Here is a 57671-nt window from a genome sequence, read left to right as displayed (position 1 = left end):
ATTTAGTTTGGTTATCCATTCTTGTGTAGATGGACGATGGATCAGGATTTGATCTCCTACTTTAAATGAGCTCACGTCGGCAATTTTAAACTGAAAAGCGTTTACAGGTACGTAATCATCTACAATAGAAACAGGTGTTTGCTTTACCTGATTTTGTTTTCCTAAAACCCGAATTAATATTTCTCTGTTTGTGCCTTTACCTAAAATGGTAGTACCATTTACTAGAAATCCACTACCTCTTAAAACAACACCAGAAGCATTTATTTTGATAGTTCCATAAACTTGATAAACAGCTTTTTGCAAGAGTACAGCACCTCTGAAACCATTTTTATCTAAAGGTAATTTAGCTACTTCATCTATAGCTGCTTGTATAGTGGCGGTTGCATCGCCCAATATGGTTGGCACAACAACTTTCACAGGAACATTTGGAATAGCGTTTTCCCCTGCTTGGTAGCCACTGTAAGAATAATCAGGGATACGATTACCTAAAGCATCTGGCGTATAAGCCAATTTGCCTTCTTTTTGAAGATAAACAGGAGATTTTGGAGCTTCTTTTTTTTGTGCTTTAACAACTAGTGGAGATAATCCTAAAAACAAATAAACACCTAAACTAAAGAAGTTTAAGCTAAAACTATACACACCATGTTTAAGTACTTTTTTAAGCAAAATTATTGTCATTTAGGTTTGATTTATATCTAAAAAAAATTGTTGTAGCAAATTACTCATTTAGGTCAACAGATATATTTTTTTAGATATAAATTGGATTTTCTAATACAAATTTAATGGTTAAAGCACTTTTATTTTTGTAGTATTTTCTCTATGTCTTATATGATTTTGTCATAGGAAATAAAATATGATGAATCATCAAAAAAAAGTGATTATTATTTATAAAAAAGACATAATCCCTTCAAATTTTTATTCTTATGGAAAAAACATCAAGTCTTTACTATAACAATTTCATACAAAAAAAGGAGATACTGATGGGCAGTTCTCCTCTTTTATAAGCCAAACAAAATACCTAAGGTATGAGGTTTATAGATTCTTAGTGAAACCACTCGACTAAGAAAGCTTTTTACTAACTTTTATTACTAAGCTTAACCATGTTGGATAAATAGTGCATCAATAAACTATAATGAAAATTTTAATATAAAAATTTTTATGTTTCAAAACCTTTTAAGCTCAAGTTAAAGACTTAAAAAAAATGATTCTCTTTAATTAAGGTGTTACATTCTTAATATCAACAACACTATTTAAATAAACCTCTATGTTTGAATAACCCGAAGCAGTAATTTTACTCGCATCAGAAGCATCTTTAGGGTTTAAACCATTTCTTGTTTCATAATCATCGGGCATACCATCTTGATCACTGTCTTTATAGGGTTTACCTTCATATTTTGGATAACCTCCTACTTGACTGATATCGGTAATGATACCTCCTTTGTACGAATCTTTTGGTAATCTGCGATGTTTAAAATCAGCTTCAGGAAGTTTTACATCTTTTATATATTCTATCTCGCCAGTTCTTACTTGTTTCACAATTCTGGCATCAACTGGGTCTCTTTTTGGTAAAGTAGCACCTGCATTATCTAACACATAATTGTATGCTTGTTGTGCCGGAATAATTGTCATTTTAGGCATTGGTAAAGGCTTTTGAACTCGCATGGCAGCAAAGTAGGGCTTTGCTTCATCATAAGTCATAGATTCACCTTTTTTATTCTCTAACTGTATACCGCCATCCCAATTATTTTGGGTTACTTTAGTATTACCTTCCACAATATTGCCTTCCACATGTGCTCTTCCAAAAACAACATAAGGTAGTTTACTACGACCTGATTCTGGCTTTAAAATACGATAACCTATAGGTTGAGTTTTTGGTGTTAAAGGACCTGGTTTAAAATAGTTATTGATGATATTGTATTGTGCTGTATAATCGCCACCATCTATAGAACGGTGTACCCAGTTAAACATCACATTGTTAGCAAAATTAAAAATACCATTCCAACCAATTGATGGATTTCTTGCTGCATTATCTGCCCAAAGGTTTCTAACAAAAGCACAATTTTCTCCTCCTAAAGTACTGCCAAAAGCGTGGTTCCAAGTATCTAAAGCTTCAGAGAAAATAGAATTTTGGATGGTTATGTTTACTGTACCTAATTTAACTTCTGGCTTACCTGTACTATCGTTATACATGTGGCGATACATTGACATGTTTTCGTCTAATCCCCAACTTGCTGATACGTGATCTATCATGATATTTCCTACCGGATTACCACCAATAGCGTCATCTCTTCTACCCACATAGGTTTCGCCTCTTCTAAAGCGCATATATCTAATTACTACATCGTGGGTATTTAACCAAACTGATTCTCCTGCTACACAAACCCCATCTCCAGGAGCAGTTTGACCTGCTATGGTAATATACGGTGCTCTGATGATTAAAGGAGTTTTTAATCTGATGATGCCTGCTACATTGAAAACTACTATTCTGGCACCACCTTGCTCGCAGGCCCAACGTAAAGAACCGGGGCCACTATCATTAAGGTTAGTAACCACATAAACTTTACCGCCACGACCACCAAAAGCATAAGCACCGCCACCTTCTGCACCAGGGAAAGCTAGAATATCTGCCTGTGGTAAATCTGTAGGACGACCTGCCCAAGGAATATAAGGTTTTCCTTCTTTTGCCTCTTGCTCTATAATAGGTAGTGCTTTTTGCCAAGCTAAATCAGATTGCTTGGTAGCTTGCTTCATTAATTCTGCCGTTGCTTTTTGTACATCGTCTGGTATGCTTGGGTATTGCGCTTTTACTTGATAAGTAGTTAACATAACTGCTGCCCCCAGCAGGGTAGACTTCATCAGTTTCTTCATTTGATTAGTTTAATTTAGGAAAATATACGATGTTGATAAAGTATAATATTTCAAATATATACATATCTAACCTATCATATTTGTATCATTTTTACGAAGTATTGTAGGATTTTAGCCAATGAAAAAGTCGCTCTTAATAAAGGAGCGGCTAACTATGTTGATTTTTAAATATTAATTTTGAACTTTAACGCTAATATTTATAAAAGGCTTACCTTCAATATCAGTACTTACTGCATTTACTAATATACAACCATACTTATTTTCTGGTGTTAAAAAATAAACAGCACTACCTGCCACCAAACCTGTTGTTGTTGCCCTTAAATTAATAGTTCTTCTTCTAGCCTCGGTTTCAACAATCGTACCGGTCCTTAAAGTATTGTTAAACGTATTTGCATGCCCATTTACTGGCGCACTAAATAAAGTAGCTCTTTTTGTCCATGTACTAATATTGTAGGGAGCAAAAGGCAGAGGGTTTGCACTTAATGAGTATAAATTAATTACTGGGGTGGTACTGCTTGTTCTAAATATACCAAAATCAATATCTGCTGAACTTGCTTCGCCTGTAGTGTAACTGTAAGTATTTCCTGTTTTTATTGAGAAATAACATGGCAATACTTTAGCTACCGTATCAGGGAGATATACTCTTCTATTTGAAATATGATTAAAATTAGGCTTAACGTCGATAGTTACTTGTTTATATCCATCGCCCATATACACACCGCGTCTATCTACAGGCCAAACACGATAAGATGTTTTTCCAGATTTCACATTAGCTCTAAGTTTTACAACTCCTGAAAAACTTCTTCTTTTGGTTTCATCAGTGATAGGAATTCTTAAGAAAGGAACAGCACTCCCTACTTCTAACACGTTAATCTGATACATATCTTGCTTAGCAGACGTAACGGTATAATCTATATAAACACTATCACCATCATTTACTTCTTTGTAATCAGTTACGCTAAAAGGATGGTCTCCTTTAAAAGTTACTGTAACATCCGTAAACATATTAAAAATGTTTTCAGATTCTTTTTCACAAGACGATAAGGAAATTATAACACCAGCTATAACCCCAAATATTTTTAAACTTCTTACTATTTTCATTTTAATAAAGGTTTGCTTTAAGCACTACCATTCTTCTTAGAATAGTAATGCCTAAATTCTAAATAAAATTATTTAAGAGGATCAAAGGTTCCACCTTCCCAGCCAATAGTATGCTCTAGTAAGGGACTAGAATTCATAAATTGGTTGTGGAAAGTATAGAAATAATGATACTCTGGAACACTAAACGGACCATTACCTCCTGGTATAACCACTGTATGAGGATTAAAATAGAATAGATAGGTACTTTTAACATTTATATTTAAAGTATCTCTATTTCTTAATCCTGTTGTTGGATTAATAGCTTCTAGATGCGTTCTTAAGGCAGTAGTTTTAGTTGCTATTTGTATACCTTCTATGGTACCTGTTAAAGTGTGCATTTTTCTTAACCTTCTTAAGTCATGATGACGTTTAGCTTCAAATGCAAACTCTACCATTCTTTCATTAGTTATGAGTTCTCTCATTTGTTCTATGGTAGTTGCTAAACCTAAGCCAAAATCATTACCTGCAGTACCTTCTATAATACCAGCTCTTCTTCTAATTTCTCTTACTAATGTTTTTGCTAATACCATATCGCCTGTTTCATTAGCACATTCTGCATAATTTAGCATTACTTCAGCAAAACGTAACTCTATCCAATCCATACCGCTACCTCCAATATTAGAAGTATAGTTAACCGCTGATGCAGATAAATCTGGGCTTGAAAAACGTTTACAATACACACCTCTATTACCGCTTTCATTAATTGCATTGGTGTAAGTCCACTGTCTTCTATTATTATTACCACTTAATTTCCAATTACTACCATTATAAGCAATAGTTGCTTCAAATCTTGGGTCGCGATTTCTCCAGAACAAAGTAGCATCATAATCTGGATGACCTTGAATTGGTCTTCCATCTCTCATTGGATATGCATTTAACAATTTTGTAGTAGCAAAATAAGCATCGTTTGGAGAACCACCTTCAGAAGCTGGTCTTATTCTAGACTCCACATTATGCCCTCTTCTTTCTAATGTGCTAGAATAAGATCTTACCATAATGGCTTCGGTATTAGACGTACCTTCTGTTTGAAAAATAGTTGCATAATTAGCCATTAATTTTCTACCGGAAGCCAAGCAAATATCGTAAGCTTCTCTATTGGCCTCTAAAGCTCTTTGCCATCTGGCTGCGTCATAAGGGTGTTGAGGATCGTTAACAGGATTAAACTGCGGACTAGCCCAGTACAAGAGTACTTTTGCTTTTAAAGAAGCTGCGGCAGCTCTATTAATTTTACCTCTTTCTGTTGCATCTGCCCAGCTAATACCATTTAACTTAACCATTGCAGAATCTAAATCATTCACTATGGCATTGATACAATCTGCTGCTTTTGCTCTTCCAGATACCGTAATATTGTCTGGATCTTGAGGTTCTAAAACTAAAGGTACACCACCATAAATTCTTGTTAATTCAAAATAAGCCATTGCTCTTAAGGCGTAAAATTGACCTAATAGTTTATCTTGCGTAGCCTTGGGTAAAGTTCCTGTTGGAATACCCTTAATTGCATTATTACAACGAGCGATATCAAAATATCTATTATCACCTACGTTTGAGCCTTGGTATTTTGTAGCTACATATCTTACATCATTATTTGCTAATGTACCATTTACGCCAATAGCTCTTCTAGCCCAAGCTTCTGTTCCAGAGAAATAGTTTTCATCACTGGCTAAATGTATACCATACTGATTTATAGTATATTGATAAGGAAACTCTGGCATAATTAAACGGTATGTACCATCTAATAACATTTGGATAGCACCTTCGTTACTCCAAATTCTTGCATCTATCCCACCCCTATCTGGCAGTTCAAAAAATTCATCTTTGTTTACACAAGCTGAAAAAGAAACTATCACAGTATAATAAACAAGGGCATTTCTTAAAGCCTTTTTAAATATTGTTTTCATTTTATTTAATATTTTATAAGTTAACACTTAACCCCAAAGAAATAGTTCTTAATGTAGGGTAGTTATATGCACTTGATGTATATGGATCTTTATAAGGTAATGGATTTACGATTGTCCACAAGTTATTACCAGTAGCCAATATTCTTGCACTACCCAAACCTAACTTACTAGCAACTTTTGCTGGCACTTTATAACTTAGGGTCATGTTATTGATTCTTATAGTAGTACCATCTACTGCCCAGAAAGTTGAATTCCATCTTCTAACTGAGGCGGCATCATCAAATCTTGGGAATTTGCCCTCCATTGGATTTTCTGGTGTCCAGCGGTCTGTCCAAAAAGCAAGTGCATTAGTGGTAGTAGTAGGCGCAGTTAATGCTCTACTGTCATAAAACACCTTTCCTCCAAACCTTGCTGCTATATTTGTGCTTAAATTAAATGCTTTATAACCTAAGCTTAAATTAATACCTGACGCAAAAGCAGGAGTTGTTCTTTTAAACATAGGAACCATATCTCTATCAGTAATTCTTCCATCGCCATTGGTATCTTCAAAATATAACCATCCTGGTTGTGGTACTTTACCATCAATTGTATAGTTAGGGTTTTGTGCTAAGAAAGCATCAACTTCTTCTTGAGTTCTGAACATCCCTTTACTGATTAAACCTATATTGCTGCTGTTAAATCTCCTAGGGTCTGTACCAAACATAATTCTCCAATCTGGTGGAGTATTTTCAAATAATTGATAGATATTATAATAAGTTCTATCTACTACAGAGTTACCATATCCAAAGTTGATACTGGTATTAATAGATAAGTCTTTTCCAACTTTAGCTTTATATCCTAAAGTAAACTCAGAACCCCAAGAATAAGCCTGTCTGTAATTTACCGTAGGCGACTCAAAACCTACATACATTGGGAATATTTCATTTACACCACCATCAAAACCGTCATAAGTGTAATTTCTAAATACCTCAATACCAACATCTATTTTATTATTCAACATAGACATTTCTATACCGGCATTGAAAGTACTTTTCTTCTCCCAAGTAATATCTGGATTTGCTAAAACAGAAGGGTTCATCCCAACGGTATTAGTTTCTCCATAGATGTAACCATTGGTAACATCAACTCCATATCTTTCTTGCCACAACCTAGCATTTACCCTATCATCGCCTGTTATACCGAAATTAGCTTTTAGTTTTAAGAAGTTGATAAAAGGAACATTATCAATAAAGAAATTTTCTTTACTCACGATCCATCCTAAACCAATACTTGGAGAAAGCCCCCATCTATTTCCGGTTGCAAAATTTGAAGACGCATCTAAACGAGCAACCGCTTCCAGAATATATTTCTTATCTATGTCGTAATTAAAACGACCAAAGAAAGAGCGTTTGGAACTTTCTGTAATATTTAGACCACGACTTGTGATAAGATTAGGATCAAATGCCCAGTAATCCCCTATATTAGGTAACAATTGGTTAATCCATCTTACCCCTAAATTTTCTGAGTAACCTATAGTTTGCTCGCCACCTACTGTTAAATCAAAAGTATGCTTACCAATAGATCTACCATATTGTAAGGTAATAAAGCCTTGGTAGCTATTATCTCTTCCTAAAATAGGCTCTAACAAGCTGTTTGTGCCTCCAGAAACCACTCTTGTTGCAGAAACCTGATCAGTATAAAACAAATTATTTCCACCGGTTCTTGTAAAATCATAAACATTAAATGGTGGCCTGTAAACTTTGTTACTGGTATTACCACCACCTTGAGAAATTTGAAATCTTGTTTTAAAACCTTTTAGGAATTTTGGTTCGTAGGATAAACTAGCGTTTATACGATAACCTTGAGATCTTCTAGTATCCTCATATCCAGATGATATGATACCCAACGGACTATTATTTCTATTATTAAAGTTAACAGGTTTACCATCAATACTTATAGGCACCCACTGTGGTACAGTAACAATAGACTCAAAGAAAGTAGCATCTGTTTCGTTACCTAAATCATTCTGACTTTCTCTTATTCTATGGTCAACGTTAAAATTAAGATCCGCTTTTAAACCAGGAATAATTTCAGCTGTTAAACCACTTCTAAAAGAGTATTTGTCTTGCTTTGTACCTGCATAATTACCATTTTCATTTTGATAACTTCCGCCTACAAAGAATGTTATTTTTTCTGTTCCTCCAGAAATGCTAAGATTATGTCTTTGAGTTGTTGATGCTTGCCATAATTCATCATACCAGCTTTTAATTTGAGAGTTTTTAAGCACTTCTAAATCTGCCGGAGTGAAAAAGTTAGCTGCTGGTGCATTATTAACAGCAAAGTCACCATTAAGTAGTAAAGCATGTTCATAAGCTGATAGCATCTTTGGCGATGTTGCAGCATCAGAAACACCTACGTATCCATTATAAGTAATACTTGGCTTGCCTATTTTACCTCTTTTTGTGGTCACTAACACAACACCCTTAGCACCAGAAGCCCCGTAAATAGCGGCAGATGCATCTTTTAAAATGGTTATAGTCTCTACCATCGATGGGTCTAGGTTCTCAAAGCTTTCGGCAGGAACAGTAATTCCATCAATGATGTATAAAGGCTCATCTGTAACGCCAAATAAATTATTAGATGCAGAAGATCCACGTACGTTTAATCTGATACCAGCACCAGGTCTTCCAGAGGCCTCGCTTACGCCTACCCCAGCTATTCTATTTCTTAATGCCCCAGCTATGTTCGGAGCAGGAATATCCATTAATTCTTCTCCGGTTACGGTAGCTACAGAACCAATGATTTCTGAACGCTTTTTCTGACCATAACCTGTTACCACTACTTCATCCATAGCATTAGTACTTTCTTCCATAGTGATACTAATGTTTGTTCTACCAGCAACAGGAATTTCTTTTGTAGTAAAACCTAGAAATGATACGATAAGAGTTTCATTACCCGTAGGAAGATTTATTCTGAAAACTCCGTTAATATCTGTTGTGGTACCTGTATTTGTACCTTTTACTCTTACAGCAACACCAATTAATGGCTCTCCCTTACTGTCTTTTACCGTACCGGTAACATTTACCCAACGGGATGATGTGCTTATTGCTCCCGAATGAAGTGACAACCCGGCGTTTCGCTCTGTAGCCACACCAGAACCTGGCAAAAACAAAGCTAATAACAAAGGAGCGCAGGCTGCCCTTATTACGTTACGCTTGTTAAGTGGCTTTTGTAAAGATAACTTCATAGTTCTTCTTGATTCAATTGGTTATTATTAGATTTTGGTTAGTTCTTTTTAGGCAATAAAAACCACTTTACAGTAAATCGTATGATTACTGTTTCAAATAATTTTTATTGCTTTTTTATCGGATTATATACCTATAAATTGTAGCTTATAATCTTCAAATACGTTATGATAATTTAGGTTATAAAATATTGGTTAAAACATTTATATATCAAATATAGGAGTCAAAAATACTGCTTTTGTATAGCATTTTTTCAAAATACTATAGCATATTATCATTCCCTATTTTTCCTTTCTTTAGCCTCTTTTATGCGTTGCTCCCACTCTTGTCCAGCTTTTTTCATATCTATACCTTGCGCAGAAAGATAATTATTGATTTTACCTTTGTATTTCCCAAACCAAGCATGCTTTTTCTCTGATGATGGTGCATCCATAGCATGCTCACGAGCTTCTGTTAAAAAAGCTTTGATTTGCGCTTTTTGCTCCTCATTTAGGTTTGGTAACATTTCATGATAGCCTTTAAGGGTCAAAGGTAGAACACCATACGTCATACCATCTTTAACTTGTTCTATTTGCCCATCATTAAGCTCTTTCTCTAAAGCTCTGATATAATTTTTATGGATTTTAGAAAGCTTTTGGTCTGCCTTTTCTTGATAAGCTTTAGATTGTTTTTCGAGTTCAGCTTTCTGATCTTTTAAATTAGTCTTAAGCTTACTAATAACATCGTTTCTTTCTTCGTGATGCTGATTGATAATTTGATATTGATTGGCTATGATAGCTGTTACTTTTTTGTACTGAATGGAATCTGAAATACCTAGTTGAGAAACAATTTTCTCTGCCCTTTTTTTAATAATCTCCTGATACGAAGTTTTATCTTGCTTACTACCTTGCGCTTTTACATGATTAAACCCTATAATGATAAGGAAAATAAAAAGCAATAATTTTAGAGAAGTAACTTTCATTTTTGGATTGATAAAAAAATATGATAATTGGCTACCTATAATGGTCTTACACAAAGTACATCAATAATAAAAAATGATTCATGCTTATTTTTATCAATTTTTTATAGGATATTATCATTAAAATTTTGTGATTATTTACTTAATCATCTCTATCATTATCAACCTATTATAGGGCTGATGATTTCTATCATGAAGCTTTTAATTTTTAACCTAGAATTCTGTTAAAAGAATGATTTACTGATCATTAGGACTCTTAAACTGTTTGGATTGTTTAATGAGTTTTAAATTTATAGTATACAGCTTGCGGGTGTACTATTAATAATCAGAAATTTGACCAATAATTTAGTTTTAGCTAAAGACTTAAATCTCTAAACTTCCCAAAAAAACACTATTTCTTTTACCTACATCCTCTCCGGAACATCAATACCTAATAAACCCATTGCTTTTTTAAGGGTTAATGCCGTATGGTAAGAAATGAACAATCTAAAGTTTTTAATATCTTCCTCTTCTACTTTTAAAATGCTTTCTGTTTGGTAGAATTTATTGTAACTTTTTGCAAGCTCGTAAGCGTAATTGGCAATGGCTGCTGGGTTATAATCTCTGGCGGCTACGGATAATATTTGTGGGTAACGACTTAAAATCTGAATCAATTCAGATTCGGTTTCTTTTAAACTATGGATGTTTTCGAAACCTGTTGTAGCTTCGTTAAAATGAGCTTTATTTACGACAGAACGAATTCTGGCATGCGTATACTGGATAAAAGGCCCTGTATTTCCTTGAAAATCTATAGACTCCTTAGGGTCAAATAAAAGACGTTTCTTAGGCTCTACTTTTAGTAAGAAGTATTTTAGAGCCCCCATACCTATCATGTAGAATAGTTTAGCTTTTTCTTCTTCACTAAAATGGTCTACTTTACCTAAGGCTTCTGTTTTTTCTCTGGCGGTATCTTCCATTTCACGTATCAAGTCATCAGCATCAACCACAGTACCCTCTCTTGATTTCATTTTACCGCTGGGCAAATCTACCATGCCATAAGAAAGGTGGTATAAACCATCGGCCCAGGTTTTTCCTAGTTTACTTAAGATTAAGAATAGCACTTTAAAATGGTAATCTTGCTCGTTACCAACCACATAAATAGATTTATCTACACCAAATTCATCGTACTTTAACTGTGCTGTTCCTAAATCTTGAGTGATGTAAACAGAAGTACCATCAGACCTACGTACCAATTTCTCATCTAGGCCATCGCTGGTTAAATCTATCCATACAGAGCCATCTTCTTTTTTAAAGAAAATACCTTTAGCAAGCCCCTCTTCAACAATATCTTTACCTAATAAATAGGTATCAGACTCGTAATAATATTTGTCAAAATCAACGCCTAGTTTGCGGTAAGTGCTATCAAAACCTTCATAAACCCAACCATTCATGGTTTTCCATAAAGAGATTACAGCTTCATCTCCTTCTTCCCATTTTAGCAACATCGCTTGGGCTTCTTTCATTAAAGGAGCTTCTTTTTTAGCTTCGTCTTCTGTTTTACCAGTATCTTTTAAAGCATCTATCTCTTTTTTATATTCTTTATCAAAAATAACATAATATTTACCTACCAGATGGTCGCCTTTTAAACCAGAAGATTCTGGCGTTTCACCAGCACCAAATTTTTGCCATGCCAACATAGATTTACAGATATGGATTCCCCTATCGTTAACCAAATTGGCTTTGGTAACCTCATAACCATTGGCTTTCAAAACCTCGGCAACAGCGTAACCTAAAAGATTATTTCTTACGTGTCCTAAATGCAGCGGCTTATTGGTATTTGGCGATGAATATTCTACCATCACTTTTTTACCATTTGGAGAAACACTTCCAAAGCTTGAAGAAGCAATATCGTTTTGTAAAACATTTAACCAAAAAGCATCTGCCAAAACAATGTTTAAAAAGCCTTTTATCACATTAAAATCTGCAACTTCTGGGTAATTGTTTTTTAAATATTCTCCAATAACGACTGCAGTTTGCTCTGGAGATTTTTTTGTTTGTCTTACAAAAGGGAAAACAACCAAAGTAAAATGACCTTCAAATTCCTTTTTAGTTTGCTCTAAAATAATCTGTTCTGTTGCAATTTCAATATCGAATAAAGCTTTAAAAGCTTGGCTTATGGCTGCTGGTAAAAAATTCATGAGGGCAAAAATAATCAAATATTAAATGTTAGCGAATTTAGGTCTTAAATCTTACCCCAAATGATATATATCATAGCCTATACCTTTTTATAAATTCATGCGTTTTCAATATTTTAATTAAATTTGAAAGATAGCGAATGCTCATGCTGGCTATAATAAATCAGAAATGGCAAAAACAAAATACTATTTTAACACCCAAACCCTTAAATACGAAAAGGTAAGGCTTAGCCTTGGGATTAAAGTTTTAAAAGCCTTTGGTTTTATCTCTACTGCTTTGGTATTCTCTTTCATTATTATCGCCTTTGCTTATACTTTTTTTGATTCGCCAAAGGAAAAGCAATTGAAAAGAGAGATTAACCAATTAACCCTACAATACGAAATTTTACAAGATCGTTTAAAGCAATTGAATGCTGTTGTGGATGATTTGCAAGAGCGAGACGATAATATTTATCGTGTAATTTTTGAGGCTGAGCCGATACCTAAAGACGTTAGAAATGCTGGTTTTGGTGGGATAAACCGATATAAAAATCTGGAAAACTATGATTATGCCAACCTGATGATTGAGGCTACTAAAAAAGTAGACATTCTTTCTAAACAACTTTATGTACAATCTAAATCTTATGATGAATTGGCCAAAGCCGTAAACTCCAAGGAGAAAATGATGGCTTCTATACCGGCTGTACAACCTGTAGATAGCAGAAAACTAAGAGGTGCCATATCTGGTTTTGGGTATCGGATACATCCCATCTATAAAATTAGAAAAATGCATGAAGGTATGGATTTTACCGCCCCAATTGGTACGCCTATTTATGCCACTGGCGATGGTTATATTGCAGCCGTTGGTAATGAAAGAGGCTATGGTAATAGGGTTGTTATTAGTCATGGTTACGGCTACTCCACCAAATATGCACACATGAGTAGGTTTAAAGTTAAAAAAGGACAAAGAGTTAAACGTGGCGATGTTATTGGTTATGTTGGAAATACAGGCGCTTCTACCGGGCCACACTTACATTATGAAGTTTATAAAGGTGGTAAACCTATTAATCCTATTAATTTCTTCTTTAATGATTTAACACCATCAGAATATATGGCTATGTTAGAAGTAGCATCAAGAGAAAACCAATCTTTTGATTAATTTTGATTTTCATTTTATCAATATCAATAAAATGCCTTACAAAGAGAAAGAAATAAACAAGCTGTATTACCCAATAGGTGAAGTTGCAGATATGTTTCAGGTAAACACATCGATGATAAGATTCTACGAAAAAGAATTTGAGATACTGCAACCTAAGAAAAACGCTAAGGGTAATCGCTTATTTAGACCAGAAGATATTGAGAACTTAAAAATAATTTTCTACCTGATTAAAGATAAAGGTTTTACCTTACAGGGAGCCAAAGACTATATGAAAGGCAATAGAAATGAAGTTGCTGAGAATCAAAAAATTATAGATTCTTTAGAAAAATTAAAAGCTTTTATGCTTAACCTTAATGAAGAGCTATAAAGCGGGTATGATTCTTGTTTATCATTCATCGTAAAAAAGCCCACGATGCAGAATATCTTGTTTATTATAAACCATAAAGCCGGTGATGATAAACCAACCAATCTTAAGGACACTATTGTTGATTTAAGTAAGCAATTAAACTACAAATTTCACATCTATTATTTAGGAGATAATCCCGAACAAGGTATTAAAAGTGCTATTCATCAATATGAACCCACTACTGTGGCTGCTGCCGGAGGTGATGGAACCATAAATTTGGTAGCCAGTATCATTAAGAACAGTGCAATCAAATTATTAATTATCCCTAATGGCTCTGCCAATGGTATGGCTAAAGAATTTAATATGCCTGCTGCTGCGGATGAGTGCATTAAATTACTACAAACCGGAAAAACCGCTACAATTGATTTATTACTCATCAATCAAAATATATCGGCTCATTTAGCAGATGTTGGCCTTAATGCCAGAATAGTGAGAAGGTTTCAGTTAGATCGTAAGCGTGGACTTTTAACTTATGCTAAACATTTGTTTAACGAGATTTTCTTCATCAAATCCAAAACTTTTTTAATAGAGACAGAAGAAAAAACCAGAAAAGTAAAAGCTGTTTCTTTAACCTTTGCCAATGCTACCAAATATGGCACTGGCGCTGTTATTAATCCGGAAGGAAAACTAAACGATGGATTTTTTGAAATCTGTATTGTTAAACCTTTTGCCAAGATTCATTTATTCTCTATAGCTCTAAAGATGTTTAGAAACCGATTGAATTATTCGGCATACTTTGAAACCATTAGTTGTAAAAAAGCTACCATAAGGTGTAAAAGAAGAACACTTTTGCAAATAGATGGCGAAGTTATTGGCAGAACAAAAGAAATCAATTTAACTTGTTTACCAGCTGCTTTACAGGTAATTATTCCTGCCCATTTAGACTATCCAACCTTGATAAACTAATTCGCCCAAAGGGTTATCTTTATCTGTTATTAAAACCTCTGTTTTAATTTTTAGGTTTTTATAGAGTTTGAGTTTAAAAAAACCTTTTCCAGATATACCAAACCTAGAATATTTACCATCTAAAACATAAGTAGCTTTTGATGCCGCACCACTTACAATATAATGGTTGTGATATTTCTCTATGTATTGCAAATTATGTTCATGTCCGGCGGCATAAATTAAACCCGGGTACTTTCTAAATATTTCTTTTAAACGTTTTCTTAAGATTTTAAACCTTGGATGGGCCAAATCTTCCCTAGCACCAACATATTTACGGTAAAGCGGTAATAAAGAACCAACAAAAGGCAAAGGTAAATAGGCTTTCTTTTTATACAGTGTAAACGGAAATAAATGATGTTTGAGTTTATATCTGCCACCATGTAAAGAATAGCTGTAGATAGGATAATGCCCTATTACTAAAATTTTCTTTGATTGATGTTTGCTTAAAAGCTCCTCTAACTTATTAAAAAATTGTGCTTCGTTCTCTACATCGCAGCCATATTGTTTACCTATAGGCCTCACTCCTTTTTGCACCCACCATTGCGTATTTATAGCAATAAGTACAAAATCATCATTTAAAACAACTTCCGACGGACCTGGACAACCCTGAGGTGGTAAGTAAGAAAATTTATCATCAAATAATTGATGTAAGTATTCTTCTTGCCGAAGTACAAAGGCTAAGCCATTAGCTTTTCCCTTGTTCCAATCGTGGTTACCCGATATAAAAATCACCCTGCCTTTAAAATCTTTTAAAGCTTCATGGTGCTTTTTAAGAACTGTTTCTGCATCTTCTCTTAAAATAGTACCCAAAGCTGGCAAACCATTGGGGTAAATATTATCTCCTAAAAAAATTACAGCAGAATTTTCATGTACTGGTAAATGTTTTTTTAGTAATTCTAAAGCTTCATCAGGTTTATTTCTACTGATATTACCAGAATCTCCTACTAAAAGCACCTCGAATGTTAAATTATTATTAATCATTTAAAAATTTTTATCCTTATCAGGATTTTTTTCACTTATTTAACAGCTTTTTACTATTTTCAATCCATCAACTTAATATGGATGATAAAATTTTACACCATTCTCATTTTTATACTTTGTTCTAAAACGGTTTTTACCCAAACCTTAAACGGTCCGCGTATACAAGCTATGGGTAATGCCGGCGTTGCTATTCAGGATATTTGGACACTTAAAAACAATGCAGCAGGTATTACATCTCTTGAAAATATAACATTTGCCCTTGCTTATGAGAACAGATTTTCTGTAAAAGAACTCAGCACTAAATCTGCCGCTATCGCAATACCTTTAAAAAAATACACTTTAGGCGCATCTTTTCAATCTTATGGCTCTCCTGTATATCAAGAGCTAAAATCGGGCCTTAGTTTTGCCAAATCTTTCGGAGAAAATTTCTCTACAGCTTTAACACTTAACTATCATCAATTAAGCATCCAAAATTACGGTAATACTAACACTTTTAGCTTTCAAGTTGGTTTTCAATATCAAATTTTTAAAAATTTCTGGATAGCAGCTCATGCAGCAAATCCTAACAAAAGTCAATATACAGAAACAGAAAGTAACACACTGCCTGCTTTATATCAAATTGGTGCTAGTTATACTTTTTCAGATAAATTGTTGCTAACATCAGAAGTAGAACAGGTTTTGAACGGAAAATTAGATTTTAAAACTGGTTTAGAATATAAAATTGCTCCTTTCTTAGCTTTAAGAGGCGGCACTTCTGTTAATACTTTCCAGCAGTTTGGAGGTTTCGGAATTCTTTATCAAAAGATAAATCTTGATTTCGCTATTAGCTCTCATCCTGTACTAGGTTATTCACCTCAAATTGCCGTTGGATATGCTTTCTAAAATTAAATTTTTATTTCTTTCGGGATTTCTTTTCTTAAGTATGGGAGTTAAGGCACAGCAGTCTAACGACCCCATTATTGAATATATTTTAGAAGTAATAGCCGAAAATCAATCAGAAGATTTTGATTATACCGAACTTGTTGAACGCTTAAATTTCTATCGCAGAAACCCATTAAACCTTAATAAAGCCAGCAGAGACGAGTTGCAAGAATTGGTATTTTTAAACCCTTTACAAATAAGCAACTTATTAGATCATATTGCAGTAAACGGTAAATTGATTGATGTTTTAGAACTGCAAAGTATTGATGGATTTGATTTACAAACCATTAGAACTTTACTAAACTTTAGCAATATTAATTCGCCTACAGGCTTTGAAAACTTCAGTTGGGCAAATTTAAGGAAAGAAGGTAGAAGCGATTTAATTGTAAGATACGGTCGCATTTTAGAAGAACAAGCAGGTTTTAATATCCCGGAAGAATCAGGTAGATCACGTTATTTAGGAACACCAGACCGAGTTTTTACGCGTTACAGATTTAACTACCTTAACAACCTACAGTTTTCTTTAAATATGGATAAAGATGCTGGCGAGCAATTTTGGACTACCCAAAATCGTACGCTGGGGCCAGATTTTGTCTCTGCTAGTTTATATGTTAAAGATGTATCTAGATTTAAAAAAATAGTTTTAGGCGATTTCTCTTTACAATTTGGACAAGGCTTAACTTTATGGAGCGGTTTAAGCTTTGGTAAGGGTGCCGATTTATTTTCTATCGCTAAACAAGATTTAGGTTTAAGACCTTATACTTCTATTAATGAGTTTTCTTTTTTTAGAGGCTTTGCTACCCAAATAAATTTCGGAAAATTTGATTTCACACCTTTCATATCCTTCAGAAGGTTAGATGCAGGAAGTAGCTTAAACGCAGCTACCAATTTATCAGAAATAACATCCTTACAAATAAGTGGTTTACACCGCACTCCAAACGAGTTAGCCAATAAAAACCGAATAGGACAATTGGTATTAGGAGGCAATTTACAATACAACCATCGCAAATTATCGGTTGGTTTAACGGCTTATCAATCTAACTACAGTGAGAATTTCGCACCCGGAAATGCTGTTTACAATCAATTTGAATTTACAGGAAGAAAACTTACCAATTTAGGCGCAAACTATAGTTATACGGTAAATAATATTTATTTATTTGGAGAACTTGCCCATAGTGTAAACTCGGGCATAGCTTTTATAAATGGAGCCATTGCTAGTTTAACACCACAAATTTCTGCTTTGGTTTTCCATAGAAATTACCAGAAAGACTATTACTCTTATTTTAACCAAGGGATTAGCGAAGGTAGTTTGGCATTTAATGAACGAGGATTTTTTGGAGGTTTACAATTTAAATCTGGAAAAAAATATGAATTTAACGTATATACAGATTTATTTAAATTCCCATGGTTAAGATTTAGAGTTGATGCACCTTCTGTAGGACACGAGCTTTTTAGCCAGTTTACTTATACGCCAAAAAGAACCACTAAATTTATTCTGAGATATAGAATAGAAGAAAAACAACAAAATATTTCTGGAGCAAATACAGCTATTAATACTTTAGAAACTGTAAGACGGCAAAACTATCGCTTCGAAATTCAATATGCCCTTAACAAAAGTTTTAGCTTAAGAAACCGGGCAGAAGTAACGCAGTTTAAGAGAGAAAGTACTCAAAATAATTATGGTTTATTGCTTTATCAGGATGTACTTTATAATCCACTAAGCTCTAAATTATCAGGAAATGCCAGGATAGCTTATTTCAATACCGAAGGTTTTGATACCAGAATATATGCCTATGAAAATGATGTATTATACGGTTTCTCTATCCCAGGCTTTCAAAATAAAGGATTTAGATTTTATCTAAACGGCAGATATACTTTAAAACGAGGTATTGATTTTTGGCTTAAATACAGCTTTACACATTATACAGATTTAGAGACCATTGGCTCTGGTTTAGACCAGATAGATGGGAATTTAAGATCAGAAATTAGAGCTCAAATAAGGTATCAATTTTAATTAACATGTTTTTCATGAATTGATTTTTCATCTACAAAAAATCTGTTCATTTTTTCTATCCTATGATTGCATATTTTAAAGGAGAAATTCCATTCTTCAGGTATTTATGGTTTTTCATTATCGGTATTTCTTTGGCTATCGGTTTAGCTATACAACCTCATGCTTTTTGGTGTATTTTATGGATAAGTAATATAATTGTGTTAATGGTATACTTACTTATAACCAAGTACTTGAAGCTTTACCAATATAATTATATACCTGCATGTTTAATTGCGCTACAGTTTATTTTTACAGGTATTATCCTTTGCAACTCGTCTAAAGAAATTTATCAAAAGCATCATTTTTCTAAACATCAGGCCCATCATCATTTAGTTATTATTACCGAGCAACCCAAGCTTAAAGGAGATATAGCAAGGTTTACAGTTAGTGTAAAACATAATGTGGTCAATCAAAAGCTTTTAAAAACATCAGGCAACTTATTGTTAGCCATGCGTTATGATACCACCAAAAAATTTCCTTACAGGTATGGAGATTTATTACTCATAAAATCAAAAATTAAAGATACAGAACCTGCTTATAATCCTGCCGAGTTTAATTATAAAAGGTTTTTAGCGTATAAACAAATCTATCATCAAAGCTTTATAAACCTAAAAGAAACGGTTAAACTGGCATCAGAAAAAGGGAATCCTATCATCAGTTTTGCTTTAAAATTTAGGGAAAAACAAGTAGAAAAGTTTAAAAAATATTTGGCTTATGAAGATTCTAAAGCAGTTGCTTCTACCTTAATTTTGGGCTACCGGGCAGATTTAGATCCTCAAATTCTTCAAGCTTATTCCAATACAGGTACTTTACATATTTTGTCTGTTTCGGGCATGCATGTGGCTATTGTGGTCTTACTGTTAAACCTTCTTTTTAAACCTTTAGAGAAACTGCGTTATGGAAAAATAGTTAAGCTTATGCTGATGCTGGGTTTAATATGGTTTTATGCTTTGATAACAGGTCTTGCTCCTTCTATTTTAAGAGCCGCTTTAATGCTTTCGCTGATATTGATTGCTAAATATCAAAGTATTAAAACCAATATTTTTAATGTTATAGGCGTAGCAGCATTCGTTATTTTAATCATCAATCCGTTTAATTTAATGGATGTTGGTTTCCAGTTATCTTTTTTAGCAGTGATGGCTTTGGTATACCTACAACCTATTATTTACCATTGGTACCAACCACAAAACAAAATTTTAGATTGGATGTGGCAATGTGCCAGTGTATCTATAGCCGCACAAATAGCCACTACACCTATAAGCTTATATTATTTTCATCAATTTCCTCTTTATTTTATCATAAGTAACTTATACATGGCTTTACCCGCTATTATTATCATGTACGGAGGCATAGGATTTTTGCTTATAGCGCCAATTTCAGATGTGCTAGCGAACATCCTAGGTGCATTTCTTAATCAAGCCATTTATCTCACCAATAAGTTTTTGATTCTGATAGAACAAATTCCTTATGCCAATATCACTCAGGTTTGGCTTTATCAATCTGAAATCATCCTGATGTATATCATTTTACTACTCCTTTTGATAAAGTTTTTACATCCTATTTTAAAGCTAAAAATCATAAGCTCGTTAACAGTACTTCTAATAGCTATACATAGTTATCATACTTTACAGCACATACAGCAAGAAAAAATACTATTCTTTACCCTACGTAAAAATACGGCTGTTGCCCTATTAAAAGGAAGAACAGCTACTTTATTTACCGATTTAAATCCTGATGAATACACTTATAAATTTTCTGTTAAACCTTACTTAGATAGTTGCAGAATTACTAAACTATCTATCATCAATACCCAAACCCATAAAGAATATAATAACGTAATAAAAATTAAGCGTAAAAGCTTAAAAATAATACGACATCTGGATGATGACCAAACCAAGCATGATTGGCTGCTTTTAAGTGGAGATAAAATTTTTGATTTGCCACACTTAGCAAAACTTTATGAAACAAAAAGCTTTATTATAGATGGTAAAAACAAAGATTATAAAATAGAAAATATGTTAGAACAAGCTCGAAAAAATGGAATTTATACCCATGTTTTAAAAAGACAACCAGCATTAGAAATAAACCTATAATTTTTTTAGTCTAAATACACTTATTTTAAAGCTAAGTGTATGGGTGATGAAATAAAATCATTACTTTCATAGTATAAAAATAAATTTATGATAAAAAAGATAACATTCGGTCTTATCGCATTCATCTGCCTAGGATCCTTAGCTACACAAGCGCAAAAAAAAGTTACTGAAGGCTATATCAGCTATGCGGCAGAATATGATTTGCCACCAGACCAACAAATGGCTGCTGCTATGCTTCCAAAAGAATATAAAATCTATTACAAAGAAAATTTAAGCAAATTTGTAATGGATTTAGGTATGATGACCAACCAAATGACCTCAGACAGTAAAACCAATACGGGCTTAATGTTAATGGATATTCCAATGGCTAAACAAAAAATTGCGGTAAAATTTACAGAGGCAGATTACGAAAAACAAAAAGAAATGATGCCAGATTACGAGTTTACTAAAACTACAGAAAGTAAAGCAATATCAGGATATAATGCCATTAAGTACAACGCTAAAGACAAGGAAAGCGGTAATGAAATAGAAATTTGGACAACCAAAGATTTAGAAATACCTAGCAATAGCTTTACCCAAGCTTTTAAAGACAAAATAGAAGGTACTCCTTTGGTTTTTGTTACCAACATGAATGGTATGAAAGTGAAATTAAGCTTTAAAGAATTAAAAGCAGAAAGCGTAACAGGCTTAAATCTTACAATTCCAGAAGGTTATACTCAAATGACTATGGAAGAGTTGATGAGCATGTCTGGAAGATAATTTTCTTAAAATTTCACAAAAGGCTTTTAGGCTAAATGTAAGTTATTTAACTTGCAGCATGCTTAAAAGCCTTTCTTTTTTTATCAGGTATTTCCTTTTCTGGATAGTTTTTTTTCTGGTTAACCGTGTGGTATTCTTCGGTTGGAATATAGAACGATTAGATGATGTTTCTAATGATGAAATTTTCTTAGCCTTCCTTTATGGTATGCAAATGGATGCATCCATGGCGGGTTATTTATCAGTTATACCGTTTATCCTATTTATCATCAGTTGGTTAATTCCTAAAATACCTTTGCAAGGCAAAGTTATCCTTAACTATACATTCGTTTTCACTTTTTTAACAGCTGTAATCACAGCTGTAGATTTTAACATTTATACCGAGTGGGGCACAAAAATTAACGCTAGAGCGGTAGATTTCTTGTTCGAATCTCCATCTGAAGCAATGGCTTCAGCTGCGTCTTCTCCGCTTTTTAGTAGCTTATTTATCGTTTTTGTTTTAAGTATGTTTGGATTTTATCTCAGCAATAAAATCATCTTTAAGCAAGAACCAGACTTAAATAAATCTTATTTTCTAGTAAAATTTCCTATAGCTTTATTGATTTTAGGTTTAACCTTTTTAGCTATCAGAGGCGGCTGGGGAATTGCTCCAATGAACCCAAGTAAAGTTTATTTTAGTGATAAACCTATCTTAAACCACGCAGCTATTAATACCGATTGGCTTTTACTTTCTAATTACATTAAAAAAGCAGACAAAAAAAATCCTTATCAATACTTAGAGCAAACGCAACGGGAAGCTATTTTAAAAGAACTTTATCCAAAAACCGACTCTACAAATACATTGCCTATATTAAGTGTAAAAAAACCAAATGTTGTTTTAATTATTCTGGAAAGCTTCACTGCTGATGTTGTACAAGAATTAGGCGGAGATGAACAAATTACCCCTGGTTTTAGCACTTTAGCTAAAGAAGGTTTGTTATTTAGTAATATTTATGCTTCTGGTGATAGAACAGACAAAGGCTTAGTAGCCATTTTAAGTGGTTTTCCTTCGCAAGCTATTAGAAGTATTATTAAAGAAAATGATAAACAAGAAAAGCTTCCATCATTAATTAAATCTTTTAGACAAGCAGGATATAAAACATCATTTTTTTATGGTGGTGATACAGAATTTTCAAATTTTAAATCCTACTTAATAAGTAGCCAAATTCATACATTAAAAGATGCTTCTGATTTTAATAGTGAGGATCTAACGTCTAAATGGGGTGCTTATGATGAAGTTACATTTAAAAAACAACTTCAGTTTTTAAATCATGAAAATCAGCCATTCTTTTCTACTCTTTTAACTTTAAGCAATCATGAACCCTTTGAACTTCCTAAAGAAGGTGCTTTTGGTAAGCAAACTACAGAAAATAAATTTAGAAGCACTAGCCATTATACAGCAGAATGCTTATTAAATTTTGTTGAAAAAGCTAAAAAAGAAGCTTGGTACAATAATACGCTGTTTGTTGTTGTTGCAGATCACGGTCATCGTTTACCAAAAAACATTTACGAAAGCTACATGACAGAAAGATATCATATCCCTTTATTGATTTTTGGCGGCGCATTACAAACTGCATACAAAGGCAAAGTGGTTGATAAAATTGGTAATCAAACAGATATTGCGGCAACCTTGCTTGGTCAATTAAACTTGCAAATACAAGCTTATAAATACAGCAATAACTTGCTTAATACAGATACTAAAGGTTTTTCTTTTTATAACTGGGATAATGGATTTGGTATTGTAGAAGATAATCAAGCTATTTCTTATGATCCAATTAGTAAGACTATTATTTATCAAAAACCTAAAATGATAATTCCAAAAAAACAGGAAGAACTCTTATTAAAAGCCAAAGCGATGATGCAAAGCGTTTATCAGGATTATTTAGATTATTAGTGCTGTTTAGTTACTTGAATTGATCATTCTGAATAACAATAATAATGCAATTTAACAGACTTACTAAGCTTAATTTAATCAATAGAATATCCATTTTGGAATAGTCAATATTCTTGTTTTTAGCCCGATTAAGGTACTCTTTTACTTAAATTAAGTATTGTGAGGTCTAAAATGCTTGTCCAATACTAATGTAAAATAATCTATCTTCTTTTTAGCTTCCGTAGTCAAACGATAAAATAGTGGATTGATTCCAAACAATTCTGAGTCCACCACCAAAAGAAGTTTTAATATTTTTAAAATTTAAGTCTTGCCAACGGTCTCTCACTGTTCCAGCGTCAAAGAACGGTGCTACACCAAATGCAAATCTTTGCTTTCCTAATTTTGTTTCTGCTAGTCGTACTCTCAATTCTACATTAGTAAACCACATTGAACGAGCCAAAAATCGGTTGGCTCGATAGCCACGCAGTGACTGTCTGCCACCTAAAGCGTTTATACTTCCTTCTGGACTCCATTGGTCTTGAAATTCAAAAAATGGTGCGTTGTTTCCAAAAATGTTGCCTGCTCCAAATCGTCCTGCCAAAACCGTACGTTTACCAACTGGTAATTTTTGGTATACTCTTCCTTGAATGAATAATTTGTCAAAATCGAATTGTGAACCAATGTATTTACTCGAATATTCATTCGCAACTTCAAAATAATATCCTTTCGTTGGGTCGGGTTCAAAATCTCTTGTGTCAAAAATCAATGCTGTTTGAATTATTGAAACCCAACCACCACCAACACCTGATATTAAACCGTCTTCAAAATCTCGTCTTAAAAGTGAAATGCCGTTTGGTACAGTTGTGTTTTGTCCTGTAATCGGGTCAATTGCTTCCGCTTCCATTCCTTCAAAAGTTTTATAGCTCAAATGCTGAATTTCATAACCACCCATTATACGCCATTTGCCATTTCCAAGTGCATAATCGGCTTTTAGATTGAGCATAAATTCGGTTTCCCTAAATCGGTTTGATAAAGCATCTGTTACAAAATCAGCTTCGCCAATACTGCCTGGTCTTAATGTTTTTCTTGCTCGGTCAAATTCTTTGTAGGTTGAAAAAATTGTGTTTTCGTCAGATGGTAGGCGAAGTTTTCCAAGTGTTGATTCTGTTAATCCAAAATATAAATTGACTGGGTTTTGTTGCGCTTTAAAATCTATTTTAAATCTCCAACGAGTTCCTTTATAATAGGGAACATCAAGCGAAAGAGCTAATTCTCTTGCATTTGAAGTGTAATAAGCTGCATTCGCTTTTAGCTTTGCCAGATATGGTGTGTAAGGAAATAAAGGATTATCACGATTTCCATTCCAATAAGTGTTTGTTCTTACACCAAAGCCGAAACCTGTAACTGGGTCAGATGAAAAATCAGGTATTCCAGTAAAAAATATTCCTTCTCGCTTTTTAGCAAGGTCATCATCCGACATTCGTTTCGATTTAATGAATGAAAGACTGTCTATTTCTTGAGCCTTTACGATTGTGATTGAAAACAGAATAAACAGAGTTGCTATAATACGCTTCATAAATTGGATAAATTTTTAAGTTACCCTGCAAAACTCCGAAGCGATTTAGAAGAAATTTTGAATTGCCCTAAAAACTGATTTTAAATGTGTGTTTTTCTTGTTGAAATTCATAGCCTATTGTCCATTGATGTCTTTTGCAGATTTGCTCAACAATAGCCAAGCCAAGCCCACTTCCTGAACTTTCTTCTGAAGATTTTTTAAACCGCTTAAATAGATGTTCCTTCTCTAATGTTTTTATTCCTGAATTGCTGATAAACAAGCCTGATTGGTTCAATTTAACTTCGACAATTCCTTTTTGTGAGTTATGTCTAATCGAATTGAGTAATAAATTATTGATGAGAACTTCAATCAAAACTCTATTTCCTGTAACGACACAATCTTTTTCTATTGAAGTATTTACGCTTAATTCTTTATTTGAAAAATGTTCCTGCAATTGCTTCAAGCATTCTTCGGTCAATTCGCTCAAGTTTATTGTTTCACTTTCATCAAACTGATGGTTTTCTATTTTGGCAAGCAACAATAGGTTTTTATTGATGCGTGAAACTCTTGTCAATGCTTTATTTATGTCTTCAATAATTTGGTACTGCCTGTCTGTTAATGCTTCCTTTTGCAAAAGTATGTCCAATTTATTTTTGATGATTGCCAAAGGAGTTTGCAATTCGTGTGAAGCATTTTCGGTAAACTCTTTTTGGGATTTGTAAACCGAAACAGTGTGTTCTATTAATTTATTCAAAGCCACATTTAATTCTTCAAATTCAAGGATGTTTGATTTTTCAAACGAAATTTTGCTTTGTGCATTAAGATTAAATGTTTTCAACTCTGATAAGGTGTTTCTAAACGGTTGCCATAATTTTATGGATAATCGTTTATTAAGAATTAGAAAACCCACAACTAAAATCAAGAAAAATAAAAAAGTAAGTATAGCTATCGCAATTGCCGTTTCTTCGGTTTCTTCAACATTGGTTTCAACGGTTAACAAATAGTTTTCTCCTTTTATTTTAATCACTCTTGAAAGTCCCCTGAATCTATCTATTTCATTGTGTTCAACATATATATTCTTTCTTAAAATAGTATAAATGCTATCTGTTTTATTATTGTTGTTTAAAATGATTTTTTCTAAGTTAGTTCCGGGCTTAATTTTGTTCCAAAGTGTTACACTTCGGTTTAATTCAGTTTCATTTAATTTTAAATTATTTAATTCTTTTTCAGTTCTATTAGCAATAATTTCATTATGCTCATCTAATTCTCTTAGCCAAATGCTGTCCACTAAATAATAATATGCTGGTACACTTGACGCTAAAACAAGTAGAGCGTAAATGGTAAATGATTTGAGTGATTTGTTTAATAATTTATTCATCCTCCCATTTATAACCTGTTCCGTAAACAGTTTTCAAATAATTCTTACAACCTACTTCATTCAATTTCTTTTTCAGATTTTTGATATGAGCATATACAAAATCGTGATTGTCTAACATATCGGCAAAATCGCCTGAAAGATGTTCTGCTAAGGTACTTTTTGAAATTATCCTGTTATTGTTACCAATAAAATATAAGAGTAAGTTAAACTCTTTTTTTGTAAGCTCAATAGGGTGATTTTTGAATTTAACAGTTTTGCCAAGTAAGTCAATTTGCAGCTCATTCTGCTGAATTATATTAGTATTTCTAAACTGTTTTCTGCGGATAATGGAATATATTCTTGCTGCTAATTCTGAAAGATGAAAAGGTTTGGTTAAGTAATCATCAGCACCGATTTGCAAGCCATTTATTTTATCGTCTAATGCGTTTTTTGCTGAAATTATAATTACACCTTCTTGTTTATCTCGTTTTTTAAGTTCTTGTAAAATGTTTATTCCGTTGCCGTCTGGCAACATGATGTCTAGTAAGATGCAGTCGTAATTAAATGATTCGATTTTTTCTAAAGCTTGACTATATGTTCGGGCAAACTCACACAAATAGTTTTCTTCCGAAAGATATTCAGAGATGCTTTCGGCTAGTTCATTTTCGTCTTCTATAATCAGTATTTTCATTTATCAAATTTAGTATTTCAATTTTGTAGACATTTTGAATTTAATTGTAGAAATATCTTATTGGTAATTCTTTTAAACTTGCACCTAACAAGCAATTCTTCATAAGAAATTGATAAAACCAGCATAGAAATTTATAAATAGTACTGGCTATTAACCATGCAAACAAAAAAAGCCTGCTAGAACATCTAACAGGCTTTGCTATATTTTTAGAATATGATTATTCTGCGTCTTCTGCTTTATCAGCTTTTTTTGCTGGTGCTTTTTTAGCAGCAACTTTTTTCTCTGCTTTAGGCTCTTCTGCGGCAGCTTCAACAGCTACTTCTGCTTTAGGTGCAACAGCCTTTTTTGCTGGTTTATCTTCTACAACTGGTGCAGCAACCTCAAAAGGAACTACAGAAACATAAGATTTGTTGTCTGCTTTCTTTCTGAAAACTACTTTACCATCAATTAAGGCAAACAAAGTATGGTCTTTACCCATTCCTACGTTTTTCTCAGGATGGTGTTTGGTACCACGCTGACGAACGATGATATTTCCTGCGATAGCAGCTTGTCCGCCAAAAATTTTAATACCTAAACGTTTACTTTGTGATTCTCTACCGTTGTTAGAGCTACCGGCTCCTTTCTTATGTGCCATGGTTTTATATCTTTTTTGCTAAACGATGTTTAACGTTTTGTTACCTAATTAATTATATAGTAATGCTATCAATCTGGATTTTAGTGAAGAACTGACGGTGTCCGTTTTTCTTTTTATATCCTTTTCTTCTTTTCTTGTGGAAAACGATTACTTTATCACCTTTTAAATGAGACACGATTTTAGCAGAAACTTTTGCTCCTTTTACTGCAGGTGTACCTACGGTAAATTTACCTTCGTTTTCAACTAATAACACATTGTCAAATTCAATACTAGCGCCTTCATCACCTTGTAATCTGTGTACAAAAAGATGCTGGTCTTTAGCAACTTTAAATTGCTGTCCTGCTATATTTACTATTGCGTACATGGTTAAATAATTTATTTTGTTTTAAAAATGAGGTGCAAATATACGGATATAATTATTTAATACAAGCTATAAAACAATTAATTTTTCCTGTTATTTTGCCTTACTTTCTCGGTCTTGAGCATCCAAAATAGCTTGATCTACAGTTTTAACCAATTGTAAAGCAGCATCTCTTAATTTTGTATTCTCATTATACTCAGCATCAATCTCCATAAACTTTTTCTTACGCTGGTATTCATACTCCAAATAATAACGAGGCGCTTTACCAGTTTTATCGCCTATCATTTGCTCTGGCCAATCCCAAAAACCTAGTTCAGCAGCTTTTCTGTGTAAGAAAAGTAAATCATCTTTATTTAAACGAACCTTCGTTTTTATTAATGAATCGTTTACATCAACATATTGAAAATCTTGAGTTTTAGAGTTAAAAGTCTTTTCGTAATTTCCTCCTAAACCTGCTTTTAAAGTGATAGAAGTAAACTCTGAATATTTATAAGGCGCATTACTAATCATTTTACTGTAGTAAAAAACACAGTATAAAAGAAAGGGTACTACAATACTTAATGCTAAGAATATTTTTTTTGATTTGTTACTCATATCGTGGTTATATCTTCGTTATTTGCATTTTCATCAAACTCGCCTTCCCATTTCGCTATCACTACGGTAGCTAAGCAGTTTCCTATCACGTTAACCGATGTACGGGCCATATCCATCAGTTCATCTATACCTAAAATGATAAATATTGGCCAAACAGGCATCCCAAAAGAAGCTGCTGTACCTAATAATATCACCAAAGAAGCTCTCGGTACACCCGCAACACCTTTACTGGTTAGCATTAAAGTAAAAACGATGACCAGCTGCTGTCCAAAACTAAACTCCATCCCGGCGGCTTGCGCCACAAATATAGCTGCTAAAGATAAATAAAGCGTAGTTCCATCCAGATTAAAACTATAACCCGTAGGCATTACAAAAGCAACAATTTTACGTGGAACACCAATACGCTCCATAGCTTCCATGGCTCTTGGTAAGGCTGCTTCCGAACTTGTGGTAGCAAATGCAATAGAAACAGGCTCGGCAATAGCTTTTAAAAACTTTTTAATAGGAACACCTACTATAAGCGCTATTGGGAATAAAACGCCCAATAGAAACACAATTAAAGCAACGTACAAAGTAGCTAGTAATTGGAATAAATTCACCAAAATACCTAAGCCCATGTGACCAACGGTATAAGCTATGGCTGCACCAACCCCTATTGGAGCGAAATACATTACTAAATTGGTGAATTTAAACATCACTTCCGATAAGCTTTCTGTAAACTTTAACATCGGTTGACGTTTATCTTCCCTTACCATAGCTAAGGCAATACCAAACAGAATACTAAATACTACAATTTGCAATACCTGACCTTCTGCTACAGATTTCGCAACGTTTTCTGGGAAAATATGCAAGATAATATCTGAGGTGGTTTGAGCTTCTACTTTAGGGAGCTCTTCTGCAACACCTGGAGGATTCCCAATGCCCACACCTGCTTTGGAAATATTGATAGCTGCTAAACCTAAAAATAGCGCAATGGTGGTAACAACCTCAAAATAAACCAAAGATTTCCAGCCCATCCTACCCACCTGTTTTAAATCTGAGTGACCAGCAATACCGAAAACTAGTGTGGCAAATAATAAAGGTGCTACAATGGTTTTAATCATTTTCAAGAACACCTTACTTAAAACCTGTAATTCCATCCCGATATGAGGAAAATCATTTCCAATCTCGGCCCCAACTACCATAGATATTAATATCCATGATGTTAAAGATTTTTTCCTCAAACCATATAAAAACAAACCTACAATAGCTAACCATCTAAAGCCAATAAGAACCTGGCTGTCTATAGCTGCTATTTGATAATGATTTAGTAAGGTGAGAAGTGCCGCTACAAAAATACTGATGAGCGTAAATAAAGTACTTGCTTTAAATTTCATGCATTGCTTGTTGGGAATTCAACAAAAGTAACTATTTTGGCTTACAGCACAAAAGCATATCCTGATGGAAGCCCCAAAATTAAATCTGATACGAAAAGAGCTACAAGAATTACCTAAAGAGGTTTTAGCAGAATATTGTTTGAGATTAGCAAAATACAAGACAGAGAATAAAGAATTATTAAACTTTCTACTCTTTTTTGGAGAGCGAGCAGATGATTATGTTGAGGATGTAAAAAAGTTGTTAGACGAAGATTTCAAGAAACTCCCCTATTCTGATTATACCTGTACTAAGGTTTTAAGAAAAACCATCAGAATCATGAATAAGCATATTAAATTTATAGGTGTTAAAGTTTTCGAGCTTGACATTAGCATACATTTTTGTCGACTATTTTTAAATACTGGGATATGCCATACTAGCCATAAACCGCTTATTGGTTTATTATACAGACAATTGAAAAGAATTTATAAGCTTATTCCTAAGCTAGATGAAGATTTGCAGTTTGATTATCAACAAGAGTTTGACGCTTTAATTGCAGAAGTTAAAACTCAGCGTAAATACTTTAGCATGCAAGACATCCAATAAGGCTTTGTAAAATTTAGCTCATAAAGCGGGCTAAATTTTAGGGTACTATTTATATTGTAGATATTTATGCTTCATGAAAGTATCTCCAAAAACTTTAAAGTGGGCACTCAGATTTTACCCACCCTTATTCTTTCAAAGGATTTGGGTACAAAAGTTTAGTAGCGATTTTAAATCGGTAGAGGTAAAAATCTTCAAAAGCATTTTTAACACCAACTACAATAAAACCATTTTTGGAGGAACTATTTTTAGCGCATCAGACCCTTTTTACGCTTTACTTTTCGATCATATTTTCAGAAAAAAAGGCTATAAAACCAGGGTATGGCTTAAAAGTGCGCATATACAATATTTAAAACCCGGAAATACCGATTTGTATTTTAAGATTTCTATTTCTGATGAAGATATTGAAGAAGCAGAACATCAGCTTAAAACAGTTGGTAAATTTGTAAAAGCATTACCTATATCTATTACCAATAAAAAAGGAGAAGTTTGTGCGGTAGTAAGTAATGAGGTTTACGTTAGAAATTTATATCAGGGAGAACATCACACAATAGCTTATTAAATGGGGATTATAAAAACGTTTATGAATGATGATGCTTTCTTAAAAAAAGGTTTCAACATTTCTACAGATAAATCTTTGTTAGATTTTGAGGTGATATATAATTTCCTGAGCCAAGAATCTTATTGGGCAAAAGGCATCAGCAAAGAACGTTTAGCAAAAGCGATACAGCATTCTATCTGTTACGGACTTTATCATGAGCAAAAACAAATAGGTTTTGCTCGTTTAATTACCGATGAAAGTACCTTTGCTTATGTAGCCGATGTATTTGTGTTACCGGCTTATAGAAAGCAAGGTTTATCCAAATGGCTGGTACAAACTATTATAAATCATGATGATTTTAAAGGAATAAAACGCTGGCTTTTGGCAACCTTAGATGCGCATGGTTTATATCAACAATTTGGTTTTGAACCTTTAAAATCAGCAGATAGATTTTTAGAGATTTTAACTCCTTATCAAAACAATTAATATGCTGAGGCCCTACCATATTAAGCAACTAATTTTTGAAGGCGAAGGTGTAGCGTTGGATTTTAAAAGAACCATTACCTCTTGCGAGAAAATTGCCAAAACCATGGTTTCTTTTGCTAATAACAAGGGTGGAAAATTATTAATTGGCGTGGCCGATGATGGAACAATTAAAGGTGTAAAAGCAGAAGATGAAGAAAAGTACATGATTGAGAAAGCCTGTACTTTTTATGCAAAACCTATGCTAGAGCCCATTTTTGAAGAGGTTTATGTTGATGATAAATTGGTACTGGTAGTTTCAATATCCTCAAGCGATACCAAGCCACATTATGCACTTGGCGAAGACCAAAAATGGTGGGTTTATATTAGGGTTAAAGATAAAAGCGTATTAGCGAGTAAAATTGTTGTAGACGTTTTACGTAAACAACAAGATGAAGAAGGTGTTATGATTACTTACTCTTCTAAAGAAAAAGCTCTTTTAGAGTATTTAGAAGAAAACGAGCGTATCACCCTGAAAGAATATGCCCAAATGCTCAATATCTCTAGAAGAAGAGCATCAAGAATTATGGTAAATCTTATTCTATCAGGCGTTATTAGGGTGCATACCACAGAAAAAGAAGAATTTTATACAGCCTCTTAAAGGGGTTTACATCATGAAAAGAATTTATTATAAATATAAACCACATTATAAAGAGAATTTAACGCTGGCTATTCCGGTAGTAATTTCTCAATTAGGACATACATTAGTACACACGGCAGATAGTATTATTGTTGGCCAATTTGCTGGCACTATACCCCTAGCTGCCGTTTCATTGGTGAATAGCATTTTCATGATTATTATGGTATTAGGTATAGGAATTTCTTATGGCTTAACCCCTTTGGTAGCTCAAGAAAATGGCAAAAACAATTTTGAAGAATGTGGTAAACTCTTAAGCAACAGCTTAATCATCAATATATTTACAGGCATTGCTTTGTTTTGCTTCATCTACTTTGGCTCGGTATTGTTTATTGATCATTTAGACCAATCTCCAGAGGTTGTTTACCACGCCAAGCCATACCTCAATTTGTTAGGCTTATCTGTTATCCCATTAATGGTATTTCTAACTTTTAAGCAGTTTGCTGAGGGATTAGGTTTTACCAAACAAGCTATGATGATTTCTATCTGGGGAAATGTCATCAATATTATTTTAGGGATAATCTTTGTTAAAGGCTTATTTGGCATTAGCCCCATGGGCGTTAAAGGTGTGGGCTACAGTACACTTATCGATAGAAGTATTATGGCTATTGTAATGGTGATTTATGTATTTAAGTCGGTTCATTTTAGAAAATATCTTAAAAACTTCGTTTGGAATTTTATCGATAAAATAAGACTAAAAAGAATATTTAAACAAGGAGCTCCAACAGCTATGCAATACACTTTTGAGGTGAGCGCATTTGGTGGGGCCGCCATTTTAATTGGTACCATTGGCGCCGTGGAGCAAGCTGCGCACCAAGTTGCTATCAATTTAGCCGCAACAACTTACATGATGGCCAGCGGAATATCGGCAGCAGCCACTATTAAAACCGGAAATAATTTTGGTAAAAGTGATTTCCAATACCTACGCTTATCTGCCATTAGCAGTTACCACATTGTATTGGTGTTTATGAGTATTACAGCAGCCCTTTTTATGGGACTTAATAATATTTTACCAGCTTTTTATTCTAAAGATACTGCGGTAATAGAAATTGCCGCTGGTTTATTATTGATAGCTGCTATTTTCCAATTATTTGATGGCGCACAGGTAGTTGGCTTAGGTATTTTAAGAGGTATGGGCGATGTAAACTTGCCTACTCTTATTACTTTTATGGCTTATTGGGTATTTGGCTTGCCGGTTGGATACTATTTAGGTATAACACTAAATTTTGGCGTAAGTGGCATTTGGATAGGTCTTACTTTAGGCTTATTAGTAGCCAGTATTCTCCTCTTTTTACGTTTTCAAAAGCTTTCTAAAAAATTAATTTAAGATGACCCGAGACGAATTTCTGTTACATAACAGACCTGCAATTGTTATTGAAAACCCAGAAAGCATAACAGAAGATTTAAGCAAGTTTCAAAACTTTACTTTAAGATCCGTTTTAAAACTTCAGAATGAAGTTTTAGTTCGTATTTGTACAGATTTCTTACAAAAAAACTATAAAAATTTCTCTCAGCAGAAAAGCTTAGATAAGGTTAAACTTTTACAGCAGGCTTTAAAATCAAACATCCAACTAAAAACGCTGTTATTTGGCATAATTGCCGGTTTTTTAACTTCTGAGGAATTAGATTTTTATTTACAAAACGCATCAGAAATTAATAAAAGATTAAGTGCCTTCATTTTCAAAAGAGTTTCAGAACAATTATAATTATGCAATTTAAAACGCCTCTCCAACAATTTAGATCTATAGCCATTTTAGAAGGATGGTCTTATATCTTACTAGGTTTCACCATGATTTTAAAATATCAGTTTGCTATGCCACAACCCAATTATGTGGTAGGTATGGCACACGGACTTCTTTTTGTGCTTTATGTATTCTTGTTGCTAAGAGTTAGCTATGTTTTAAAATGGAAATTTTGGCAAATGACTTTAGCATTTCTGGTTTCATTAATACCTTTCGGAACTTTTTATGCAGATAGCAAATGGTTTTCTAAATGGTAAAATTTAAATAATCTCAAAACCAATACCCTCATACCCTCGTTTTTAAACTAATGATTAAAGAATATTAAACATTAGAACATGCAATATCAAATTCAAAAAATTCAAGAAGAAATAGAGCCTTTAAGACAAGAAATCATCAATCATAAAGTTTATCATCTTATTAAAGATTTAGATGATTTAAAGCTTTTTATGAAACATCATGTTTATGCTGTATGGGATTTTATGTCGCTCTTAAAAACCCTGCAAAACAGTCTTACCTGTGTAAACACGCCTTGGTTTCCGGTTGGTGATGCTGATACACGTTTTCTTATTAATGAAATTGTGGTTGGCGAAGAATCGGATGTAGATATGCATGGTGTACGTAAAAGTCATTTTGAAATTTACTTAGATGCTATGCAACAATGTGGTGCCGATGTAAGTGAAATTAATACTTTTATTGATGCCCTAAAAAGCAGCAAAGATTTAAATCAAGCTTTTGATATTGCACATACTCCGGAAGCAGCCAAAGCTTTCGTAAACTTCACTTTTGAAACTATTGCCAGCCAAAAAAGTCATTTACAGTCGGCAATTTTTACGTTTGGCAGAGAAGATTTAATTCCGGGTATGTTTATGTCTATCATTAACGATATCAATAAAGAATTTCCGGATAACATCTCTATTTTCAAGTATTATTTAGAAAGGCATATAGAAGTTGATGGCGATCATCACAGTCATTTAGCCTTACAAATGACAGCCAATTTATGTAGCGATGATGAGCAATATTGGGAAGAAGCTAAAACGGCAACCATAGCATCATTACAAAAACGCATACAACTTTGGGATGGTGTTTACCATGAACTTTTGGCTAAAAAACAAGTGATGGCATAAACCAAAACAGATGACACCATTATTTAAGAAGTTAAATTTCAAAGATCAGAAAGCTATTTACATCATTAATGCTCCAAAAAGCCTTGATGATGAATTAGAAGTTATGAAGCAATTTACAACAATTCATAAAGCTTTGGATGATAAAGAAATTAATTTCATTATGGTATTTGCAACCAAGCAAGAAGAAATAGACAATAGCATCTCCGTCATTTATCCAAAACTTGAGGGAGATGCTATTTTATGGTACTGCTATCCAAAAGGAACATCAAAAAAGTACACTTGTGAATTTAACAGGGATAACGGTTGGAAAGCCATAGGAAAATATAATTTAGAACCTGTGAGGCAAATAGCTATTGATGAAGATTGGAGCGCTTTACGTTTTAGAAAAACTGATTATATTAAAAAACTTACTCGAAGCAATAGCTTTGCATTATCAGCAGAAGGCAAACGCAGAACTGCTAGATAAATTAACGCTTTTGCTCTTTCCTCTTTATTTTATACAATACTCTTTTTGCTCTGGAGATTAAAGCTGGAGAAGAAGAAGTTAAAAAATCCTGTAAAACAACTTTAAGTTCTTCTAAAGTCCAATCTTGCTCATCAGAAAGTGCATAAATGATATCTAAGCAATTACATTTCACGGCAACTGGTACTTTAGGATTTATCAACCAATCAAAAGATGGTTCTAATAAGATACTTAAATCTTGAGTTGTTAATTGATAAAAATCTTTCCACTTGCGATGCACCAATCGCATTCCAATTTTAGAAAAGTGTCTTTGTACGCTAGGGTTATCCGTAGTTTTATAAAGTTTTAGAAAATGATGAACTAATGGTTTAAAAACAGCAGGAGCTTCAATTTCTGCATATTCTAAAAGCCAAGCCGCTCTAAAAGCAATTTGTTTATCTTGCTGAAAGCAAAGCTGTAAAACATCATCCATACTGATAGAACTACTTTCTACCTGTTTTGCTAAATCAATAGTTTTTTGTTTATGGTAATGATGCTTTAAAAAGTTGGTTAATTGTTCTTTATCCATCAATTAATATAAAAGCCAGCCTTATTTATCACAGATAAACCTTACCTTTGCGCAAAATAAGGATTTTACATGATTACTGTTTCTAATTTATCATTACGTTTTGGAAAACGCACACTTTTTGAAGATGTTAACCTCAAATTCACACATGGCAACTGCTATGGTGTAATTGGCGCTAACGGAGCTGGAAAGTCGACCTTTATGAAAATACTTGCTGGCGAAGTAGATCCAACCAGTGGTTCTGTAAGTTTCACTCCGGGCGAACGTATGGCTGTTTTAAACCAAAATCATTATGCTTTTGATGATTTTTCGGTAATAGAAACCGTACTGCAAGGACATAAAGAGCTGTACGATATCATGAAAGAAAAAGATGCCATTTATATGAAAGAAGATTTTTCTGATGCCGATGGTGTAAGAGCCGGAGAATTAGAAAACCTTTTTGCAGAAATGAATGGTTGGAATGCAGAGAATGATGCTGCTACCCTATTGAGCAATTTAGGTATCACAGAAGATAAACACTATAAATTATTAAAAGAATTAGACGGTAACGAGAAAGTAAGGGTTTTACTCGCCCAAGCTTTATTTGGCAACCCTGATATTTTGATTCTGGATGAGCCTACCAACGATTTGGATATTGACACTATTGCTTGGCTAGAAGATTTTTTAGCTGATTATCAGAATATTGTATTAGTTGTTTCTCACGATAGACACTTCTTAGATACGGTTTGTACACACATTGTGGATATAGATTTTGGTAAAATGAATATTTTTACCGGAAACTATTCTTTTTGGTATGAATCTTCGCAATTAGCTTTAAAACAACGTTCAGACCAGAACAAGAAAATGGAAGATAAGGTGAAGGAGTTACAAGAATTTATCAGACGTTTCTCTGCCAATGCTTCAAAATCTAAACAAGCTACCAGCCGTAAAAAAGCTTTAGAAAAAATCAATATTGATGAAATTAAACCATCAAGCAGAAAGTATCCTGGCATAATGTTTAACCAGATGCAAAGAGAGCTTGGCGACCAAGTTTTACAAGTAGAAAATCTTACTAAAGTTGTTAATGGCGAAGTTTTATTTAAAGATGTTAGCTTCTCTGTAAACAAAGGAGACAAGATTGCTATTCTTTCTCAAAATTCTTTGGCTACCAATGCTTTTTATGATATTATTTCTGGTAACGATAAAGACTTTAAAGGCGAATTTAAATGGGGTGTTACCGTAGTTCCTGCTTATTTACCTAATGATAACCACGGATTTTTTGATGGTAAAACAGAAAATCTTATCGATTGGTTAAGAGAGTATTCTTTAGCTGATAAAGACGAAACTTTTGTACGAGGTTTCTTAGGTAGAATGTTATTTTCTGGTGAGGAAGTTTTAAAGAAATGTAGCGTATTATCTGGAGGAGAAAAAATGCGTTGTATGTTTTCTAAAATGATGTTAGAAGGTGCCAATGTGTTGATGATGGACGAACCAACTAACCACTTAGACTTAGAATCTATCACCGCATTAAACAACGGTATGGTTGATTTCAAAGGTGTTATCTTATTTACCTCTCGAGATCATGAATTAACCCAAACCGTAGCTAACAGAATTGTTGAGATTACGCCAAAAGGTAGTCTTGATAAATTGATGAGCTACGATGAATACATCAGCAATGAAACTATAAAAGAACAAAAAGAAGCACTTTATAAATAGGCTTTAATTTTGATATTGATAAACCCGATTGCTAGAAATAACAATCGGGTTTTTGTTTTTTTAAAGGATATTAAAGTATTAATTTTAAAACATGAAAAGAGTAAGCTATCAAGAACTTTATCAGGAATTTGTTAGGGTGTTAAAAAAACTTGGTTTTAAAGATGAAAAAGCCCAAGCTTGTGCCCAAATTTTCACCAATAATAGTTTAGATGGCGTTTATTCTCATGGTTTAAACAGGTTTGAAGTTTTTGCAGACTACGTAAAACAAGGTTTGGTAAATGTTGATGCAGAGCCTACTCAAATAGCCAAACACGGTTTATTAGAACAATGGGATGGCAATTTTGGACCAGGTATGCTAAACGCTAGTTTTTGTATGCAAAGAGCAATTGATGTTGCAAAAGAAAACGGTATAGCTTGTATAGCATTAAAAAACACCAACCACTGGATGCGTGGCGGCACTTATGGCTGGCAAGCAGCAGAAGCAGGTTGTATCAGCATCAGTTTTACCAATACCATTGCTATTATGCCTCCTTGGGGCGCAAAAAAACCTACTATTGGTAACAATCCGCTTATTATTGCAGTACCGCATCCAAACGGACATCTAGTTCTAGACATGGCGATGTCGCAGTTTTCTTATGGAAAACTTCAGGAATACAAACTTAAAGAACAAGAGTTACCCTATTTTGGCGGTTATGATGCTGATGGCGAGTTGACTAAAAATCCATCAGCTATATATAAAACCAGAAGAACTTTACCTGTTGGTATGTGGAAAGGCTCTGGATTAAGTATCATGCTAGATTTGCTGGTTAGCATTTTAAGCGGAGGCTCTTCTACTGCTAAAATTACCCAAAGCGAGAAAGAAACAGGTATTTCACAAGTTTATATGTGTATAGATACCAAGCTATTTCCAAACAGCCAAAATATTATTGATGAAATAGTAGCTTATACCAAATCCGCAGAAACTATTGAAGGACAAGAAATTTACTATCCCGGAGAAAGAACCCTCCACATCAGAAAAGAAAACACCGAAAAGGGTATTCCTGTTGATGAACAAATGTGGAATAAATTATTGAACATTTAATTTAAGAATAAAATCATAAAAAACATTTTTATTCAAAAGAGCCAATTGATAATGCTGTAGCTATTAAAAAATAAAGGTCGTTTAAAAAACGACCTTTATTAGTAGCGGGAGCCACTCTTATTAAACCAATTTTAAATTACGCAAAATGAGATAACATTTTTTGCATAAGGAAATCCAAAATTATAAGAATCAAAAACGGCTTGCAACCTGCTGTGTCCTGCTCCAATGATTAAATCATCATGCAATAACATTTTAAAAGGCACTCTTATCTTATAAAACTATAATTTCACCAAAAAATTAATCTTTTCCTTAAAACAAAATCCATAATCATGATATTTGCTTATCATGGGATATCATAGTTTAAGAGACTGCGTAAACGATTTAGAACGTAACGGACATTTAGTAAGGATTAAAGAAGAAATAGACCCCTATTTAGAAGCCGCAGCTATTCATCATCGTGTTTACGAACAACAAGGACCAGCATTATATTTCGAAAATATTAAAGGAAGTAAATTTCCTGCCGTATCTAACCTTTTTGGAACGCTAGAGCGCAGTAAGTTTATGTTTAGAGATACTCTTGAAAAGCTTAAAATATTAGTGGATTTAAAAGGAGACCCTATGAGAGCTTTAAAAGCACCTTTTAAATACTTGGATGTTTCTTTAACAGCACTTTCTGCCTTACCCATGAAAACCAGTAAAAATAGTCCTATCAATTATGGTAGAGCTAAAATTTCTGATATCCCTCCCATTGTAAATTGGCCAATGGATGGCGGCCCTTTTGTGACTATGCCTCAAGTATATACAGAAGACATTACCAAACCCGGTATTATGAATGCTAATTTAGGAATGTATCGTATACAATTAAGCGGAAACGAATACATCACCGATAAAGAAATTGGCTTACATTACCAACTACACCGAGGTATTGGGGTACACCAAACTAAGGCAAACGCATTAGGTAAACCTTTAAAAGTGAGTATTTTTGTTGGCGGACCACCGGCACATCCTTTAGCTGCTGTAATGCCTTTACCAGAAGGTTTATCTGAAATGACTTTTGCTGGTGCTTTGGGAAATCGTAGGTTCAGATATTTTTATGATGATGAAGGTTTTTGTATTTCTGCTGATGCAGACTTTGTGATTACTGGAACCGTTTATCCTCAAGAAAATAAACCTGAAGGACCATTTGGAGACCATTTAGGCTATTATAGCTTAACGCATCCTTTCCCTTTAATGAAAGTGCATCAGGTTTATCATAGAAAAGATGCCATCTGGAGCTTTACTGTTGTAGGAAGACCGCCACAAGAAGACACCAGTTTTGGTGCGCTTATTCATGAAATTACCGGAGCAGCTATTCCGCAAGAAGTACCTGGTTTACATGCTGTAAACGCGGTAGATGCAGCCGGCGTTCATCCTTTGCTTTTTGCTTTAGGAAGCGAGCGTTATACACCCTATTTGAAAGAGCGTAAACCTCAGGAAATACTAACTATCGCCAACCATATTTTAGGTAAAAACCAACTCAGCTTAGCTAAATATTTATTTATATGTGCTAAGGAAGATAATCCTGATTTAGATATTCATGATATTCCTGCTTTTATACAGCATGTTTTAGAAAGGATAGATTTTACCCGCGATTTACATTTTTATACCAAAACCACTATTGACACCCTTGATTATAGCGGAACAGACATTAATGCAGGATCTAAGGTAGCTATTGCCATTGCTGGGGAAGTAAAACGTAAATTATGGAATGAAATTCCGGCAAATTTTAGCATCCCAAATCTATACTCGGGATTTAAGATGGTAATGCCAGGTGTAGTAGCCATACAAGCACCAACTTTTACGGCTTATAATAAAGCTGAGGAAGAAACTCAAATTTTAAACGACTACTTAAAAACACAGGACCTCAATGGTTTAGGACTTATAATTTTATGTGATGATGCTGAGTTTACTGCTAAAACACCTCACAATTTTGTTTGGGTAAGTTTTACCAGAAGCAATCCGTCGCATGATATTTATGGTATCAATAGCTTTGTAGAGCATAAACATTGGGGATGTCATGGTCCTATCGTTATTGATGCCAGAATAAAACCTCATCATGCTCCTCCACTCGTTCAAAATCCTGAGGTGGAAAAGAAAATTAACAGGTTATGGGATAAAGGAGGAAGTTTATATAAAATTGGCTGATTAAGTTTTAAAGGCTCAAGTTTAGAGCTTCATAAATGTTCTTTAAACTATTTACAATTATTAATCAAAAATAAGCGTTCCAAAAAACTGTGGTTGATGAAAATCTGGCTCACTTGTTTGTATGAGTGTCCACGAAAGATAATCAGGCTCTGGTAAATCATCTCCACATTTATAAAAATTGGCTTTTGCAGATAATCCCTTTAAAGTTTTTAAATGGGAAAACATAAAAACATCAATCGGGACTAAAATCAATATCTCCCAATTAAATTCATTTAACATTTTATCATGTTGAAGTGTAATATGCGTTTTTATAGATTTTAATATTTGTTCTGATAACAATTCCCTATTAGCTCTACCAGCTCCATAACCTACTTTTACACTACCTAAACAATTAAACTCTAAGTTATAGTAATTTTTATCATCCAAAAAAGATATAAAACATTCTACACAATTATCTAAATGAACATGAGTATTCGCCTCTCTGATAGAGGCTTTAAAATATGTTTCTGAGACTTGATACTTTAATAATAATGTATCTTGTAAATGGGCAATACTAAATAATACTTTCGTTTGTGTTTGAAACTTAGACCAAGAAGAATTTATAAGCTCATAAGATGTTTTGGTTCTTAAAAGATTAGAGATATTATTTAAATCATTAGATTTTAATTCTTTTGAAATATCTGGTACCTGAATTTTATTTGAAATGTTAAACATAAAATTATCAGCTTAAATTTTCTGTTTCTAACTCGTGATGAGATTTTAACATCGCTATAAATTTAGGTGAGATACTTATAGCATTTTTTTGCAAATAGCTCAACACATCTCTTCCTATAATCGTATTTAAATGATTGAATTTTAAAGATTTATTAATTTTTATAAAACCTAATTTATCTAAATAGTACGCATCAGGTAAATTATTATACTGAGGAATATGTATACAACAATTGGTAAAACTTGTGCCATGTTCTGCATCTAAATGGTAACAATTTTCTTTAGGATCAACAATTATTGGATTAAAATTACAATCATTAAAGATGATTCTACCTTTAACATTTTTGGTATCTGCCCCTCTAAACCCAGCAATCTGGCACTGTTCAAAAATATAACTTCCTACAGCATTTAGGTGTTGTATAACAAGGTGATGGCAATCCTCAAATTTTATTATTGGATATAAGGAATAATCATCCGTATAGTTGTGGTTTTCTTCATTTAAAATAGCGAAATGAGCCTCGTTAGGATGTGTTATTTTTTCTAGAGGAATATTTATAAAATTTAATTTTGCATTCGTAAAAAGTTGCCCCTCCTGATAACTTCCTTGTTGTTGAAGTTTGTAATCTCCTGCGTTTGGGATGCTCATGATTCTGAGTCCTTTTTCACGCCCTCTCATTAAAACATTTTTAACCTCTATAAATTGCGGTAAAAAAAGCCTATCTCCATTTTTTATTTTTGAAAAATTGGGGATGTTAATAAGCCAGCAAGTTGCGTTTTTATCTGTTGAACCAGTAAAATCAATTTTTAAATCTTTAATAATTATACTGCGCCCAAATCCTACGGGATATTTATAATCAAAGTTCATAGGATTAAAATCTAATACAAAAACCTGTGACGAACCAGAAGGCAAAAACTTACAGTTTCTAAGGTAGATATCTCCATCCCATTTAGAACCAAAATCTCTCCTGAAATTAATAAACGACCTAGAACTGCAACTTGTATTTTCTATAAAAAGGTCTCCTCCACCAGTTACAGAAATCCCTCTATAACCGATGATACAATCTTTAATATATAGATTCCAACAATGAAAATGTACATCAATTCTGTTTAGTTGGCAGTTTTCTAACTTAAAATTTTTATTCAGGTTGGTACCAAAAACTCCCCAGTGCATTTTGCCACCTTCAGCAGTAATATTTCTAAAAGTTGTTTTTAAAACTCGGCCCATACTAATGCCATAAGTTCCAGCCTTTACATCATATTCATCTCCTTCTCTATCTTGTATATAGGGTATTAATCTTATGTGTTCTAAGGTTACTTCATAAGCAGTAGATATGGTGTAAAAACCACTTCTAGGGTCTAAAGCTGCATCGATACTATTTTTTTCTAAACCAACCCACTGGTTCTTGATAATCGTTCTACTTCTGGTGATGGCAAAGCCATTTTTTTTATAACCCTCGTATTTAATACCAGGACTATTTCCTGATAGCAGAAAAGTGCCTCCTTCTACAGTGAGATAGCTTTGCTCTGCCGTATAGGCCATTAGCGTTGTATAATTTTTAAATTCCCAGGCAATATCTCCAATAATTCTACCATCCTCTTCTACATAAAACAGCTCTTCTTTGGCCCAAGCTTGCCCCGTAAACCTAGCTCCTGATCTAAACCCAATCTGATCATTTTTATCACTCATTATGATTAAATGATTTTTATAAGGTTCAAATTCTGTTATATTTTGTACGCCAGGCTTTACTTTCGATAATACACTTTCTTTAGCTTCTTTAGATAAAGTTATTGGAACTGGTTTGGTAGAAGGGATAATTTCAAACCGATTAGATGATTTTGTATTGTATTCCTCGTTAATATGAAAAATTGTACTACCCCATTGTACTGGAGTTTGAATGGTAATTTTTTTTACCTCTTTAAGCCAATACTCGCCAGCAAGATTAATAACAGGTATATTTTTTTTATTAGCATATTGGTGTGCTTGTTGAATTTGTACTGCATCGTTATTTACACCATCACCAACAGCACCAAACATTTTATAATGAATTGCTTGTGGTGTTATTAAAACTGCGCTTATATTATCGTTTATACGAATCGTATATTCATCACTTAAATCATAAGTATTATTTTTTACCACAACATACTCTGCACCACCACCATCATTTAAACTATAATAGCCTAAAATTCTAACTAGATCTGTTGGTTTTAAACCTTTATCTTTTAAAAAATCAGCTTTGGTGGTATAAATTTTATCATTAAACTTTGATGGCAAATGATCTTTTGCGATGGTAGGTAAAGCAGCTAAAGATAAAGCAGCTAAGCTAAACTTTTTTAGCAAATCTCTTCTATGGTTTAGGTTTGATACTTTAGAAACATCCATAACTACTTATTTATTTAATATGATGACCTATTTTAGCGATGCTTTGCTTAAAGCTGCAGTTGTGGTATAGTATTTAGTTAACATATAAGATTTTTCCCATGATGGAAGCTTACCGTTTTTAAAATAACTGAAATATTTTTGAGCAACTGCTGAGAAGTGGGCTTCGTGACCTACATGATATTTTTCTGGAATGATAACTTCCCAACCTTTATCTCTAGGTTTTAAACTAACACCAGGATATTTTAAAGCTATTTTTTTAAAATTTTGATTTAATTTCTCTTGATACTGAGAGGTTTGATTTAATGGTTCTATATATAAAACTGGCTTATAGTTTTGCTCTTTACCTTGTTTGATTAATAAATTCGCTTTTGAACCACGCATTACAGAGTAATGCGTGTCACCTGTACCAGTAGGGGCTTCAAAATTCCATATAACACCTACTTTAACATGAACTCCTTTTAAAGTATAATTCATTTCTCCATTGGCATTTACATGTAAGATATTATTCTTGATATCTTTTTTTAAATAACCCGGAAACTCCTCTAGCTTTGTTGACTTAGTAAACTCAGCTAAACTTAAAGGAGTTGACCATCTTTGTGCGGAAAGTATTACCACATCATTTTTATAATCAAAAACCGTCTCAGGAAAAACCGACCACTGAATTAAATCTACTAAATGGGTAGTAACATCTACCAAACCTTCTCCCTCTTGTTTAACATCAAAATACCATGCGGGTCTAATTAAAGGCGCTCCAGAAACGTATTTAAAAAAATGATGTACACTTTGCTTTTCTATAGCAGGTTGTTTAAGGCTTCCTTTCTCTATAGTTCCAAAAATATCTTTGCTTTGTGCTAGTTCTTTTTGTAATAAGTTTGTAATCTCATAACGCTCTGTCATCATATCATACAATAGCAAACGTTTTTCTTCTGCTGTTTTAAAAGCATTCTCAAGTACTTCAAATCCTTTATCATCAATAGCCATAGGTTTATCGGCTAAAATATTTAATCCAGCATCTACAGCTTTATTGATGTAAGTGGTTTTTTTTTGATTATTTCCAGCAAGTATTAAAACATTACCTTTTCTTTCTTGAAGCATTTTTTCCAAATAATCATCCCCTTTATAAACGTTTTCTTTCCAAGATGTTGGATTTTCTTGACGTGAGTTATAACTATTGATGAGCTTCAGATGTGCTGCAAGTTCTGGCCCTTCGGGAGCATAAACATGAACTTCATGATTAACATCATCAAACATGCTTTTTTGAATTAAAGCAGCATGAAAATGCCCCGGATTTAGTGTTAGTAATCTAATCATATTGGGCTTACTTGATTTTTGAAGAGCACATGATGTACACACCAGTACAAGTGTAACGATAACTGAAAGTTTATAGAAATTTATATACTTCATTAAAAAGAATAATATAGAAGTTATTAATAGAAAAGTTAAAAAGTACTTTTTTTAAGATTGAGCTTTAAAGCCCCATTCTCTTAATTTAAAACCTTTTATAGCATAAAAAATAAGATATAAATAGCATGGAAATAAAACCCAGTAAGCTTGTTTCAAACTATATTCATCGGCAAAATAACCGTAAAACAGTGGTATGATAGCGTTACCACACAAACCCATAATCATAATAGAAGCACCTAGTTTGGTAAATCTGCCTAAACCATCAAGAGCTAGAGGCCAAATACCAGCCCATACTAAGGAGTTTGCAAACCCTAAAAGGACCACAAACCAAATAGAGATATCAGCATTATGTCCTAAGAAATTAATATTTCCATCTGTATATACAATAGCCAAAGTAAAAAGAGCTCCTAAAAAAGTACATATTCTTAAAGCATTAACTTGGCTAATAAACTTTGGAATAGTGATAATACCTAGTAAATAACCGCAAATGGTTAAAAATAAAGTGTAGGAAGGAAATACTTTTGCTTCCATTAATTGGATATTCATTGAACCTGCGTATCCAATAATCGTATCAATAGCGATAACCTGTGTACCTACATGTAAGAATATAGCAATTGCACCTAAAATTAAATGTGGGAACTGAAAAATACTTGTTTTATCAGAATTAGCCATAGCAACTTCTTCACTTTCCTTTTCAGTATTTATTTCGGGCAGCGGTGAATATCTTACAAATAAACCTAATGCAAGTAGTACAGTGCCTACACAAGCATAAGGCACTATTACCCTTCTAATAAGTTCATCTAAAGCGGCATTTCTTTCGGCAACATCCATAGTAGGAAGTTGCTTAAATAATTCGCCATCTGTAGCTTTAAGAATAACGGCTGCAAAAATTAAAGGTGCCAAAATACCAGCTCCTTTATTGCATATCCCCATAATACTGATGCGCTGGGCTGCTCTTTCTTTTGCTCCTAAAACGGTAATATACGGATTTGCCGCTGTTTGAAGTATAGCTAAACCAGAACCTAAAGTAAATAACCCTATTAAAAAAATCTCATAAGTTCTGGTAAAGGCTGCGGGTACAAAAATGAATGCACCAACAGCCATTGTCCAGAAACCAATCATCATTCCTCTTTTAAAACCAACCTTTTTTAAAAGAAATGATGATGGCACCGACATTACAAAATAAGATATATAAAATGCAAAGGTTACTAAATACGATTGAAAATTAGTAAGCTCACAAGCTATTTTGAAATATGGTATAAGAATAGCGTTTATCCAACTTACAAAACCGAAAATAAAGAATAGAAGTGCTATGATAACGATAGAAATAGTAGTATCACGCTTACTTAATGAGTTTACATCTACTGATGCTAATTGATTTTTCATGTTTGATTCTCGGCTTTGAATTAAATTGTAGGTTCCCAACCTGGTTCGTAAGTTCTGCTCCAATATTTCATTGCCTCAGGATTATTTAAAATTCTACCATTTTTAGGATTAATATTTAATGCAGTACCCGATCTTAATGAAATATTTCCTAATTGAACTAGTAGAGTACTTTGATGTCCGCTAATAATATCTGAGTTTAATGCGCTTCCTTCCTTAATAGCATCAAAAAAGTTTTGAAGATGGAAAGCATCTAATGCTTGAGAAGGGTTCGTAAGACTAGAAGTTTCTACTTTGTTATCGTCTTTAACTTCTTTGATAAGCTTCCCTTTTAAATCATAAACTTTATATCCGTTTGTTCCATCAATTTGTAAAGATCCTGTTTCTCCATAAAAAATAACCCCAACAGCACTTCCTTCTATTGGTGCACCATTACAACTTCTTCCTTCCCAACTGATAAAAGTATTGTTATCAAACTCCATATTAATAATTTGGGTATCTGGAGTTTCCCAGTCATCTTTATAATGATATCTTCCACCATTTGAGGTAACTTTAGTAGGGTAATCAACCCCTAAACCCCATCTAGCAAGATCTACCATGTGTGTACCATTGTTTAATGCCTCACCTGTTCCCCAATGCCAGAACCAATGCCAATTATAATGTATAAGATTATCTTTAAACGTTTTACGCGGAGCAGGACCTTGCCATAAATCATAGTTAAGCCATGCTGGTACCGGTGTTTCTTTTCCTATTCCAATAGATTTACGACTGTTAGTATACCATGTTTTAGCAAAATATGGTCTACCTATAAGCCCATTATGTAACTCCTTAATACCTGCTACAACATTTGGCCAAGATCTCCTTTGATTACCCATTTGTATAACATTTTTATACTTGTTAACAGCAGCAATCAGTAGCTCCCCCTCATTCGGGTTATGTCCACAAGGTTTCTCTAAATAAACATGTTTACCAGCTTTTGATGCTAGAATAGCTGCAGGTGCATGCCAATGATCTGGCGCTGCTACAACCAAAGCATCTAAATTTTTATCTTCAAGGGCTTTTCTAAAATCTGGCTGAGCTTTAGTTTTTTTATTTTGAGCTGCCTCTACTTTAGCAATACATTTGTTTGTTGCTCTTTCGTCAACGTCACAAACATATATAACCTCACAATTTGGCTGAGATGAAAAGTTAGTAGCTAAAGCTAAACCTCTTGCATTTACTCCCATCATGGCTACTCTTACTCTTTCATTGGCTCCTAAAATACTTGCATAACTTTTGGCACTAAAACCGGGTAATATACCTCCAAAAGTAACAGCAGCAGCACCTGTTACCGCTGTTTTTATAAAACTTCTTCTTGTATTTTCGTTATCTTGTTTCATCTTATTTGTACAAATTTTATTTAACCTTATTAAAAACAGCTTCAATATTTACTGATGCACCGTTATTTTTCTTACTCTCATCTGCAGCCTCAATAAAAGCGCAAATTTCTAGTGTTTCTTTTGGATTTACCGGTGCCTCTCCCGTTTCAAAAAATCTCACAATCTTTTGTAATAGAGGATTATAACCTTTAAAGTTATTAAGCTCAACAATATCATTCTCTCCAAAAACAGTAATGCCATAATCTCTTTTACCCGATCTTAAACCTCTAAAAGTTCCAATTCTGTTACCTTCCCAAAGCCCAACAACTAAATCGGTATCTGCTGTATGTACTCTGGATACCGATTTACAACCTGTTCCCATAATCGTAAAGAGCATTTCTACACCATGTATACCATACCAAAAGAAATCAGGATGCGTAGGTTCTAAAGGAGAAGGACTATAAGTTTGAGCACCTAATACTTTGCCAAATTTTCCATTTCTGGCCTCTTCCAAACCTTCCATATACCTTAATGATGAGGATGAAAATATTGGAGTTTTATATTTTTCTGAAGCCTTAAATATAGCCGTAGCATCTGCTAAAGAAGCAGCAATAGGCTTATCAATAAACATATGTTTACCAGCTTTTAAAACAGGTAAAGCTTGTTCTAAATGTCTCCTACCATCATTGGTTTCTAGCAAAACAACATCAACTTTTTTTAATAATTCATCAATAGATGAAACAATTTCTACACCTAGTTTTTTAACATCTTCTATGTAACCAGGTACACGTTCTATGCTACTTCTAATATCTAAACTACCTTGAGGGTACGCAGCTACTACTTTATAACCTAAATAAACACCTGCTGTGTCTGCTGCATTTAATGTTTTTGTAAAGGCTACAGCATGTGAGGTATCTAAACCTATGATACCTACCCTTTTACCTTTCTGCAAAGGAGCTTTAGCCATCACAGGATTTAATATTCCTGATAAACCTATGCTAGTACCAGCTACGGCTGCCATTTCAATAAATTTTCTTCTGTTATATTGGTGTTTCATATCCCTATATTTAAATTTATAGCTAATAATTTCGTAAATTAATTATAAAGCTCCTTAATATGTTAATAATTTTTAAAAATCAAAATCTAAACTAAAGAAATTTACGTTTACGTACACGTTTTAGGTAAGTATATTACTAAGAATATTCTTCTTTCCAATATTGTGTATTACCCGTTTCTATTGCAGTATTTGCCATGTGAACAGCAATAGCAACGTTCTTACCTACATTTACATCACAAAATGGTTTTTTATTGTTTGCAATGCAACTTACAAAATCTAATAACGCATAAACAGTTGGGTCTCTATCCGCTCCATCTGGAGACGAATATTTAATTTCCTTAGCCTCACCAGGTTTATAAACTTCAAGAGTTGCACCGCTAACTCCATCTACAGTTCCAATTTCTTTTTTCGCTGGTTCAGGATAAAAATAAACGCTACTTCTTTTGATATCTAAAGTTCCTTTAGAACCTAATATTTTTATATTATAACTATTGTGTTGATTATTAGATACTGATGTTACACAAGATTTTATACCATCCTCGTATTCATAAATTACCCTAATGTTATCATAGGTATCTCTCCCATCTTTCCAATAATCTATACCTCCTAAACCCATTACTTTCTTAGGGTTCGAACCAAGTAACCAATTTACAACATCTATTTGATGAGCGCAAAGCTCTGCTACTAGCCCTCCAGAAAACTCTTTGTATAATCTCCAGTTTATAACACGCTCCTCTTGGTCATTTAAAACTGGTCTGCGCCAATCAGAATTTCTGTTATACTGACTTTCAATATGTGATATTTTACCTAGCCATCCCTTATCTATAATTTCTTTAACCTTGTAATACATATCGTAATAACGATATTGATGTCCTACTTGGAAAACCAAATCAGTTTTCTGGACTATCTGAGACAAAGAAATTGCCTCTTTAATATTAAAAGACATGGTTTTTTCTACATAAATGTGTTTTTTATTTTTAATAGCTTCTAAACACATTGGATAATGAAGAAATAAAGGACTAGCAATAACAACGGCATCTATATTTGCTTGTGCTAACAGCTTTTTATAGTCAGCATAATATTGAGTTTGTGCATTACCCCACTTTTTTGCTTGCGCTAACCTACGAGGATCATTATCACAAAAAGCCACAAATTGAATCTCGGGGTTGTTTTTTGTTACGCTTATAATACCAGCACCTCTTTGTCCGCAACCGATAAGTGCTAATCTTACCTTTTTTGATTTATCTTGAGCTAAAGAAGTTAAGTTTAATGCACTTAAACTAGCTATTGTTAGAGCACTTCTGGATATAAACTTTCTTCTAGTAATTGCCTTTTTGTGATACATGGTTTATAAATTGCGTTATCTTTCGTGTACGTAACCGAAATTAATCTATTATTTTAAAATATCCAAATTATTTAAAAAAATACTTTTTGATATTTAGCTAGATTAAGGTGTTGATATCAGTCTGAATAATGATTTATTTGCTTAAAAGCTTTATCTAGTTTCTATAATAAAGATAATTTTCTTTTGTTATAATATCTATAGGCATATAGTATACTTTTTCTGCTTCTAAAGATAAAACCAAATAGTTATACAAAGTCATAATACCTTTATATCCCTGCTCAATTGGTTTTTGGCAGATTAAAAAATCAATAGTTCCTTTTTTAAGGAAATCTATATTCTCTTTTAAAAAATCAAAGCCTATCACTTTTAAGCCTGTAATATGAGATTCTTCTAAAAATCTGGCTACTGATGAAACCCTAGAATTACTAACAAAAATTAATTTGATATTTTTATTTTCTAATGCTTTTTGCATGCTTGCTTTTACAGATTCGTATGCTGTTTGCCTGATATCTATTTTGAAAATATCATTACTTCTGTTGTTAACTGAAAAATACTCTCTAAAACCTTCTTCTTTTCTTAAAAGATGATGATGGTTATCTATTTCTTTAGAGATATTTACGATTAAGATTTGATCAGTATCTGCAACTAAAAATCCTGAAAGATGTGCGGCAAGATAACCACTAGCATAAAGATTTGGACCAATATAACATAAACTATTTTGCTCTGGAACATCAGAATTTATGAATACATAAGGAATACCTTTTGAAATACAATTTTGGATAAAATATTTAGATTCCTCTATAAACATTGGTGCAAGCAAAACTCCGTCGCAATTACTATCAACAATAAAATTCGCTTGTTGTACAAAAGAACCTTTATCATTTTGATCAAAAAAATACTTATTTACTTTAACACCATAAGAAGCTATTTCTTCTTCTGCTTGTATAATTCCTGTTAAAGGAGCGTTCCAATAATCTGTTTCTTGAGATACTGCTGGTATTAATATAGCAAGATTAAGAACTTTTTTTGAGGCCAGCCGGCGAGCCAAAATATTTGGCTTATAATCTAGCTCTTCTATAATTGCCTGTATTTTAGCTTTGGTTTTTTCTGATACACCAGACCTATTGTGTAAAACTCTATCTACAGTGGCAATAGATACTTTTGCTCTTCTGGCTATTTCTTTAACACCTACCAGCTCTTTTTCCGAATCTTTATCCATTAATATTTAAATTTCCTAAAACTAAACTAAAATTTTAATTGGTTTTTATCAAAGAAATTTATTAAAGTGAGACCTTAAATAAGCTTTGCACTATCTTTATCTAAAAATAAACTTACATTTGGGTGATTTCTAAGTATGGTTGATGGATAATTTTCGGTAATCTCTGCTTTAAGTGTATGTAAAACTGCTTGTGATTTTTTTTCTCCGGGAACCATGCAAAATATATGAGGTGCCGACATTAAAGTTGGAATAGTTAAAGTTAATGCATAAAGAGGCACTTCATTTAAATTCTCAAAACAACCATCATTAACTTGTTGTTGCCTACAAGCAGTGTCTAAATCAACAACTTTAACCGCTTCTGTATCGTTAAAATTTGCGACATGAGGGTCGTTAAAAGCAATATGCGTATTCTCTCCTATGCCCATTAATACCATGTGTGGCTGAAATTCTTGAAGAATTTTAGTATATCTTTCGCACTCTCCCTGTACAAAAGAGGAATTACCATTAATCAAGTTAACGCTCTTGAAAGGAGCTTTATCAAAAATATTTCTCTTTAAAAAATTTCCAAAACCCTGTGGTGCGTCTTCTGGTAAGCCTACATATTCATCCATGTGAAAAGCATTTATCCTATTCCATACTATAGGTAAGTTTAATAGGTTTGAAAGAAACTCATTTTGCGAAGGGGCAGCAGCAAAAATAAGATTGATAAATTCCTCGGTTTGTAAAAGTTTATGGATACAATCTGCAACTTCTTTAGCAGCTACTTCTCCTAATTTTTCTCTGTTTTCTAAAATTTGTGTTTTCAATATATTGCTATTTAAATTTTGTTTATAAGTTCTTCCGGATTGAAAGCTGGAGAAAGTTTATTGTACAAAATATCTCCATTAACAATGGTAGTTTTAACATTTATATCATCATCAAATACTACTAAATCAGCATCTTTACCTATTTCTATAGAACCCTTATGATGATGTATTCCCATAATTCTGGCAGGTGTAGCAGTAATCATTTCAATAGCTTCTTTTAAAGCTATTCCAGCTTCATTAATCATTGTTCTTACTAGCCTATCTGCTGTTGCTACGCTTCCTGCAAAAGCAGTTCTATCGGGAAGTTTAGCTACACCATCTTCTACAATTACTTTAATGCCGTCTTCAAAATCTCCAAGTATAGCCTCTCCTTCCGGCATCCCAGCAGCTCTCATCGCATCAGTAATCAAGGCAGTTTTAGAAACACCCTTTATTTTATGAACAAGTTTTAGTAAAGGCGCTGGTAGGTGAATTCCATCTGCAATGATTTCTACATCCATATCATCTATTAGATAACCACTTTCTATAACACCTGCGTACCTAAAGGCATTTCTTCGCACTACTCCAGACATGGCAGAATAAAAATGTGTAGCTAGTGTATAACCATTGTCAAACGCTTCTATAACTTCTTCATAAATAGCATCTGTATGAGCTATAGCAGGTAAAATATTATAATTTTTTAATTGTTTTGCAAAAGCTATTGCTCCTTCTAATTCAGGGGCTGCACTCCATCTTTTAATAAGATGACCACCTATTTCCAAAATTTTATTGTATTCTAATGGATCTGGGTTTCTGATATATCTTGGGTCTTGTGCTCCGCGTTGACTCATGGCAAAATATGGGCCTTCTAAGTGCATCCCCATAAATTGAGCTCCTTTTTTATTTATTTTCTCGGCTTTCTCATAGCATGATAAAGTTTCTATGAGTTTTTCTGTGGTACTTGTTAAAGTGGTAGGAAACATTGCTGTTGTTCCAAATTTAACATGTGTTTCGGCTATTTTCAAAAATGCCTCAACACTTCTATCCATAAAATCATAACCACCACCACCATGTACATGCAGGTCTATAAAACCAGGAGAAACATAATTTCCATTAACATCCAAAACCTGAGCTAAAGGTGCGTCAATATCATTTTTACTTATCGATGTAATCAAACCATCACTTATTAAAAGTGTGGCATCATCCATAATTTGAGATGGCAAAATAAGTTTTGCATGTATAATTTTTAATTGGTTAGCCATGTAAGAATTGCTTTGTATTTTTTTGTGTACGTACCCGAAATTATCTATTTTAAGTTATAATTCCTATTAATTTAATATTTTATTTTATCGCCTATTTAATTAGGTGTTATTGAAAATTCATTAACTCTAATATTCCTATAAAAAGGTATTTAAAAAGGATATAATTTCATCAACTTTATTTTTAGTGATATAGTCATATCTCGCATGCCCTAGCCCGCTCATGATATTAATTTTAGATTGAAAGTTTTTGATTTCATTCATTCTTTTATGAAGTGCATAGGCGTAATTAACATGAATAAGTTTATCTTGGTCTCCATGATAAGTTAATAATGGTGCTGCCTGTTTGCGTATTAAAAAAGGATGCTCTAGACCTCCCCATAAATTAACAACAGCTTTTATATTTAATGGTTTATCTTTGATGATATAGGCTGTATATAAGGCCGTCATAGCGCCAGCAGAACCGCCAGAAATTGCCACCTTATTGCAATCAAAATCATATAATTTAGCATTCTCTTTAATCCACTTTAAAGCAAAAATTGCATCTTCTGATGCGGTTTTAATTGCTACTTGTAATCCCTCATGAAAATTATTTTTTAGTCCTTTAGCCATATTTGCACTACAACTAGCACCAACTATTTTATGTTTATTTAAGTAAAGTCTGTAATTGATAGAAACAACTGCATAGCCATAAGATGCTACCTTAGCACAAAATGCAGCTGTACTATTTTTATCACCACCACTAAATCCACCTCCATGTATAAAAACGAATACAGGTAATTTATCTCCTTTATTTTTTGGCAAGTAAAGGTCTAGAGTTCTATCAGATGAAGTATCAGGATAAGTGGTATCTGTTACTTGATATCTTAAATTATTTTTTATAGTTACAGAATCCTTTGCAGATGCAAACTTTCCGTAAGAAGAAAAACAGAAACAAAGAAGTAATCCTGATATTAATAAAATGCGTTTTAGTATGTCTTTATTCTTTTTCATTTTAAATTTATTTATACTAATCATTATGTTGTATAACCTTTAGGGTTTTAAAAAGTAAGTTAAGAACGAATAAGCTTGTTCGTTAGATTCAGCATTTGGCGCATGCAAAGGTCGGTTCGTCATTGCCACTTTATTTTTATAACCCAGAAGCTCATTAATTTTTATGGTGTGATTTAATGCTTCCCACCTCTTCTGAGGATCTGCCTCACCACCAGATACTAAAAAAGGCCTTGGTGCCATAAGCGCATGTAACTCGTGTAAATTAAGTTTATTGTGTATAAGTTTTGGATATAAACCAAAAGCAGGGTTATTCTTAGTAATAGGTCCTCTTGGTCTCCATGGCTGTTGATGATAGCCTAAATACCAAGGCTCCCAATAGTTTACAGATAATATATTTTCATCAAATACAATTCCTGGATCAGACCAAACGGCACAAGCAAATTTATCGAATAAGCAAGAGGCAAACATAGCCCATTTGCCTCCAAAAGAATGCCCCATAATACCAATTCTTTTTTCATCTACAACTTTTAAATTGGCCAAAACAAACCAGGCATTTGCGGCAGCATAAGCCAACATAGATAAAGGTTGTATGGTACTTCGCTGCAAAGAAGGATAAAAAATAGAGTAAGTTTTAGCTTTTGTAGCCTCAGTTGTACCTATAGAAAGTGTTATAAAACCTCTTTTTGTTAATTGATATGCGAAATCTCGGTCAGGTTTACCCAAACCAATTGCTGTTTCAGGCTCGTAATAAGTCGTAATAATTGCAGGCATTTTTTTCTGATGCCTATTATTAGGAATACATAAATAGGCTTTGGTTTTCTCGTTAATTGTCCAATTAAAAATGATGGTATATTGTGTGAAGCCATCTCTCTGTATAGTATCAACAAAATTAATATTTTGTGTTTCTATGAATTTTGGCCATTCTCCCATCAAAGACATCCAATTTTTTTTAATTTCAATTCGCCTTGCTTTCCAATCCGTTTTTGATTCTACCAGTCTACCATCGTAAAACGCTAAAGGTGAACGATAATCGCCAAAATTATCTTTAAATACTGGGGGCGGATTAAAATATGATGCTATTTTTTTCCAATTTTTTAACTCGCTTGATTTTTTTTGTGCATTTACTATATCGTCATTCTTTTTCTTTAAAAGTTTTGCATCACTATTTGTTAAAACATGGAGTTTGCAAAAGAATGCTAAAGCTATCATTAGAGTTTTTAATAACATCATATATCCAAAAAACAATCTATTTATTACTATTACACAACATCAAAATTTCTTTAAAAGAAAAATTAAAGACCTCTTAACTTAAATATAAATTTAATCTTCTGAAAAATTTATAAAATGCCATTTTAAAGCTATAATTGGGCTAAAACTTCCTATATATTTTACAATTATAAAATAATCTTATTAAAAAAAATCAAATTATTTATGAAATTAAAAAATAATTTCTAAATTCGGGTATGTACACGATAAACTATTTTAGATATTTTAGTTTTGGTTGCTTATTTAGCAGTATACTAACGAGCGTTTATTTGCTTAAAACCATTATATCAAAATTATTTGAGATAAAAATCAACTTTGTCAAAAACGGGTACGTAACCATTATTTTAAACAAATATGATAGCTATAATAAATTAACCAAATAAAACCCCAAAACTTAACTAATATGATAAAAAAATTATCTTCATTATTCACGAGTTGTTGCTGTCTATGGCTTGTATTTATAATGCCGCAAAAACTCAATGCACAGTCCTTAAGAAATATTAAAGGAATAGTTATAGACGAAACTACAAAGGAAACTTTACCTGGAGCGGTATTAAAAATAAGAGGAAGTAACCGTAGTACAACCACTAACGAAGAAGGTGCTTACACTATAAAAGGTATCACCAACGAAATTATCGAAATATCCTACTTGGGCTATTTATCTAAAAATATTGCCATCACGAATTCTAATACACTTAATATTTCTTTAAGTGTAGATAATAAAGCATTAAAAGAAGTTATTGTTATAGGTTATGGTTCTACAACAAAAGCGGATGCTACTGGCTCTATTTCTACTGTTAGTATGGATGACTTAGTTAAAGCTCCTGTTGCATCTTTTGAAGAGGCTTTAGCCGGCAGAGTTGCTGGTGTTACTGCTTCGGCATCTGACGGGCAACCAGGAGAAGCCTTAAACATCACCATAAGAGGTGGCAATTCTTTAACTCAAAGTAACGCCCCTTTATACGTTATAGACGGCTTCCCTATTGAGGATCCAGACAATGCTGCAATTAATCCAGAAGATATTGAGTCTATGACCATTCTAAAAGACGCGTCGGCCACTGCTATCTACGGCGCTCGCGGAGCTAACGGTGTTATCATTATAGAGACAAAAAAAGGTAAGGTTGGTGCTCCGGTAATTAGTTTTAATAACAGTATTGGCGTACAATCTCCACAAAAGCTCATCGATGTGATGAGCCCTTATGAGTTTGTTAAATATCAATCAGAACTAGATTCAGATCTAGCTACACAACTTTATTTTAGAGACGGAAGAACGCTGGAATCTTACAGAAATGTAAAACCAGTCAACTGGCAGGAAGAAATATTTAGAACAACATTAAACAGA

Annotated in this window: 49 protein-coding genes (2 of these 49 cut by a window edge); 21 read left to right on the top strand and 28 right to left on the bottom strand. The window is 33.4% G+C overall.

What is annotated here, in order from left to right:
* The 7 genes from H510_RS18200 to argS form a co-directional block, all read right to left on the bottom strand.
* Positions 1-678, bottom strand: partial view of a DUF6298 domain-containing protein gene (locus tag H510_RS18200; protein WP_155977813.1) — the 5' portion only. It extends 2475 nt beyond the left edge of the window; only the first 678 of its 3153 coding nucleotides appear in the window; the start codon lies at positions 676-678; the stop codon falls past the left edge of the window.
* Positions 679-1215: 537 nt separating this feature from the next.
* Positions 1216-2868, bottom strand: a complete 1653-nt coding sequence (locus tag H510_RS0103980) for a pectate lyase family protein (RefSeq protein WP_026903127.1) — start codon at positions 2866-2868, stop codon at positions 1216-1218.
* A 171-nt stretch (positions 2869-3039) separates the two neighbouring features.
* Positions 3040-3969, bottom strand: a complete 930-nt coding sequence (locus H510_RS0103975) for a hypothetical protein (protein ID WP_026903126.1) — start codon at positions 3967-3969, stop codon at positions 3040-3042.
* Positions 3970-4037: 68 nt separating this feature from the next.
* Positions 4038-5906 (bottom strand): RagB/SusD family nutrient uptake outer membrane protein, encoded by a 1869-nt coding sequence (locus H510_RS0103970; protein ID WP_026903125.1) that lies wholly within the window; start codon positions 5904-5906, stop codon positions 4038-4040.
* A gap of 13 nt (positions 5907-5919) precedes the next feature.
* The gene (locus H510_RS0103965) at positions 5920-9132 is read right to left on the bottom strand and encodes a SusC/RagA family TonB-linked outer membrane protein (protein WP_081659178.1); all 3213 of its coding nucleotides are present in this window, start codon (positions 9130-9132) and stop codon (positions 5920-5922) included.
* 272 nt (positions 9133-9404) lie between these two features.
* A complete protein-coding gene (locus tag H510_RS0103960) occupies positions 9405-10091 on the bottom strand; it encodes a DUF3826 domain-containing protein (RefSeq protein WP_051291037.1) in 687 nt (228 codons plus the stop codon).
* A 401-nt stretch (positions 10092-10492) separates the two neighbouring features.
* Positions 10493-12265 (bottom strand): arginine--tRNA ligase, encoded by a 1773-nt coding sequence (gene argS, locus H510_RS0103955; protein ID WP_026903122.1) that lies wholly within the window; start codon positions 12263-12265, stop codon positions 10493-10495.
* Positions 12266-12431: 166 nt separating this feature from the next.
* On the opposite strand from argS, the gene H510_RS0103950 reads away from it, so the two are divergent.
* From H510_RS0103950 to H510_RS0103940, 3 genes are read left to right on the top strand one after another with little or no spacing between them, the layout of a single operon-like run.
* Positions 12432-13400 (top strand): M23 family metallopeptidase, encoded by a 969-nt coding sequence (locus H510_RS0103950; protein ID WP_026903121.1) that lies wholly within the window; start codon positions 12432-12434, stop codon positions 13398-13400.
* Positions 13401-13431: 31 nt separating this feature from the next.
* On the top strand, positions 13432-13767 hold the full coding sequence (locus H510_RS0103945; protein WP_026903120.1) for a MerR family transcriptional regulator: 336 nt from the start codon (positions 13432-13434) through the stop codon (positions 13765-13767).
* A 45-nt stretch (positions 13768-13812) separates the two neighbouring features.
* A complete protein-coding gene (locus tag H510_RS0103940) occupies positions 13813-14712 on the top strand; it encodes a diacylglycerol/lipid kinase family protein (RefSeq protein ID WP_036691787.1) in 900 nt (299 codons plus the stop codon).
* Here H510_RS0103940 and H510_RS0103935 read toward each other — a convergent pair.
* A complete protein-coding gene (locus tag H510_RS0103935) occupies positions 14686-15732 on the bottom strand; it encodes a metallophosphoesterase (RefSeq protein ID WP_026903118.1) in 1047 nt (348 codons plus the stop codon). The two genes, H510_RS0103940 and H510_RS0103935, sit on opposite strands and share 27 nt — an antisense overlap.
* Positions 15733-15813: 81 nt before the next feature.
* Between H510_RS0103935 and H510_RS0103930 the strand changes: the two genes are divergently transcribed.
* The 5 genes from H510_RS0103930 to H510_RS0103910 all read left to right on the top strand — a co-directional run bounded on the left by H510_RS0103930 (position 15814) and on the right by H510_RS0103910 (position 23488).
* Positions 15814-16614, top strand: coding sequence for a PorV/PorQ family protein (locus H510_RS0103930; RefSeq protein ID WP_026903117.1), 801 nt, complete (start codon positions 15814-15816; stop codon positions 16612-16614).
* Positions 16615-16654: 40 nt separating this feature from the next.
* Positions 16655-18667 (top strand): ComEA family DNA-binding protein, encoded by a 2013-nt coding sequence (locus H510_RS0103925; protein WP_245584786.1) that lies wholly within the window; start codon positions 16655-16657, stop codon positions 18665-18667.
* 62 nt (positions 18668-18729) lie between these two features.
* Positions 18730-20799: a ComEC/Rec2 family competence protein gene (locus H510_RS0103920; protein WP_026903115.1), complete on the top strand. Its 2070-nt coding sequence runs from the start codon at positions 18730-18732 to the stop codon at positions 20797-20799.
* 87 nt (positions 20800-20886) lie between these two features.
* On the top strand, positions 20887-21558 hold the full coding sequence (locus H510_RS0103915; RefSeq protein WP_026903114.1) for a hypothetical protein: 672 nt from the start codon (positions 20887-20889) through the stop codon (positions 21556-21558).
* A gap of 58 nt (positions 21559-21616) precedes the next feature.
* A complete protein-coding gene (locus tag H510_RS0103910) occupies positions 21617-23488 on the top strand; it encodes an LTA synthase family protein (RefSeq protein WP_026903113.1) in 1872 nt (623 codons plus the stop codon).
* A 211-nt stretch (positions 23489-23699) separates the two neighbouring features.
* On the opposite strand, the gene omp85 is transcribed toward H510_RS0103910, so the two are convergent.
* From omp85 to H510_RS0103875, 7 genes are all read right to left on the bottom strand, one after another.
* The gene (gene omp85, locus H510_RS18195) at positions 23700-25043 is read right to left on the bottom strand and encodes an Omp85 family outer membrane protein (protein WP_051291036.1); all 1344 of its coding nucleotides are present in this window, start codon (positions 25041-25043) and stop codon (positions 23700-23702) included.
* A gap of 67 nt (positions 25044-25110) precedes the next feature.
* Positions 25111-26400 carry a sensor histidine kinase gene (locus tag H510_RS0103900; protein ID WP_026903112.1) on the bottom strand — a complete coding sequence of 430 codons (1290 nt, stop codon included), beginning with the start codon at positions 26398-26400 and terminating at the stop codon, positions 25111-25113.
* A complete protein-coding gene (locus tag H510_RS0103895) occupies positions 26393-27070 on the bottom strand; it encodes a response regulator transcription factor (RefSeq protein WP_026903111.1) in 678 nt (225 codons plus the stop codon). The genes H510_RS0103900 and H510_RS0103895 overlap by 8 nt, the downstream gene beginning before the upstream one ends.
* A 217-nt stretch (positions 27071-27287) precedes the next feature.
* A complete protein-coding gene (gene rpmA, locus H510_RS19820; protein WP_081659177.1) occupies positions 27288-27704 on the bottom strand; it encodes a 50S ribosomal protein L27 in 417 nt (138 codons plus the stop codon).
* Positions 27705-27756: 52 nt separating this feature from the next.
* A complete protein-coding gene (gene rplU / locus H510_RS0103885; protein WP_026903110.1) occupies positions 27757-28068 on the bottom strand; it encodes a 50S ribosomal protein L21 in 312 nt (103 codons plus the stop codon).
* A gap of 90 nt (positions 28069-28158) precedes the next feature.
* Positions 28159-28659, bottom strand: a complete 501-nt coding sequence (locus tag H510_RS0103880; protein ID WP_026903109.1) for a hypothetical protein — start codon at positions 28657-28659, stop codon at positions 28159-28161.
* On the bottom strand, positions 28656-30035 hold the full coding sequence (locus tag H510_RS0103875; RefSeq protein ID WP_026903108.1) for a dicarboxylate/amino acid:cation symporter: 1380 nt from the start codon (positions 30033-30035) through the stop codon (positions 28656-28658). The genes H510_RS0103880 and H510_RS0103875 overlap by 4 nt, the downstream gene beginning before the upstream one ends.
* A gap of 64 nt (positions 30036-30099) precedes the next feature.
* On the opposite strand from H510_RS0103875, the gene H510_RS18185 reads away from it, so the two are divergent.
* The 9 genes from H510_RS18185 (at position 30100) to H510_RS0103830 (ending at position 35647) form a co-directional block, all read left to right on the top strand.
* Positions 30100-30618, top strand: coding sequence for a hypothetical protein (locus tag H510_RS18185; RefSeq protein ID WP_051291035.1), 519 nt, complete (start codon positions 30100-30102; stop codon positions 30616-30618).
* Between the two features lie 73 nt (positions 30619-30691).
* Positions 30692-31177: a DUF4442 domain-containing protein gene (locus tag H510_RS0103865; protein WP_026903107.1), complete on the top strand. Its 486-nt coding sequence runs from the start codon at positions 30692-30694 to the stop codon at positions 31175-31177.
* Entirely contained in the window at positions 31178-31642 is a 465-nt protein-coding gene (locus H510_RS0103860; RefSeq protein ID WP_155977811.1) for a GNAT family N-acetyltransferase, read from the top strand. It begins immediately after the preceding gene.
* A 1-nt stretch (position 31643) separates the two neighbouring features.
* Positions 31644-32279 carry an RNA-binding domain-containing protein gene (locus H510_RS0103855; protein ID WP_036691781.1) on the top strand — a complete coding sequence of 212 codons (636 nt, stop codon included), beginning with the start codon at positions 31644-31646 and terminating at the stop codon, positions 32277-32279.
* Positions 32280-32292: 13 nt separating this feature from the next.
* Positions 32293-33642, top strand: coding sequence for an MATE family efflux transporter (locus H510_RS0103850; protein ID WP_026903104.1), 1350 nt, complete (start codon positions 32293-32295; stop codon positions 33640-33642).
* A gap of 1 nt (position 33643) precedes the next feature.
* Complete coding sequence (locus H510_RS0103845) at positions 33644-34021, top strand: hypothetical protein (RefSeq protein ID WP_026903103.1); 378 nt, start codon at positions 33644-33646, stop codon at positions 34019-34021.
* A gap of 2 nt (positions 34022-34023) precedes the next feature.
* Positions 34024-34314, top strand: a complete 291-nt coding sequence (locus tag H510_RS0103840) for a DUF3817 domain-containing protein (RefSeq protein WP_026903102.1) — start codon at positions 34024-34026, stop codon at positions 34312-34314.
* 78 nt (positions 34315-34392) lie between these two features.
* Positions 34393-35181 (top strand): DUF3050 domain-containing protein, encoded by a 789-nt coding sequence (locus tag H510_RS0103835; protein WP_026903101.1) that lies wholly within the window; start codon positions 34393-34395, stop codon positions 35179-35181.
* Positions 35182-35191: 10 nt separating this feature from the next.
* Positions 35192-35647, top strand: coding sequence for a hypothetical protein (locus tag H510_RS0103830; RefSeq protein WP_026903100.1), 456 nt, complete (start codon positions 35192-35194; stop codon positions 35645-35647).
* A gap of 1 nt (position 35648) precedes the next feature.
* Here H510_RS0103830 and H510_RS0103825 read toward each other — a convergent pair whose 3' ends face one another.
* Complete coding sequence (locus H510_RS0103825; protein WP_026903099.1) at positions 35649-36212, bottom strand: hypothetical protein; 564 nt, start codon at positions 36210-36212, stop codon at positions 35649-35651.
* Between the two features lie 69 nt (positions 36213-36281).
* Between H510_RS0103825 and H510_RS0103820 the strand changes: the two genes are divergently transcribed.
* The 3 genes from H510_RS0103820 (at position 36282) to H510_RS0103805 (ending at position 41169) form a co-directional block, all read left to right on the top strand.
* Complete coding sequence (locus H510_RS0103820) at positions 36282-37904, top strand: ABC-F family ATP-binding cassette domain-containing protein (protein WP_026903098.1); 1623 nt, start codon at positions 36282-36284, stop codon at positions 37902-37904.
* Between the two features lie 91 nt (positions 37905-37995).
* The gene (yiaK, locus tag H510_RS0103815) at positions 37996-38985 is read left to right on the top strand and encodes a 3-dehydro-L-gulonate 2-dehydrogenase (RefSeq protein WP_026903097.1); all 990 of its coding nucleotides are present in this window, start codon (positions 37996-37998) and stop codon (positions 38983-38985) included.
* Between the two features lie 345 nt (positions 38986-39330).
* On the top strand, positions 39331-41169 hold the full coding sequence (locus H510_RS0103805; RefSeq protein WP_026903096.1) for a UbiD family decarboxylase: 1839 nt from the start codon (positions 39331-39333) through the stop codon (positions 41167-41169).
* 60 nt (positions 41170-41229) lie between these two features.
* Here H510_RS0103805 and H510_RS0103800 read toward each other — a convergent pair whose 3' ends face one another.
* The 12 genes from H510_RS0103800 to H510_RS0103745 form a co-directional block, all read right to left on the bottom strand.
* Positions 41230-41883 (bottom strand): carbohydrate-binding family 9-like protein, encoded by a 654-nt coding sequence (locus H510_RS0103800; protein WP_026903095.1) that lies wholly within the window; start codon positions 41881-41883, stop codon positions 41230-41232.
* A 7-nt stretch (positions 41884-41890) separates the two neighbouring features.
* Positions 41891-44260 carry a hypothetical protein gene (locus tag H510_RS19475; RefSeq protein ID WP_026903094.1) on the bottom strand — a complete coding sequence of 790 codons (2370 nt, stop codon included), beginning with the start codon at positions 44258-44260 and terminating at the stop codon, positions 41891-41893.
* Between the two features lie 27 nt (positions 44261-44287).
* A complete protein-coding gene (locus H510_RS0103790) occupies positions 44288-45571 on the bottom strand; it encodes a putative oxidoreductase C-terminal domain-containing protein (RefSeq protein ID WP_245584785.1) in 1284 nt (427 codons plus the stop codon).
* Between the two features lie 144 nt (positions 45572-45715).
* Positions 45716-47071 carry a sugar MFS transporter gene (locus H510_RS0103785; protein ID WP_342662614.1) on the bottom strand — a complete coding sequence of 452 codons (1356 nt, stop codon included), beginning with the start codon at positions 47069-47071 and terminating at the stop codon, positions 45716-45718.
* Positions 47071-48426 (bottom strand): Gfo/Idh/MocA family protein, encoded by a 1356-nt coding sequence (locus H510_RS0103780; RefSeq protein WP_026903091.1) that lies wholly within the window; start codon positions 48424-48426, stop codon positions 47071-47073. The genes H510_RS0103785 and H510_RS0103780 overlap by 1 nt, the downstream gene beginning before the upstream one ends.
* A 16-nt stretch (positions 48427-48442) precedes the next feature.
* Positions 48443-49462 carry a Gfo/Idh/MocA family protein gene (locus tag H510_RS0103775; protein ID WP_026903090.1) on the bottom strand — a complete coding sequence of 340 codons (1020 nt, stop codon included), beginning with the start codon at positions 49460-49462 and terminating at the stop codon, positions 48443-48445.
* 136 nt (positions 49463-49598) lie between these two features.
* Positions 49599-50807, bottom strand: a complete 1209-nt coding sequence (locus tag H510_RS0103770) for a Gfo/Idh/MocA family protein (RefSeq protein WP_036691779.1) — start codon at positions 50805-50807, stop codon at positions 49599-49601.
* A 154-nt stretch (positions 50808-50961) separates the two neighbouring features.
* Complete coding sequence (locus H510_RS0103765; RefSeq protein ID WP_026903088.1) at positions 50962-52026, bottom strand: LacI family DNA-binding transcriptional regulator; 1065 nt, start codon at positions 52024-52026, stop codon at positions 50962-50964.
* A 74-nt stretch (positions 52027-52100) separates the two neighbouring features.
* Complete coding sequence (locus H510_RS0103760) at positions 52101-52832, bottom strand: glucosamine-6-phosphate deaminase (RefSeq protein WP_245584784.1); 732 nt, start codon at positions 52830-52832, stop codon at positions 52101-52103.
* Between the two features lie 11 nt (positions 52833-52843).
* Positions 52844-54073, bottom strand: coding sequence for an N-acetylglucosamine-6-phosphate deacetylase (gene nagA, locus H510_RS18175; RefSeq protein ID WP_051291034.1), 1230 nt, complete (start codon positions 54071-54073; stop codon positions 52844-52846).
* A gap of 135 nt (positions 54074-54208) precedes the next feature.
* Entirely contained in the window at positions 54209-55063 is an 855-nt protein-coding gene (locus tag H510_RS19470; protein WP_081659181.1) for an alpha/beta hydrolase, read from the bottom strand.
* 39 nt (positions 55064-55102) lie between these two features.
* Positions 55103-56272: an alpha/beta hydrolase family protein gene (locus H510_RS0103745; RefSeq protein ID WP_211226540.1), complete on the bottom strand. Its 1170-nt coding sequence runs from the start codon at positions 56270-56272 to the stop codon at positions 55103-55105.
* A 520-nt stretch (positions 56273-56792) separates the two neighbouring features.
* Between H510_RS0103745 and H510_RS0103740 the strand changes: the two genes are divergently transcribed.
* Positions 56793-57671, top strand: partial view of a SusC/RagA family TonB-linked outer membrane protein gene (locus H510_RS0103740; protein WP_036691777.1) — the 5' portion only. It continues 2211 nt past the right edge of the window; 879 of the gene's 3090 nt are visible here — the first part of the coding sequence; its start codon is at positions 56793-56795; its stop codon lies off the right edge, out of view.

Origin of the sequence: Pedobacter glucosidilyticus DSM 23534, assembly GCF_000425145.1 — a bacterium.
Lineage (GTDB): Bacteria > Bacteroidota > Bacteroidia > Sphingobacteriales > Sphingobacteriaceae > Pseudopedobacter > Pseudopedobacter glucosidilyticus.
The sequence above is the reverse complement of the archived record's forward strand: the minus strand, read 5'-3'. Positions and strand labels throughout refer to the sequence as shown.

What these genes read in the sequence shown, in the direction of transcription:
- H510_RS0103980 (WP_026903127.1), bottom strand. Translation starts at nt 2,868, where the DNA reads ATGAAGAAACTGATGAAGTCTACCCTGCTGGGGGCAGCAGTTATGTTA.
- H510_RS0103975 (WP_026903126.1), bottom strand. Translation starts at nt 3,969, where the DNA reads ATGAAAATAGTAAGAAGTTTAAAAATATTTGGGGTTATAGCTGGTGTT.
- H510_RS0103970 (WP_026903125.1), bottom strand. Translation starts at nt 5,906, where the DNA reads ATGAAAACAATATTTAAAAAGGCTTTAAGAAATGCCCTTGTTTATTAT.
- H510_RS0103965 (WP_081659178.1), bottom strand. Translation starts at nt 9,132, where the DNA reads ATGAAGTTATCTTTACAAAAGCCACTTAACAAGCGTAACGTAATAAGG.
- H510_RS0103960 (WP_051291037.1), bottom strand. Translation starts at nt 10,091, where the DNA reads ATGAAAGTTACTTCTCTAAAATTATTGCTTTTTATTTTCCTTATCATT.
- argS (WP_026903122.1), bottom strand. Translation starts at nt 12,265, where the DNA reads ATGAATTTTTTACCAGCAGCCATAAGCCAAGCTTTTAAAGCTTTATTC.
- H510_RS0103950 (WP_026903121.1), top strand. Translation starts at nt 12,432, where the DNA reads ATGGCAAAAACAAAATACTATTTTAACACCCAAACCCTTAAATACGAA.
- H510_RS0103945 (WP_026903120.1), top strand. Translation starts at nt 13,432, where the DNA reads ATGCCTTACAAAGAGAAAGAAATAAACAAGCTGTATTACCCAATAGGT.
- H510_RS0103940 (WP_036691787.1), top strand. Translation starts at nt 13,813, where the DNA reads ATGCAGAATATCTTGTTTATTATAAACCATAAAGCCGGTGATGATAAA.
- H510_RS0103935 (WP_026903118.1), bottom strand. Translation starts at nt 15,732, where the DNA reads ATGATTAATAATAATTTAACATTCGAGGTGCTTTTAGTAGGAGATTCT.
- H510_RS0103930 (WP_026903117.1), top strand. Translation starts at nt 15,814, where the DNA reads ATGATAAAATTTTACACCATTCTCATTTTTATACTTTGTTCTAAAACG.
- H510_RS0103925 (WP_245584786.1), top strand. Translation starts at nt 16,655, where the DNA reads ATGGGAGTTAAGGCACAGCAGTCTAACGACCCCATTATTGAATATATT.
- H510_RS0103920 (WP_026903115.1), top strand. Translation starts at nt 18,730, where the DNA reads ATGATTGCATATTTTAAAGGAGAAATTCCATTCTTCAGGTATTTATGG.
- H510_RS0103915 (WP_026903114.1), top strand. Translation starts at nt 20,887, where the DNA reads ATGATAAAAAAGATAACATTCGGTCTTATCGCATTCATCTGCCTAGGA.
- H510_RS0103910 (WP_026903113.1), top strand. Translation starts at nt 21,617, where the DNA reads ATGCTTAAAAGCCTTTCTTTTTTTATCAGGTATTTCCTTTTCTGGATA.
- omp85 (WP_051291036.1), bottom strand. Translation starts at nt 25,043, where the DNA reads ATGAAGCGTATTATAGCAACTCTGTTTATTCTGTTTTCAATCACAATC.
- H510_RS0103900 (WP_026903112.1), bottom strand. Translation starts at nt 26,400, where the DNA reads ATGAATAAATTATTAAACAAATCACTCAAATCATTTACCATTTACGCT.
- H510_RS0103895 (WP_026903111.1), bottom strand. Translation starts at nt 27,070, where the DNA reads ATGAAAATACTGATTATAGAAGACGAAAATGAACTAGCCGAAAGCATC.
- rpmA (WP_081659177.1), bottom strand. Translation starts at nt 27,704, where the DNA reads ATGGCACATAAGAAAGGAGCCGGTAGCTCTAACAACGGTAGAGAATCA.
- rplU (WP_026903110.1), bottom strand. Translation starts at nt 28,068, where the DNA reads ATGTACGCAATAGTAAATATAGCAGGACAGCAATTTAAAGTTGCTAAA.
- H510_RS0103880 (WP_026903109.1), bottom strand. Translation starts at nt 28,659, where the DNA reads ATGAGTAACAAATCAAAAAAAATATTCTTAGCATTAAGTATTGTAGTA.
- H510_RS0103875 (WP_026903108.1), bottom strand. Translation starts at nt 30,035, where the DNA reads ATGAAATTTAAAGCAAGTACTTTATTTACGCTCATCAGTATTTTTGTA.
- H510_RS18185 (WP_051291035.1), top strand. Translation starts at nt 30,100, where the DNA reads ATGGAAGCCCCAAAATTAAATCTGATACGAAAAGAGCTACAAGAATTA.
- H510_RS0103865 (WP_026903107.1), top strand. Translation starts at nt 30,692, where the DNA reads ATGAAAGTATCTCCAAAAACTTTAAAGTGGGCACTCAGATTTTACCCA.
- H510_RS0103860 (WP_155977811.1), top strand. Translation starts at nt 31,178, where the DNA reads ATGGGGATTATAAAAACGTTTATGAATGATGATGCTTTCTTAAAAAAA.
- H510_RS0103855 (WP_036691781.1), top strand. Translation starts at nt 31,644, where the DNA reads ATGCTGAGGCCCTACCATATTAAGCAACTAATTTTTGAAGGCGAAGGT.
- H510_RS0103850 (WP_026903104.1), top strand. Translation starts at nt 32,293, where the DNA reads ATGAAAAGAATTTATTATAAATATAAACCACATTATAAAGAGAATTTA.
- H510_RS0103845 (WP_026903103.1), top strand. Translation starts at nt 33,644, where the DNA reads ATGACCCGAGACGAATTTCTGTTACATAACAGACCTGCAATTGTTATT.
- H510_RS0103840 (WP_026903102.1), top strand. Translation starts at nt 34,024, where the DNA reads ATGCAATTTAAAACGCCTCTCCAACAATTTAGATCTATAGCCATTTTA.
- H510_RS0103835 (WP_026903101.1), top strand. Translation starts at nt 34,393, where the DNA reads ATGCAATATCAAATTCAAAAAATTCAAGAAGAAATAGAGCCTTTAAGA.
- H510_RS0103830 (WP_026903100.1), top strand. Translation starts at nt 35,192, where the DNA reads ATGACACCATTATTTAAGAAGTTAAATTTCAAAGATCAGAAAGCTATT.
- H510_RS0103825 (WP_026903099.1), bottom strand. Translation starts at nt 36,212, where the DNA reads ATGGATAAAGAACAATTAACCAACTTTTTAAAGCATCATTACCATAAA.
- H510_RS0103820 (WP_026903098.1), top strand. Translation starts at nt 36,282, where the DNA reads ATGATTACTGTTTCTAATTTATCATTACGTTTTGGAAAACGCACACTT.
- yiaK (WP_026903097.1), top strand. Translation starts at nt 37,996, where the DNA reads ATGAAAAGAGTAAGCTATCAAGAACTTTATCAGGAATTTGTTAGGGTG.
- H510_RS0103805 (WP_026903096.1), top strand. Translation starts at nt 39,331, where the DNA reads ATGGGATATCATAGTTTAAGAGACTGCGTAAACGATTTAGAACGTAAC.
- H510_RS0103800 (WP_026903095.1), bottom strand. Translation starts at nt 41,883, where the DNA reads ATGTTTAACATTTCAAATAAAATTCAGGTACCAGATATTTCAAAAGAA.
- H510_RS19475 (WP_026903094.1), bottom strand. Translation starts at nt 44,260, where the DNA reads ATGGATGTTTCTAAAGTATCAAACCTAAACCATAGAAGAGATTTGCTA.
- H510_RS0103790 (WP_245584785.1), bottom strand. Translation starts at nt 45,571, where the DNA reads ATGATTAGATTACTAACACTAAATCCGGGGCATTTTCATGCTGCTTTA.
- H510_RS0103780 (WP_026903091.1), bottom strand. Translation starts at nt 48,426, where the DNA reads ATGAAACAAGATAACGAAAATACAAGAAGAAGTTTTATAAAAACAGCG.
- H510_RS0103775 (WP_026903090.1), bottom strand. Translation starts at nt 49,462, where the DNA reads ATGAAACACCAATATAACAGAAGAAAATTTATTGAAATGGCAGCCGTA.
- H510_RS0103770 (WP_036691779.1), bottom strand. Translation starts at nt 50,807, where the DNA reads ATGTATCACAAAAAGGCAATTACTAGAAGAAAGTTTATATCCAGAAGT.
- H510_RS0103765 (WP_026903088.1), bottom strand. Translation starts at nt 52,026, where the DNA reads ATGGATAAAGATTCGGAAAAAGAGCTGGTAGGTGTTAAAGAAATAGCC.
- nagA (WP_051291034.1), bottom strand. Translation starts at nt 54,073, where the DNA reads ATGGCTAACCAATTAAAAATTATACATGCAAAACTTATTTTGCCATCT.
- H510_RS19470 (WP_081659181.1), bottom strand. Translation starts at nt 55,063, where the DNA reads ATGAAAAAGAATAAAGACATACTAAAACGCATTTTATTAATATCAGGA.
- H510_RS0103745 (WP_211226540.1), bottom strand. Translation starts at nt 56,272, where the DNA reads ATGATAGCTTTAGCATTCTTTTGCAAACTCCATGTTTTAACAAATAGT.